This is a genomic window from Lysobacter olei (assembly GCF_054777355.1).
The window spans coordinates 57,672-112,884 of sequence record NZ_BAAHAT010000003.1 but is presented as its reverse complement, the minus strand read 5'-3'; the positions used below and the strand labels follow the sequence as shown (position 1 = coordinate 112,884).

Below are 55,213 nucleotides of genomic sequence, written 5' to 3'. Positions count from 1 at the left end.
GGGCCTCGCTGACGGTGGCGTCCGGGCCCACGGTGGGAACGTCCTCACCGGCGTGCATCACGTCGGTGATATGCAACAACAGGCGCCGGCCCAGCGCACCGGCGGGGTGCGAACGGGCGAAATCGTCGGCGGTGAAGCCGCGTGCTTCCAGCAGGGCCACGGCCAGCGCGTCGCCCATCGCCAGCGAGGCGGTGGTGCTGGACGTGGGGGCCAACGCAAGCGGGCAGGCCTCGGCGGGCACGCTGACGTCCAGATGCACGTCGGCCTCGCGGGCCATCGACGACTGCGATCGGCCGGTCATGGCGATCAGCTTGTTGCCCTGCCGCTTGAGCACGGGCAGCAACAGCAGGATCTCGTCGCTTTCGCCCGAGTAGGACAGCGCGAGCACCACGTCGGCGTCGGTGATCATGCCCAGGTCGCCATGCGCGGCCTCGCCCGGATGCACGTAGAACGCCGGGGTGCCGGTGGAGGCGAGCGTGGCGGCGATCTTGCGGGCGATGTGGCCGGACTTGCCCATGCCGGTGCAGATCACACGGCCGCGGGCCTCCAGCATCAGGCGGCAGGCCGCGGTGAACTCGCCGTCCAGCCGAGCGGCGACGGCGTCCAGGGCGGCGATCTCGACCGCGAAGGCGCGACGGCCGCTGGCGGCCAGCGCGCTGGCATCGAGGGTGGGACGGGGCGAAGGCACGGTTGCCATTTCGGAGTGGGGGCCTTTCCGCTAGGCTAATCGGTTCATTCTATGCGGTCTGGCCGGGAAACGCCCGGTGCGGGACGGGCGGCGGGGTTGCACCCATGCCGGAAGCCGCGGCAACGCCTGCAACGGAATGCCCCCTGACCGCGACGACCACCGAGGTGCCTGCCCCATGAATCCCGACATCATCCGTGCCCTGATCGAGCAAGGCCTGCCTGGCGCCCGTGCCGACGTGCGTGGCGACGACGGCGTCCATTTCGAGGCGACCGTGGTGGCCGAAGCCTTCCGCGGCAAGCTGCCGCTGGCGCGCCATCGCATGGTGTACGCCACGCTGGGCGACCGCATGGGCGGCGAGATCCACGCGCTGGCGCTGAAGACGATGACGCCGGAAGAGGCCGGCGCCTCGGCCTGAGGCGCGCGTTGCCCCAATCCCCCTGCCACCACCCGTTCCGCGAGCCGAGAATTCCATGCAGAAGATTGTTGTCGAGGGCGGACGCCCACTGAACGGCGAGGTGCAGATCTCCGGCGCCAAGAACGCCGTGCTGCCCATCCTGTGCGCCACCCTGCTGGCCGATGAACCGGTCGAGATCAGCAACGTGCCGCACCTGCACGACGTGGTGACCACCGCCAAGCTGCTGGCCGGCCTGGGCGCTGGCATCACCATCGACCAGGGCACCATCGGCACCGGCAGCGAAAGCGGCATAGTGGTGGATCCGCGTACGGTCAACAGCCACGTCGCCCCGTACGAACTGGTCAAGACCATGCGCGCTTCGGTGCTGGTGCTGGGGCCGCTGCTGGCCAAGTACGGTGAGGCCGAAGTGTCGCTGCCCGGCGGTTGCGCGATCGGCTCCCGGCCGGTCGACCTGCACATCAAGGGCCTGCAGGCGCTGGGTGCGGACATCGTGGTGGAGCACGGCTTCATCAAGGCGAAGGCGGCGCGGCTGAAGGGCGCGCGCCATGTGTTCGAGATCGTGAGCGTGGGCGCCACCGAGAACGTGCTGATGGCGGCCACCCTGGCCGAAGGCACGACGATCCTCGAGAACGCGGCCATGGAGCCGGAGATCGTGGACCTGGCCGAGTGCCTGCGCGCGATGGGGGCGAAGATTGAAGGCGAGGGCACGCCGCGCATCGTGATCCACGGCGTGGAGCGCCTCCACGGCGGCAAGCACGCGGTGGTGGCAGACCGCATCGAAACCGGCACGTTCCTGGTGGCTGCCGCGATGACCGGTGGGCGCATCACGGCGCGCAAAGCACGCCCCGACACTCTGGATGCGGTGCTGGACAAGCTTCGCGAAGCCGGTGCCGAGATCACCTGTGAAGGTGACCGCATCACCCTGGACATGCACGGCAAGCGGCCGAAGGCGGTGAACCTCACCACCGCGCCGCACCCGGCATTCCCGACCGACATGCAGGCGCAATTCATGGCAATGAACTGCGTGGCCGAAGGCGTGGGCGTGATCAAGGAAACGATCTTCGAGAACCGCTTCATGCACGTGAATGAGCTGGTGCGCTTGGGCGCGGACATCCACGTGGACGGTCACAGCGCCGTGGTGCGCGGCGTGCCGCAGCTCAGCGGCGCACCGGTGATGGCCACCGACCTGCGGGCCTCGGCGTCGCTGATCCTGGCCGGACTGGTGGCCGAGGGCGAGACGACCATCGACCGCATCTACCACCTCGACCGCGGCTACGAGAACATCGAGGAAAAGCTGTCCGGGCTGGGGGCGAAGATTCGCCGTATTGGCTGAGGCTTCAATCCGCAATACACCAAAAAAGCCCCGTGTCGGGGCTTTTTTTTTGGCTGCTGTGCCGGCACCGTTTTTCCGGCTCGATGGGGCTGGAGCAAGGCTTCGCGGCCTCGTTTCAGGCGCAGAAAAATTACCTGACCGTGTGCACGCGCAGGTCCATCTCGTCCGAACCCTTGTCCCGCTGAAGGATGCGCGCCGGCACGGGCATGCCTTCTACCACCCAGGCAATCGTCTGGCGCTCGCCGCTGGTATTGATCACCTTGGTAGCCTGCTGCGGCTTGCCACCCACGGTGATCTGCTCTTTGCCGGCCACGGTGTATTTCATCACCTTGACCTTGCCGTTCTCGACCAGTCGATAGACCAGCGGCTTCCCTGCCAGGACGTCGCGCACGAGTGCGAGGTTGACCAGCAGCGCATCCATGTCGCCGGCCTGCAACTTCACCGGGCCGGCGCGGCCGGGTTTGACGTCGCCGGACCAGGTGGCCACGCCGCGCGACCAGTCAAACGCCGCATTCTTGACTGAGCTCTTCACCAGAAGCTTAGTGGTGTCAGTGCCCGTCAACGGTCGCCATTGGCCACCCACGTCCTGGAAGACCGTGGTCTGACTGAGGTTGGCCAGTGCGTTCTGGATGCTGAGGTTGTAGCGCCACTTGCCTTCGCCGGCGGCAGCCAGCGTCATGCGCCCATTGGCCTGCATGCCCATGTAGTTGGCCTGGTAGTCAGCGGTGAACGGTTCGAGCGCCATCGCCGGCGCGGTGGCCAGCAGCGTTGCCGCCACGAAGGCCATTCGAAACCGCTTAGTCTGATTCTGGGTACGCGTCATCGTCATCACGGGATTCCTTTGTACTCCACAAGGCGCAGGTCATAACTGTCCTGCCCCTCCTCGCGCTGCAGGATGCGGATCGGCGTGGGGACGCCGTCGGCCACCCACAGCAATGTCTCATCGCCGCTGGTGCCAGACCGGCTCACCCGTAGCGTGTCAAATCGCATGTCGCCTGCGCCCATCGGCTCCACGGCGCTACTGACCTGGTAGTGGTGTTCACGCACGCGGCCATCGTCGACAAAGCGGTAATGCAGGGCCTTGGCGGGTACCGCATCGCGAATCACCGCAAGGTTGATCAACAACCCGCTCATGTCTCCCGGCTGCAGGGCCACCGGGCGCGAACGGGACTCCTTCACGTCGCCCTTCCACCGGGCCGAGCGTGACTTCCAATCGTAGAGGCCGATGGTTTTCCGTTGCGTGAACGCGATTCGGCGCACCGTAGCCTGAGTCAGCGGGCGGTAAGTTTTGCCCGAGGGGGAAGTGTCGAAAACGGTGCTCTGGTCGGCATGCACGCCGGCGATCTTGAACAGGCCACCGCCACGCATCATGAGGTCGACTCGCCAGCGGTTGCCGGGCTGACGTACCAGCTGCAGGGTGGCATCCCCGAGCTCGCTGTTGCCTTTGTAGACCTTGTATTGCGCGATAAACGGCGCCAAAGGCGTCGGGGCGGCGTTGACCACCCCCGTTGGCGGTGGAGGGGGCGTGGTGGATTGCGCGATGGCGGTGGAAAAAGAGGCAGCCAGTACAGCAAAGGCGGCAATCAGTCGAATTTGGCTCATGGAAGCGCGAGTTCGTTGTCAGCAGTCAGTTGGAGAGGGGCGCCCAACCTGGCACCGTCGTATTGCACGCCGTGCGTGGTCAGCCGGATGCGGCCCGTGCCCAATTCGCGCAGGGTGGCGATCAGCAGCGGGTGCTCGCGTTGCAGCACGCGCGCGGCCAGCCGTTCGGCATCGTCGTCCGGCAACACGGCGACACGGGCCTGGGCGATCACGGGGCCACCGTCGAGCTCGGCCGTGACGAAGTGGACGCTGGCGCCATGCTCGGCCACGCCCGCGTCCAGCGCCTGCTGGTGGGTGTGCAGGCCCTTGAAGGCGGGCAGCAGCGAGGGATGGATGTTGATCATCCGGCCCAGGCGCGGGTTGACGGCGACGGCGCTCATGAGCCGCATGTATCCCGCACAGACGATGAGGTCCGGATGAACGGCGTCGACGAGGCTGAACATGGCTTCATCAAACGCCTCGCGGCTGGCGTAACCCTTGGCGCCCAGCGCGGTGGCCGGCACCCCGGCGGCGCGCGCGTGATCGAGCGCCGCCGCCTTGGCGCGGTCGGAAAACACGCCTACCACCTCTGCGTCCAGCTCCCCGCGCGCAATCGCGTCGAGGATGGCGCGCAGGTTGCTGCCGCGGCCGGAGGCCAGCACGGCCAGTCGCAGGGCGGGCATCAATCCAGCTCCGGGGGCGTCAGGGGGCTAAGGGGACGACGGCTGCGTGCGAGCCGCAACCGGGACGCGGTTGCGGCCATCCACTCAGCCGATGCGCAGGCGCTCGCCGGTGCCCGCCGGCGTGACCTGGCCGATCTGCCAGTGGGCCAGGCCCAGGCGGTCGAGGTCGGCATTGACCGCGGCCACGTCATTCGGGGCCACGATCAGCACGAAGCCGACGCCACAATTGAAGGTGCGCCACATTTCCTCACGCGGCACGTTGCCTTCGCGCTGCAGCCAGTCGAAAACGGCCGGCAGGGGCCATGCGGACGTGTCAATGTCCAGGCCGAACTGCGGCGGCACCACGCGGATGATCTTCTCCACCAGCGCGCCGCCAGTGACGTGGGCCATGGCGTGGATGTCGTGCCTGGCCAGCAGTTCCAGCACCGGCTTGACGTAGATGCGGGTGGGCTCCATCAGCGCATCGCCCAGCTTCACGCCGCCCAGGTCCAGGTCCAGTCCACCGTTGTCGGCGGTCACGCCGGCCCGCGCCAGGATCTTGCGGATCAGCGAATAGCCGTTGGAATGCGGGCCGCTGGAGGCGATGCCGATCAGCACGTCGCCTGCGCGCACCTTGGTGCTGTCGATCAGCTTGGCCTTCTCGACCGCACCGACGGTGAAGCCGGCCAGGTCGTACTCGCCCGGCGGGTACATGTCGGGCATTTCGGCGGTCTCGCCGCCGATCAGCGCGCAGCCGGCGATTTCGCAACCCTTAGCAATGCCGCCGACCACGTCGACGGTGGTGGCCACGTCCAGCTTGCCGGTGGCGAAGTAGTCGAGGAAGAACAGCGGCTCGGCGCCCTGCACCAGCACGTCGTTGACGCACATAGCGACCAGGTCGATGCCGATGGTGTCGTGGCGGTTGAGCTGCTTGGCCAGGATCAGCTTGGTGCCCACGCCGTCGGTGCCGGAGACCAGCACCGGTTCCTTGTACTTGCCGCTGACGTCGAACAGGCCGCCGAACAGGCCGACGCCGCCCAGCACTTCGGGGCGCATGGTGCGCTTGACCAGCGGCTTGATGCGTTCGACGACTTCGTTGCCCGCGTCGATGTCGACGCCGGCGTCACGGTAGGTAAGCGGGGTGGGGCTCGTCACGGCGGACTCGGCGGTGGCGGTAGGGAGTCGGGCATTTTAGCAGTCCGGCGCGGCCGACGCCGGTGCCGGGATTGGTGCCGCGAGCGACGTCAATGGACGGATCACCCGTGCTGGGGCACCATTTCCCGAGAATTCCAGTCACCTAGGGAAGGCGATGCTTCGCGCAATCCGACTGTTTTGGGCCGTGACGCTGCTGTCGATGGCCTTCGGCGCCTCCGCGCAGCGCGTGGAAGGCGACGTGGCACGCGCCCAGGGGCCCTATGCCGCCGAGGTCAAGGTCAACGGCCAGGGCGCGCCGGAACGCAACAACGCCTTTGTCCGCGCATTGGTGCAGGTGCTGTCGCGCCTGTCCGGCGACAACGCGGTCGCCTCCCGTCCGGGCGTGCGCCAGGAGCTGGGACGGGCGAAAGACCTGGTGGACGGCTACGACTACCGCCAGGACGAGGGTGTGTCGGCACGTGGCGCGCCCACGTTTGGCACGGTGCTGGTGGTGCGTTTCGACAAGGAAGCGGTGGACGAGCTGGCGGCGCTCGTTGGCCTGCCGATGTGGCCCTTCCCGCGCCCCAAGCCGGTGCTGTGGCTGGCGATTGACGACGGAACCGGCCCCCGCCTGGCCGGCTTGCCGCAGGCCAACGCCGTGCGTCCGGCGTTGGATCGCGCCAAGGAGCGGGGCTTTGCCCTCGGCTTGCCGGCCGCGACCGCCGCCGAGCAGGCGGTGGTCGGCGCGATCTGGCGGGGTGACACCGCGGCCGTGGCACGCGCGTCGGCGCGCTACAGCCCGCCCATGCAACTGGTGGGCAAGCTCTACCGTGTAAAGGAAGGCTGGCAGGCCGACTGGATCTTCGTGGACGGGGGCAAGGTGCTCTCGCGCTGGACCGAGAAGCATGCCGATGCGCGCCGGGCGATGGCGACGGGCGCCGACGGCGCCGCCAATGCCTTGGTGCGCCGCTATGCCAAGGCCGGGACCGCCACTGCCGTGGGGCCCGCGGGGACCTATCGCGTGACGTTTACCGGCGTGTCCAGTGCCGAGGCCTACATGCGACTGGCGGGCTACCTGGACAAGCTGTCGGTGGTGGGTCGGGTCACGCCCGTCCGCGCCGTGCCGGGCAGCGTGGAATTCGACCTGGAGCTGTCGGTCGGGCTGCCGGGGTTCAAGCGGATGGTCGCGCGCGACGATGTGCTGATCGCCGAAGAGGGCGAGGCGCCCGTCTACCGGGTGCGTTGATCGATGGCGGACATGGAACCGGTCGAGGAAATCGCGCGCTTCCTGCGGCGGCTGAAATGGGCGGCCGTGGCCGTGGCGGTGTGCTGGCTGCTGTGGTTGCTGGCGCCGGTGCTGACGCCGTTCGTGCTGGCTGCGATGTTGGGCTGGCTGGGCGATCCCTTGGTGGACCGGCTGGAGGCAAGGGGCCGCTCGCGCAACGTGGCCGTGGGGCTCGTGTTTACCGCGATGACGGCCGCGGTACTGTTGGCGGTCGTGCTGTTGGTGCCGACGATCGAGCGGCAGGTGCTGACGCTGTGGGCGTCGTTGCCGGCCTATCGCGACTGGTTGATGCTCACGGCGCTGCCTTGGGTGGAGGCCCGGACCGGGCTGGAGATCACCCAGTGGCTGGATTTCAGCCACCTGTTTGAACTGATCCGGGCCAATTGGGAACGGGCCGGTGGTGTCGCCACCACGCTGTTGGGCTACCTGTCGCGCTCGGGCTTTGCCGTGCTGACCCTCGTGGCCAACGTGGCACTGCTGCCGGTGCTGACGTTCTTCTTCCTGCGTGACTGGGATGTGCTGGTTGAGCGCATCGCGGCGCTGGTGCCCCGGGACCACCAGGCGACCGCGTCGCGGCTGGCCCGCGAGAGCAGCGACATCCTGGGCGCTTTCCTGCGCGGCCAATTCCTGGTGATGTTGATCCTGGGCATCCTTTACGGCCTGGGCCTTTGGGCGGTGGGGCTCGATCTGGGGATCCTCATCGGCATCGTGGCGGGCCTGTTTACGTTCATCCCCTACCTGGGGCCGGCCAGCGGCATCGTCCTGGGCGTCATCGCGGCACTGGTGCAATACGGCGACTGGCCGCACGTGGCCGGCGTGCTGGTGGTGTTCGGCATCGGTCAGGTGATCGAGAGTTATTGGCTGACGCCCAAGCTGGTCGGTGATCGCATCGGGCTGCACCCGGTGGCGGTGATCTTTGCGGTGATGGCCGGCGGCCAGTTGTTCGGGTTCCTGGGCATGCTGCTGGCGCTGCCGCTGGCGGCGGTCATCAACGTGTTGTTGCGTTTCGCGCACGAGCGTTACGTGGCGAGCGCGCTGTATGCCGGCGCCCAACCCAGCATCGTGCTGGAAGCCAAGGGGCAGCACGCGCCTCCGACGGGGCAGGGGCCAGGGTGAGCGTTTCTGGAGGAGGCGGGCCGGCGGTGCCGCAGCTGCCCTTGGCGCTGCGTTACCCGCCGGACCAGCGCTTGGACACCTATGTGACGGACGAGCCCGGCCTTGTCGGGCTGGTGCGGGCCGCTGCGACCGTGGGCGGCGACTGGGTCTATCTGGCCGGCCCAGCGGGCGTGGGCAAGACCCACCTGCTGCTGGCGGCGAGTGCGGAGGCCGAGGGTGCAGGCCGTCGGGCGGCCTACCTGCCCTTGGCGGCGGCCGCCGGGCGCCTGCGCGATGCGCTGCTGGCCCTGGAGGGCAACGACCTGCTGGCCCTGGATGGGGTGGAGCGGATCGCAGGCCATCGGGACGATGAGGTGGCGTTGTTCGACGCGCACAACCGCGCGCGCGCCGCCGGAACGACGGTGCTGTATGCCGCGCGTGGCAACCCCGACGAACTGGGGCTGGTGTTGCCTGACCTGCGCTCACGCCTGCAGCAGTGCACGCGGCTCGTGCTGGCGCCGCTGGACGACGCGGGGCGTCGTGAAGTGCTGCGCCAGCGAGCCCAGCGTCGCGGGCTGGTGCTGGACGAGGCCGCGCTGGACTGGCTGCTCAAGCGCGTCGATCGGGACCTGGGCGGCTTGACCGGGGTGCTGGACCGGCTGGATCGCGCGTCGTTGGCGGCCAAGCGGCGGGTGACCGTGCCGTTTCTCCGGCAGGTGCTGGGCGCCGACTGAGCGGGGGCTGTCAGCGCCCCGCGTGCGCAGTGGGATCGCGCCCGATCAGGCGAGCAGCGGGCCCAATGACGCATCCAGCTGCGCGAGGCGCTCCGGCGTACCGACGTCCGTCCAGCGTCCGGTGTGGTGGCACCCGCTGACGCGACCCGCCTCCATGGCCTTGCGCAGCAGCGGCGCGAGTTTGAAGCGAGGCGGCGAGAGGTCCGCGCCGGGTGCATCGCCGATGGTGTCGCGCCAGCCGTCAAACAGGGTGGCCCGGTAAACGCCAATGCCCGAGAACGTGAGCTTGGACCCGCCTTCGCTGGTAAGCACGTCACCCTGCAGCGCGAAATCGCCGCCCGGGTGGTGGGGCGGGTTGTCCACCAGCACCAGGTGCGCGTCGCCGACGGGTGCTGCCGGCAACGTGGCGAAGTCGAAGTCCGTCCAGATGTCGCCGTTGACAGCAATAAAGGGGTCATCGCCCAGCAGCGAGCGTGCGTGCCACATGCCGCCGCCGGTCTCCAGCGGCGTCGGGCCTTCGTACGAGTAATGCAGGCGCACGCCCCACTGTCCGCCGTCGCCGAGCACCTGCGGGAACTGCTCGGCGAGCCAACTGGTGTTGACCACGATGTCATGCACGCCTATCGCCGCTAGCTTCTCGATGTGCCACGCGATCAGCGGCTTGCCGCCTGCGCCCAGCAAAGGCTTGGGGGTGGTGTCGGTCAGGGGGCGCATGCGCTCGCCCAGGCCGGCGGCAAGGATCAGCGCCTTCATCCGCCCATGCCCTCCTGGCCGCGGGCAAGTTCGGCCAGTGCGGGCTTGACGCGCTGCTCGATGACGTCGGCCAACGGTGCCAGCTCCGGGTACCTGGGTAGCACGGCGTCGAGGTAGACGAAGAAGCGCGGCACGTCGGCCAGGTACTTGGGCTTGCCGTCGCGGTGCCACAGACGGGCGAAGATGCCGATGACCTTGAGGTGGCGCTGCACGCCGATCCAGTCGGCGTCGCGGCGGAACTGCGCGAGCGGCGGCAGCGGCAGGCCGGCGGCGGTGGCGCGGGCGTGGTAGCGGTCCAGCCACGCGGCAACCTTGGCTTCGGGCCAGCTGAGGAAGGCGTCCTTGAACAGGCTGAGCGCGTCGTAGGCGATGGGGCCGCGCACGGCGTCCTGGAAGTCGAGTACCGCGGGGCCGCCGACGACCGGCATCAGGTTGCGCGGCATGAAGTCGCGGTGCACCAGCACCTGGGGCTGGGCGAGTGCGCTGTCGATGAGGCGCTGGTACACCAGTTCCAGGCGGTCCATGTCGCCGCAATCGAGCGACAGGCCGAGGTGGTGGCCGAGGTACCACTCGTCGAACAGGCGCAGTTCGCGCGCCAGCAGCGCCTCGTCGTAGGCGGGCAGGTCGACCGGGCAGGGAATGGACTGGAGCTTGAGCAACTGGTCGATGGCGTCGTCGAACAGGGTATCGGCGTTGTGCAGGCCGATCACGTGCAGGTAGGTGTCCGCACCGAGGTCCTCCAGCAGCAGGAAGCCGGCCTCCTCGTCACGCGCCAGCACCTTGGGCACGCGCACGCCACCGGATTCGAGCAGGTCGCGGATGCGCAGCCACGGGCGCACGTCTTCCTTGTCCGGCGGCGAGTCCATGACGATCACGCTGGCGGCGTCGGTGCCGGGCACGCTGCCCGGCGTGATGGCCCCGCGCCAATAGCTGCGGAAACCGGCGTCCATCGAGGCGCGGTGCAGATCGAAGGCGGCGTTGCCGGTGGCGGTGCGGGCCCAGTTGATGCGGGCGGTGTCGCGCTCGGTGGGGGCGCTGTCGGTGTTGCTCATGAAGGCTCCGGCGGCAGCGGGGGCTGCGCAGGTGCAAAGCGTAGCGCAGCCGATGCGGGCTGCGGGCTGCCGTGCTTCACGGGGAATCACTTCCCACGAGCGAAATGCCGTCGCCTCGGACGCGCCGGGGTGAAGGCACCACGCAATTGCTGTGGGCGGATGCTTTCGGACCCTCGGTTGCCCGGAGGGTCCGCGCCATGGCCGTACTTCGTGACTTCAGGCCGCCTTCGCGGTGCCGGTGGCCGGCTCCAGCGACGCCAGCCACTCGTCGTCCGAGCCTTCGTGGACGCCTTCGAACAACACGGTGGACAGATAGCGCTCACCGGTGTCGGGCAGCATCGCCAGCAGCACCGATCCCTCGGGGGCGGTTTCGGCCACGCGCAGCGCGGCGGCCACCGTGGCGCCTGCGGAAATGCCGACGAAGAGGCCTTCTTCCGCCGCGAGACGTCGCGCGGTGTCGCGCGCGATCAGGTCGTCCACGGGCACCACGTCATCGGCGATATCGCGATTGAGCACGCCGGGAACGAAATCCGGGGTCCAGCCCTGGATTTTGTGCGGCTGCCATTCCTTGCCGGACAGCAGCGCGGCGCCGGCGGGTTCGCTGGCGACGACCTTCAGCTCGGGGCGGGCGAGCTTGAGCACCTCGCCGGTGCCGGTGATGGTGCCTCCGGTGCCCCAGCCGCTGACGAAATAGTCCAGGCGCTTGCCGGCGAAGTCGCGCAGGATTTCCGGGCCGGTGGTGCTGCGGTGGTAGGCCGGGTTGGCGGGGTTTTCGAACTGGCTGGCGAGGAACCAGCCGTGCTGCGCGGCCAGTTCGGCCGCCTTGCGCACCATGCCGGTGCCGCGCTCCGCAGCCGGGGTGAGAATGACCTTGGCGCCGTAGGCCCGCATCAGCTTGCGGCGCTCGATCGAAAAGGTTTCGGTCATTACGGCGACGAACGGGTAACCGCGTGCGGCGGCGACCATCGCGAGGGCAATGCCGGTGTTGCCCGAGGTGGCTTCCACAATCGTCTGGCCGGGCTTGAGCACGCCGCGGCGCTCGGCGTCGAGCACGATGGCCAGCGCAAGCCGGTCCTTCACCGAGCCGGCGGGATTGAACGCCTCGACCTTGGCGTAAAGCGTGACGTGCCTGGGCGCGATGCGATTGAGGCGGACGATGGGCGTGTTGCCGATGGTGTCGAGGATGCTGTCGTGGAGCGCCATGGGGGTGTCCTTGGGTAAAGAGTGCCGGGTTCAGCGAGTTGGCCTTGCGGGCGAGTGATGTGCCGGGGCGTTCGACCCGATCAACATCGGCACGCAAGACGTGGAGCGGCATGGGTCATGCGGCTTGCCCCAGTCGCTCGTCCAGAGCGTCATCTCGCGCCAAGCCCCCTACGGGGGCGGCCCCAAACCAATGCAGCTTGGGCGCCAGCGCCGCCACTTCCCCAAGCACCAGCAGCGCGGGGGATTGCACGGCATGCTCGCGGGCCAGGTGCGGCAACCGGTCGAGCGTGCCCACCACGACGCGTTGTTCCGGACGGGAGCCGTTTTCGACGAGGGCGAAGGGCGTGGCAGGGTCGCGGCCGTGGGCGATCAGGCGGTCTCGCATACGTTCCAGCCCGGCCACGCCCATGTACACCGCCAGCGTTTGACGTTCGGCGGCCAGCGCCTGCCAGTCGAGGGTGTCGTCGGAATCCTTGCTGTGCGCGGTGACGAAGCGCACCGATTGCGCATGATCCCGGTGGGTCAGCGGGATGCCCGCGTACGCACCGCACGCTAGCGCGGCGGTGATGCCAGGCACGACTTCGTAGTCGATGCCGTGCGCGCGCAGCACTTCCAGTTCTTCGCCGCCGCGGCCAAACACGAAGCCGTCACCGCCCTTGAGCCGGACGACACGCTTGCCTGCGCGGGCGTGCTCCAGCATCAGCGCGTGGATCTGGTCCTGGGTGACGTGGTGGTGGCCCGCCTGCTTGCCCACTTCGATGCGCTCGGCGTCGCGGCGGGCTAGCGCCAGTACGTCGGCGCTGACCAGACGGTCGTGCAGGATCACGTCGGCTTCGTTGAGCAGGCGCAGCGCGCGCAGCGTCAGCAGCCCGGCATCGCCGGGTCCGGCGCCAACAAGCGCCACGCGGCCGGTGGCGGGGGTGTTGGACGCCTCGTCCAACTGCGCCAGCAATGCCCGCTCCGCCGCAGCCGCGTCGCCACGGCGAAGCAGGGTGGGGACGCTGCTGGCCAGCACACGCTCGAAGAACCGGCGGCGCGCATGCAGGTCGGTCAGCCGTACGCGGATGCGGCCGCGCAGGCGGGTGAGCAACGTCGCGAGCGCACCAATGGATTCGTCCAGTTGAACCTCCAACTGTTCGCGCAGGTGCCGGGCCAGCATCGGCGCGCCGCCTCCGCTGGAGATCGCAATCTGCACCGGCCCACGCTCGATGCGCGAAGGCACCTGCACGCTGGACTGCACCGCATCGTCCACCACGTTCACCCAGATGCGGCGGGCTTCGCCGGCCACGGCCACGGCGCGGTTGACGGCGGGCAGGTCGGTGGCCGCGATGGCCAGCCAGGCGCCGTTGAGCCAGTTGGGGTCGAAGGTCCCGACGATGTGCCGGATGTCGCCGCGTTGTGCGAGGCGGGCGAGCTCAGGGTCCAGGTCTGGTGCGCCCACGCTGACCTGGGCGCCAGCCTCCATCAGGGCGGTCACCTTGCGCCGCGCCACGCTGCCTCCGCCGACCACCAGGACGGGCCGGCCGGACACATCGGCGAACAGCGGGAAAAGCGGGGCGGCGGGCATGGCGGGATTGGACGGGAAGGGGGCCTCCGACGCTAAACCCCGGCCGTCCCCTGTGGAAATGACGGCAGGGTCTTGCCTTATTCCACTAAGGCATAAGCATTGTCTGGCTTGATGTTTCGCAATTGGGAGTAGAATCCTTCTATTCGGATATAGAGATTGATCATGAGCATCGCTCCCGCCTTGATGTGTCCCGTGTGCCCGCCGAAGGCCCGCCTTGCCGCACCTCGACCTCCCCGGACGCAACGCTCATGACCCTGACCCAACTCCGCTACCTGGTCGCCATTGCCGACTCGGGACTCAACATCACCCTGGCCGCCGAGCGCGTGCATGCGACCCAGCCCGGGCTGTCCAAGCAACTCAAGCAACTGGAAGACGAGCTTGGCTTCCTGCTGTTCTCACGCAAGGGCCGGAGCCTGGACGCGGTCACGCCGGGCGGCGAGCAGGTGCTCAAGCACGCCCGCCGGCTCCTGGCCGAAGCCAACAACATCCGCTCGTACGCGGCCAACCAGCGTCGCGACGGCCAGGGCCGGCTGGTGCTGGCCACCACCCATACCCAGGCGCGGTTTGTGTTGCCGCCGGCGATTGCCCAGGTGAAGCAGGCTTACCCGCAGGTCAGCGTCCACCTGCAGCCGACCGCCGATGGCGAAGTGCTCGCGCAACTGGCCAGCGGCGAGGCCGACCTGGCGCTGATCAGCACTGCCGGCGACGTGCCCGAAGGCGGCATCGCGGTGCCGCTGTTCCGCTGGCGGCGCCAGGTGCTGGTGCCAAAGGACCATCCGCTGGCCGCACAGTCCGCGCCGGGGTTGGCCCAACTGGCGGCATACCCGCTGGTCAGCTACGAATCATCGATTCGCCCCGAGTCCTCGTTGCGCCGTGCGTTCCTCGAGGCAGGCCTGGAACCGCAACTGGCGATGACCGCGCGCGACGCCGACCTGATCAAGACCTACGTGCGCGCCGGCCTCGGAGTCGGCCTGCTGGCCGAAATGGCCGTGAGCGCGCACGACGATGCGGACCTGCGCGCGCTGATCGCGCCCTCTGCCATTCCCGAATGCGTGGCGTGGGCGGTGCTGCCGCGCGAGCGCGTGCTGCGGGACTACACGCTGGAACTGCTGCATGCGCTGGCGCCGCAACTCGATCGCCATGACCTGCGTCGGGTGCTGGCCGGCAACCAGGCACCGAGTTGGCCGACGCCGCCGACCTGGACCGAGCTGAGCCAGCCGATCACGGTCTGAATCACGCTGCCCGGCTGGTCGGCGCGCCCGCGGCGTCCCAGTACTCGTGCAACCCGCATTCGCGCTTGAGCCCGAAGAAGCGTGTGTCCTCCTCGCTCATGCCTGCTTCCAGTCGACGCGTGGAATGCGTATCGCCGATGGAGACATATCCGTCGTGCCAGAGCGGGTGGTAGGGCAGGTCGTGGCGTTGCAGGTACTGCCACACGTCGCGGTCGGTCCAGTCGGCCAGCGGGTGCAGCTTCCAGCGGCCATCGCGCAATTCCAGGAAGTCGATGTGCGCGCGACTGGCGGACTGCTGCCGGCGCAGTCCGGCAATCCAGGTGCGGACGCCCAGCTCGCGCAACGCGCGCTGCATCGGCTCCACCTTGTGTGCCTGGTTGTAGCGGCGGATGCCGTCCACGCCCAACTCGGCCAGGCGCGTCACCCGTGCGGCATCCCACGCGCTGTCCGCCTGTGGCTGGTAAACCTTGAGGTTGAGCGCCAACCGGCGGGTGAGTTCATCGACGAAGCCGTAGGTCTCTGGGAACAGGTAACCGGTGTCCACCAGGATCACGGGGATGTCGTGCTTCTGCCGCGTCACCAGGTGCAGCGAAACCGCTGCCTGCGCGCCAAAGCTCGATGACAGCGCATGCTCGCCCGCCTGCGCTTCCAGCGCCCACGCGACGCGCGCCTCGGCGCTTTGCGTCCCGAGCCAGCGGTTGAGTTCATCCAGCGCGCGCGGGGACTCGGCCGCGGTGATCGGGTCCGGCGGGCTCATGCGACCACCTCGATGCCGATGGTGCGCGTGTCCTTGGCCGGCACGCTGACGACACCGGCACGCAGCAGGTAATCGCCGAAGTGTTCCCCTGGCGCACGCTGCGCGGCGAAGTCGCGCAGCAACGGGTCGATCGCGGCGAGGATGGCCGTCTCGTCGACATTCTCCCGGTACAGCGTGTTCAGGCGCTGGCCGCGGTGGTCGGCGCCGAGCATCAGGTTGTAACGGCCGGGTGCCTTGCCGACCAGCGCGATCTCGCCCAGGTACGGCCGCGAGCAGCCATTGGGGCAGCCGCTGATGCGCACGTTGATCGGCTGCTCCAGCAGGCCGTGGCGACCAAGCAGTGTGTCCAGTTGCGCGATGAAGTCGGGCAGGTAGCGCTCCGCTTCGGCCATGGCCAGGCCGCAGGTCGGCAGCGCGACGCAGGCGATGGCGTTGAGGCCGGTGGGCGTGGCGCGCTGGTGCACATCAAGCGCATGGCGCTCGACCAGCGCGTCAATCGCGTCGCGCGACCCAAGCGGGACGTTGGCAATGACCAGGTTCTGGTTCGCGGTCATGCGGAATTCGGGGGCAGGCAGGACTTCGTCGCCGGCCGGCGCTATGCGGTCGGCGCTGCCGCCGATGGCATTGAGCAAAGTGGCGATTTCACGCAGGCCGGTAAGATGGCTGAGCCCGTCACGGTCCCAGATGCGTCCCGCGACAATGCGCAGCGTCAAGTGCCAGCGTGCATCGTCGTCCTCGGACCGCACCCAGCCGAAGCGGTCACCGTTGTGCACAAACGCAACGGCGCGCGCGGGCTGCAATGCGCCACCGGCGCGGCGCTCGACCTCGGCCTTGAAGGCCTGCAACCCGCGGTCGTCGATGGTGTATTTCAACCGTGCACGCTTGCGTACCACGCGGTTGCCCCAGTCGCGCTGGGTGGTGATCACGGCCTCGGCAATGGCGGTCAGCCGCTCCGGCGGGATGAAGCCGATGACGTTTCCCAGTCGTGGATAGGTCTCAGGGTCGCCGTGGGTGGCGCCCATCCCGCCGCCAACCGTCACGTTGTAACCGAGCAGCTCACCGGCTTCGACGATGGCGATGAAGCCCAGGTCCTGGGCGAAGACATCCACGTCGTTGTACGGCGGGATCGCGAAGCCGATCTTGAACTTGCGCGGCAGGTAGGTGGCGCCGTAGACCGGCTCGTCTTCCTCACCGCTGCCGGCGACCTTTTCTTCGTCCAGCCAGATTTCGTAGTAGGCGCGGGTGTTGGGCAGCAGGTGCTCGGACAGCGCCGCGGCCTGCGCGTGCACAGTGGCATGCGCGCGCGACTGGTGCGGATTGGCGGCCACCGCCACGTTTCGGTTGACGTCGCCGCACGCGGCCAGCGTGTCGATCAATGCGGCGTTGATCGCCTGCATCGTCGGCTTCAGCTCGGTCTTGATCACGCCATGGAACTGGAACGCCTGGCGGGTGGTGATGCGCAGCCCGCGCTCGGCGAAGGTGGTAGCGATGCGGTCCAGCTTCAGCCATTGCGCCGGCGATACCACGCCACCCGGCGTGCGCGTGCGGATCATGAACGAGTACGCCGGCTCAAGCTTCTGCAGGCGACGCTCCTCGCGGACATCGCGGTCGTCCTGCTGGTAGCTGCCGTGGTACTTGATCAGGGTCTGGTCGTCCTCGTTCAGCGCGCCCGTGACGGCGTTGGCCAGCGACGCCAGCAGGGTGCCGCGCAGGCGTCCGCTGCCGCGCTTGATGTCTTCGACTGAATGCGTGCTCATCAGTAAACGTCCCGGGCGTAGCGCCCCTGCGCCTGCAGCGCGTTGAGGTAGTCCGCGGCCTCGTCAGCCGACTTGCCGCCGTGTTCGGCAATCAGGGCCAGCAGCGTCGCGTGCACGTCCTTGGCCATGCGCGTGGCATCACCGCAGACATACAGGTGTGCGCCCCCTTCCAGCCAGGCGTACACCTCCGCGCCGTGTTCGCGCAGGCGGTCCTGCACGTAGGTCTTGCGCGGTGCTTGTTCGGATGCGCCACCATGGTTGAGCGATGCGATGGCATCGCGCGAGAACGCCAGGTCCAGCCGATGCAGATGGCCGTGCTTGAGTGCGTCCTGCCACTCGCTCTGGTAGAGGAAGTCGGTGCGAGCGTGCGGATTGCCGAAGAACAGCCAGTTGCGGCCGCTGGCACCGCTGCTCGCGCGTTCTTGCACGAAGCCGCGGAACGGGGCCACGCCGGTGCCGGGACCAATCATGATCACATCGCGGCCGCCATCGGCGGGGAGGCGGAAGCGGTCGTTGTGCTCGATGAACACCGGCAGGCGTTCACCTTCCGCGGCGCGCGCGAGGAAATTGGAGGCGGCACCCCAGCGCAGGTCATGGTCGCGATGGCTCGCCCCGACACCCGCAGGCGTGTCGAAAGCACTGCCGTCTGCGGTGTTGGTCCCGTTGACGCCATCGGCGCCCACGTCGCCGGTCCCGGATTCGACGCGGTATTCGATATGCGCGACTGTCAGGTGGACCTCCTCCCCCACGACTCGTGGGCTGGAGGCAATCGAATAGAGCCGCGGCATGAGGGGGCGCAGCGACGCCACCATCGCATCGGCGGTCCATGCGGCAGGATGTTCGCGCAGCAGGTCGATCAACTGGTGGTTGGCCAGCAGGTCCGCTAAGCCGCCGGCCTGATCCCCTGCCAGGCGTTGGTTGAGGGACGCGTCCTGGGCCAGCGCCGCGTGCGCGACGAGAAATGGCCGGGATAACCGCGTCAGTTCGCGGCGGCTGGACAGCCACTCGCGCAGCGGCAGCGCCTGGCCGGCGTGCTGGACGATTTGCTCGCCGTCCAGCGACAGCGTGGCGATCACGGCCTCCACCAGACGCGGAGGATTCTGCGGCCACACCCCCAGCGCATCGCCCGGCTGGTACTGCAGGCCTGAGCCTTCCAACGACAGTTCAATGTGGCGGATGTCCTTTGCCGAAGGCGAGCCGTCGCGGTTGCGGCCGGTGATGCGCTGGTTGGCCAGCAGTTCGGCGTGAAACGGATTGTCGCGGGTGAAGTCGCCGGTGGCCGCTGCGAGCGGACGCAGCGGGGTCACGGTGGCCAGGGGCGCCTGCGGCTTGAGCGCGTCCGCCGCGGCGGTGAGGGCCTTCGCCAACCAAGGCGTGGCCACCGTTTCCACATCGAGGTCGGCGTCGCCACGCTCCAGCCAGCGTGTGGCCCCCAACTCGGCGAAGCGCTCGTCCAGCCTGCGGCCGATCGCGCAGAACTGCGGATAGCTCGAGTCGCCCAGCCCGAGGACGGCGAACTGCAGATCCGGGAGCCTGGGCGCGCGCTTGCCCGTGAGGAATTCGACGAAGCCGCGGGCGTCATCCGGTGGGTCGCCGTCGCCCTGGGTGCTGATCACCACGGCCAGGTAGCGCTCCTGCTTCAGTTCGCGGGTCGGATAGGCATCGGCGCGCAGGACCCGCACGTTGAGGTCGGCCGCCTCAAGCTGTTGCCCCAGCGACTCCGCGATCCGCTTGGCATTGCCGGTCTGGCTGCCATAGACGATGGTCAACGTCGGCGCAGGCGGGGCGTCGGGTGAAGCCACCACGACCGGCCGCAAGGGGGCCAAGGCGTGGGTGCGTGCGAGCCCTGCGGCGTAGCCCGAAAGCCACCACAGCCCAGCACCGTCGAGACTGGTGGTGAGCTGCTCGACCAGCGTGGCTTGCGCCTGTGTCAGCAGTGAGGGCGGTGCGGAGAGGGCGGGGGAGGCAGACATGGCGGCACCGCGGCGGACTTCGACGCGGCCAGACTAGGCAAGCGTTTCCACGCACGGAAAGGAAGTCGGGTTATGCACTTATGCCCGTGCTGTATTTCGCCTGCGAGGTGGCACGTGCGGATACTGTCCACATCCCATTTCATGTCCCCCGTTGCGGATGGAACTTCCCCCCGACCTGCTGCTGTTCATCGTGATCGGCTTTGCCGCCCAGCTGGTCGACGGTGCCCTGGGCATGGCGTATGGCGTAACCGCTTCCAGTCTGCTGCTGGGCTTTGGCGTGCCTCCCGCCATTTCCAGTGCCACCGTGCATGCCGCCGAATGCTTCACCACCGGTGCGTCCGCCGCATCCCACCATGCCTTTGGCAACATCGACCGCAAGCTGTTCAAGCGACTCCTGCTGCCCGGCGTGGTGGGCGCCGGCGTGGGGGCCTACCTGCTGGCCAGTCTCCCCGGCGATGCGCTCCGTCCCTGGATCGCGAGTTACCTCGTGCTGATGGGCGCGATCATCATCTACAAGGCATTCCGGGACTTTCCGCCGGCCGAGGTCGCCTCGCACGTGGCCCCCCTGGGGTTCTTTGGTGCACTGGTCGACGCCATCGGCGGTGGCGGCTGGGGCCCGATCGTCTCCACCAACCTGCTGGCGCGCGGCAATGGCCTGCGCCTGACCGTGGGCACCGTGAATGCGGTCGAATTCTTCGTGACGCTGACCGCGTCGCTGGTGTTCCTGGTCACCTTGGGCCTGGGCCACTGGGAGATAATTGCGGGGCTGGCCATTGGCGGCGTTGCCGCCGCTCCGCTGGGGGCGCTGCTGGTCCGCCATGTGCACCCCCGTCCGCTGCTGGTGCTGGTGGGGCTGCTGGTGATGGGCCTCAGCGCCCGTACCCTGCTCAAGCACTTCGGCGCGTTTTGAGTCACGATTGCCACTGTTTCCGCGAGTTGCCCCTTGAACCTTCCGATGTCCCAGCAGTCCGTGCCGCCGACCGCGCTTAGCCACCTCGATCGCCTCGAGGCCGAGAGCATCCACATCCTGCGCGAAGTCGCGGCCGAGTTCCGCAGCCCGGTGATGCTTTATTCCATCGGCAAGGACAGCTCGGTGCTGCTGCACCTGCTGCTCAAGGCGTTCGCGCCCGGCAAGCCGCCGATCTCGCTGCTGCACGTGGACACCGGCTGGAAATTCCGCGAGATGATCGCCTTTCGCGACCGTCGCGCCGCGGAAACCGGCATCGACCTGCGCGTGCACATGAACCCCGAAGGCGTGGCCCAGGGCATTGGCCCGATCAGCCACGGCGCCACCGTGCACACCGACGTGATGAAGACCCAGGGCCTGAAGCAGGCGTTGGACCAGTTCGGCTTCGACGCGGCCATTGGCGGTGCGCGACGCGACGAGGAGAAGTCGCGCGCCAAGGAACGCATCTTCTCGTTCCGCACCGCGCAGCACCGCTGGGACCCGAAAAACCAGCGGCCGGAATTGTGGAACCTCTACAACACCCGCGTGCACAAGGGCGAGTCGGTGCGCGTGTTCCCGATCTCCAACTGGACCGAGCTCGACGTCTGGCTGTACATCTACCGTGAGCAGATCCCGGTGCCATCGCTGTACTTCGCCGCCGAGCGTCCGGTCGTGGAGCGCGACGGTGCGTTGATCCTCGTCGACGATGAGCGTTTGCCGCTGCGCGAGGGCGAGGCGCCTCAAATTCGCAAGGTGCGCTTCCGCACGCTCGGCTGCTACCCGCTGACCGGCGCCATCGACTCCGAGGCCGACACGCTGGAAAAGATCATCGCCGAGATGCTGGTCGCAACCACGTCAGAACGCCAGGGCCGCGTGATTGACCACGACCCCTCCGCCTCGATGGAGAAGAAGAAGCAGGAGGGCTATTTCTGATGGCCGCATCCCCGTTCGACCACGCCGCACCGTCCTCGTCGGCCGTTCCGGATCATGATGATGCCGCGGCCGCCGTCGCGGCCTACCTGCACCAGCACGAGACCAAGGGTCTGTTGCGGTTCATCACCTGCGGCAGCGTGGACGATGGCAAGAGCACGCTGATTGGCCGCCTGCTGCACGACACCAAGCGCCTGTTCGACGACCAGCTGTCTGCACTGGCCTCCGACAGCCGCCGCCACGGCACGCAGGGTGACGCGATCGACTTCGCCCTGCTGGTCGATGGCCTGGCCGCGGAGCGCGAGCAGGGCATCACCATCGACGTGGCCTACCGCTTCTTCAGCACCGACCAACGCAAGTTCATCGTCGCCGATTGCCCCGGCCACGAGCAGTACACCCGCAACATGGCCACCGGTGCTTCCACCGCCGATGTCGCGGTAGTGCTGGTCGATGCGCGCAAGGGCCTGCTGACCCAGACGCGGCGCCATAGCTACATCGTTTCGTTGCTGGGCATCCGTCACGTGCTGCTGGCGGTGAACAAGATGGACCTGGTCGGATTCGATGAAGGCGTTTTCGAACGCATCGTCGATGGCTACCGCGAACTCGCCACGCAGTTGGGCATCGAACAAGTTTCCGCCGTGCCGCTGTCGGCACTGGAGGGCGACAACCTGCTGGAGCGCTCGCCGCGCACGCCCTGGTACCGCGGGCCGAGCGTGCTGGAGTACCTGGAGTCGGTGGACGTCACGCGTGATCGCGAGGACATCGGTTTCCGCCTGCCGGTGCAGTGGGTCAACCGGCCCCACCAGAACTTCCGGGGCTTTGCGGGCACGGTCGCGACGGGCGTCGTTCGGCCGGGCGACGCGGTGGTCGTGCTGCCGTCCGGTCGCCGCACGCGGGTGGAGCGCATCGTCACCGCCGATGGCGACCTGCCGTCGGCTTCGGCGGGGCAGGCGATTACCCTGACCTTGGCCGACGAGGTCGACATCAGCCGTGGTGACGTGATCGCCACGGCGGCGAGCCCCTGCGAAGTGGCCGACCAGTTTGCCGCGCACCTGCTGTGGATGGGCGAGCAGCGCCTGCTGCCCGGCCGCCCCTACTGGCTGAAGATCGGCACGCGAACGGTCACCGCCACCGTCACCGAGATCAAACACAAGGTCGACGTGAACACGCAGGCGCACCTGGCTGCCAAGCACTTGGAGCTCAACGAGGTCGCGTACTGCAATATTGGCTTGGACCAGCCGATCCCGTTCGAGGCCTACCGCGACAGTCGCGATTTGGGTGCCTTCATCCTGATCGACCGTCAGACCAACGCCACCGTGGCGGCCGGTACGCTCGACTTCGCGCTGCGGCGGGCCGGCAACATCCACTGGCACCGCGCCGACATTGATCAGGTGGCGCGTGCGCACAGTCTCGGGCAGACCCCGCGCTGCGTCTGGTTCACCGGCCTGTCCGGTTCGGGCAAATCCACCATTGCCAACCTGGTGGAAAAGAAGCTGCATGCGATGGGGCACCACGCCTATATCCTGGATGGCGACAACGTGCGCCATGGCCTCAACAAAGACCTCGGCTTCACCGACGAGGACCGCGTGGAGAACATCCGTCGCGTGGCCGAAGTGGCGCGGCTGATGACCGATGCCGGCCTGATCGTGCTGGTCAGCTTCATCTCGCCCTTCCGCGCGGAGCGGCGCATGGCCCGTGAACTGTTCGGCGAAGGCGAGTTCATCGAAGTCTTCGTGGACACGCCGTTGTCGGTGGCCGAAGCGCGGGACGCGAAGGGCCTGTATGCCAAGGCCCGTGCCGGCAAGATTCCCAACTTCACCGGCATCGACTCACCGTACGAAGCCCCGCAGTCGGCCGAACTGCGCCTCGACACGACCGCCGCGGATGCCGAAACCCTGGCGCAGCAGGTGGTGGACCGCGTGCTGGGCTGATGCGGTGAAGCTCACGCACGCGCGCAGGTGAAGGACTCAGCCCCCGCCAGCGGCTACGGACGAAGCAACGCGTGATGCACCCATAAACACAAAGCCCCGGCCAATGGCCGGGGCTTTGTGCTTCACGCGAACCTGGCGATCAGAGGTCAGCAGCAGCCATGCCCACCGTGGCGCGTGCCACTGTCGGCCACCACCGCCGCGCCGCTGGTCTCGCCGCGCTGGCTGGCGGCATGGTGCGCCGCCACCACGTGCGCCACGCACGCGGTCACGCGCTTGCCCATCGGGATGTGCAGGAATTCGTTCGGGCCGTGCGCGTTGGAGTGCGGACCCAGCACGCCGGTGATCATGAACTGCGCGCCTGGGAACTTCTCGCCAAGCATGCCCATGAACGGGATCGAGCCGCCTTCGCCCATGTACATCGCCGGCTTGCCGAAGAAGGCCTGGCTGGCCTCGTCGATGGCGGTTTCCAGCCACGGCGACATGGCGGGCGCGTTCCAACCGGTGGAGGCCTTTTCCAGCTCCATCGTCACGTGCGCGCCGTTGGGCGGATCGCGCAACAACTCGGCCTTCAACAGCTCGCCGGCGGTCTTGCCGTCCGTGGTCGGCGGCAGGCGCAGCGACAGCTTCACCGCGGTATGCGGGCGCAGCACGTTGCCGGCCGAGGCCAGCGGCGGCATGCCGTCCACGCCGGTGACCGACAGCGCCGGGCGCCAGGTGCGGTTGAGTACCAGCTCGCTCAACTCATCGGCCATGGGCTTGAGGCCGTCGACCAGCGGGAATTTGTCGAACACCGCGGTATCCAGCACCTCCGCCGCGCGCTTGGCCTGTGCCAGGCGCTCGGGCGGGACTTCGGCGTGCAGCTTGTCGAGCAGGATCTTGCCGGTGTTCTCGTCCTCGATCCGCGACAGGATCTGCCGCAGCAGGCGGAAGCTGGACGGCACCACGCCGGAGGCGTCGCCCGAGTGCACGCCCTCGTTGAGCACCTTCACGCTGAAGTTGCCGCCGGTCAGGCCACGCAGCGACGTGGTGCACCACAGCTGGTCGTAGTTGCCGCAACCCGAGTCCAGGCACACCACCAGTGACGGCTTGCCGATGCGGTCGGCCAGATGGTCGACGTAGGCGGGCAGGTCGTAGCTTCCGGACTCTTCACAGGCTTCGATCAGGATCACGCAACGCGCGTGCGGCAGCTTCTGGTCCTGCAGGGCCATGATCGCGGCCAGCGAACCGAAAATGGCGTAGCCGTCGTCGGCGCCGCCGCGTCCGTACAGCTTGTCGCCCTTGATCACCGGCTTCCACGGGCCCAGGTCTTCGTCCCACCCGGTCATTTCCGGCTGCTTGTCCAAGTGGCCGTACAGAAGCACGCAGTCGTCGTTGCTGCCGCCATTGGCTGCCGGGATCTCGACGAAGATCAGCGGGGTGCGGCCTTCCAGGCGCACCACCTCCAGCTGCATGCCCGGGATGGTCTGGGCATTGGCCCAGTTGGCCATCAGCGCGACCGCCTGGTCCATGTAGCCATGCTCCACCCACTGCTCGTCGAACATCGGCGACTTGTTGGGGATGCGGATGTACTCGACCAGCTGCGGGACGATTTCGTCGTCCCACTTCTTCGAGACGAAGCGGTCTACCTGCTTGGCGTCCATGACGGCCCTCGTGCGTGATGAACCCCCATTTTACCCCGGCGGGCGGGGGTAGGAATTTTCCTACACGCCACTGCGCCGGATTCCGGGGCGAGGCGCGCTCAAGGCCGATCCCGCCCGTCGGCCCCCATCCGGACACTGTGCCCACGTCGGCGCGGTCCTTGGCCGAAGGCCGGCACGGACACAGGAGGCGAACATGCTGAAGATCATCCGGGTACTGCAGGGCGCGGTGATGGCCGGGCTGCTGGCACTGGCCTGCCAGCCGGCCCATGCCGCCGAGAAAATCGATATCAACACCGCCGATGTGACGACGCTGGATCGGGTTCTGCTCAACATCGGTCCGGCCAAAGCCCAGGCCATCGTGGACTACCGCACCGCCAACGGCCCGTTCCGCAGCGTCGAGCAACTGGCCCTGGTCAAGGGCATCGGCCTGAAAACCATCGAGAAGAACCGCGAGCGTATTGTCGTCGGCGCCGCCCCCCGGCGCCGCTGACCACCAGACCCGGACAGGAATAGCCGGAGGAATCGGGGCCTGCCCCCGGACATGGACGTGTGCCGCCCGGTTGCGCAGGACGCGCGGCCGGGCGGCATTGCACCGTCCGTTAGCCCTGTCGGGGCGGCTAGACTGGCGGACTTCCGATGTGGAGTGGGTGGATGACGGCCGACAGCGGGCAGGCGGACGGATACGTGCAGGTGATCCCCGCCAACGAGTACCGGCGCGAACGCTGGCGCAACCAGTTGGGCTGGACGCGCGAGATCGCGCGTGGCCGCCTGACGCCTGAGGGCTTTGCGCTGGATGGCGATGATGCGGCGGCCGACTGGGACTGGCGCCTGTCCATTGCCGAAATCGAGCGCGACGCGGCGTTTTCCGCCTTCCCCGGCATCGATCGCGAGTTGGTGCTGCTGTCAGGCCACGGCGTGCGCCTGCGGTTTGACGACGGCGAGGTGCACGAACTGCATCCGCCGCACGAGCGCCTGCGGTTTGCCGGCGAGCGCGGGCTCACTGGCGAACTGCTTGACGGCCCCACGCACGACTTCAACCTGATGTGGCGCCGCGAGCGCATCAACGCCGAGCTCTGGCACCGGCCGCTGGTGGGGCCGATGGTGATCTTCACCGAGCCACGCGGGCTGTGGGCGGTGCACCTGCTGGCCGGTCGCGCAGCCCTAGACGGCTCGCACGACCTGCCACCGCTGTCGAGGGGCGACACCGTGTTGATCCGGGCGGGCGAGGCCCGCTTGCGTCACGTGCTGCACGGTGGCGGCGAAGCACTGATGATCCGCCTCTCGCCGCGGGAAGGCGCCTGACGGCAGGCGCACCCTTCGCACAGCCACTAACGTCGACCGGTCCCCGCGCGTGAGGGTGGGGCTCGACCAGGGGCGGATCAGAGCAGCGCAGGGCCGAGCACCACCAGCAGCACCAGTGCCGACACGCCCATCACGCTGGCCACCATTTGACGGGCGCTGCGGCCGCGGGCCCACAGCCAGATGCCCGACAGGCCCAAGAGCAGCATGCCGATCGCGAAACTGTCGGCCAGCGCGATCCAGGCCCAGCCGCCGCCCACGCCCTTGTGCAGGCGGTTGAGGCCGGCCAGCAGGGAGTGGCGCGACTGCTTCACTTCCGCCGTGGCATTGCCCGGCATGTACTCCAGCGACCAGGACTTGGCCGCGGTGCCCCCGGACAGGTTCCACTTGGCGGGCTGGCGGACGTCATTGCCGCCCAGTCGCGCCGGTTCCGGCTTGGCCTTGCGGATCACCTGGGGCTCCAGGCCGTGCGCTGTGCCGAGCCACGCGGCCAACGCCTCGGGGGTGTCGCGGGCCTGCGCGGGCACCTCCAGCACCACGCGGCCGCTTTCCGCCGTATCGCCTTGCGGCCACGCGCCATCGCCAAACCGGTGGTTCATCACCAGCCCGGTCAGTCCGTAGACGACCGCGGCCAACGCGCCCCATGCGCCGACCCACAAGTGGAGTTGGCGAATCCAGCGGTAGGTGGTGTTGCCGCGGCGTCGGGCTGCCGCCTGCGCGATCGGGGCCGTGGTGGTGTTCATCGTGTGCTCCAAAGGAAGAAGGGCCCGCACGCAGGTGCGGGCCCAAGGAACGACGGGGCGGGAATCAGAACTTGAAGCTGGCGGTCAGGTAGTAGCCGCGCGGCGCACCCGGGGTGATGTTGTTGTTGGTGTGCGCCGAGGCGTAGTACTCCTCGTCCAGCAGGTTCTCGACATTGAGCTGGAGCTTGACGTTGGCGTTGACCGTGTAGAACACAGCCGCATCAACGCGGGTATAGCCCGGCAGCACCACGGCATTGTCGGCCGCCGCGTACATGTCGTCGCGGTAAGTCGCGCCCAGACCAACGCCCCACTGGTCGTTGAAGTCATAGCGGTTCCACAGCGAGGCGCTGTTGCGCGGCACGCTGGCGATTTCCTTCTGGGTCAGCAGGTTCTCGCTGTCCTGGTAGGCGTAACCGGCGATGATCTTCCACTGCTCGGTGAGCTCGCCGGAGAGGCCGAGTTCCACGCCCTCGGTCCGCTGGCCCTTGACCAGTTCGGACACCCCCGGAACGTTGGTGGCGACGGCCACGTTCTCCCGGTCCAGGCGGTACACGGCCGCGGTCAGCGACAGCGCAGGGCGCACGTCCCACTTGGCACCGACTTCGTAGTTCTTGAACTCTTCCGGATCCAGCGCGGCGTTGCTCAGGGACAGCGAGCTCAGCTGCTCACCGGCGCGCGGCATGAACGAATTGCTGTAGCTGGCGTACAGCGACACTGCCTCGGCCGGCTTGTAGACCAGGCCCACGCGCGGCGACACCAGATCATCCTGAGTGCTGAAATTGGCACCCGTGCGGACATTGGTGAAGTCGACGTCGAAGCGGTCGTAGCGCAGGCCGAGGATGGCCTGGAACTTCGGCGAGAACTCGATCTGGTCCTGCACGTACAGCGCGGCGATGTCGGTGGTGCCGGTGTTGGTGCTATCGGTGGCGCTCTGCCGGAAGGTGATCGGGCCGGTGTAGACCGGGTTGGACACGGGCACGACGTTGGAGGCCCCGAACACACCGGTCTCGCGGCGGTTTCCGGTCACCTGGCGACCAAACTCAGTGCCCACCAGCAGCGTATGGGCGACCGTGCCGGTGTTGAAGCCGTACGTCACGTCGGTCTGGTTGAAGGCGTTCTCGCGCGTGGTGAAGTTGTTGTACGCGCCGAGCGTCACCTGGGTCCCGGCGGCATTGACGCTGCTCGGGAAGATGTTCTGGTAGAACTTGTCGTAATCGCCGTACACCGTGGCATTGCGCAACCGCACGCCATTGGCGAAGTCGTGGGTGAGCACGGCATTGAACGCATTGACGCGGGCCCACACCGGGCTGCGCTCGGCATCGCCGAAGAAGGTTTCCGGGTCGGTGTCCAGCGGGCGGCCCTGGAAAGAAGGCACGCCGCGGTCGGCCACGCGGTCATCGCGGAAGTGCTCGTAGCTCAGGTTCAGCATGGTCGCCTCACCCAGGCGGAAGGCGAGGGTGGGATTCAGGCCATAGCGGCGCAGCTCGTAGCCGTCGCGGTAGCTCTCCGAGTCTTCGCCCATGGCGGTGACGCGGAAGGCGGCGGTGTCGTTGAGGCCGTGGCCCACGTCCACCGTGGCGCGGCGACGGTCCCACGAGCCGAGTTGCACGTTGAATTCACCGTGGTCGTGCCAGTCGGCCTGCTTGGTCACGCGGTTGATCACGCCGCCCGAGCCGCCACGGCCGAAGATCATCGCGTTGGGGCCCTTCAGACCTTCCACGCGCTCGATGTTGTAGAGGTCGCGCATGTACTGGACGTCATCGCGCAGGCCATCGACGAAGAAATCGGCCGTGGAGCTGTTGCCGCGGATCACGGTGGTGTCGCGGTTGCCTTCGCCCTGGGCCATGGTGATGCCCGGCATGTAGCGCACCACGTCGCCCATGCTGTTCATCGCGGTGTCCTTGATCAGCTCCTCGGTCACCACCGAGATGGACTGCGGGGTGTCGCGCAGCAGTGCATCGGTCTTGGTCGCGGTACGGCTGGTCTTGGGGTCGTAACCGGTCACGTGCACGCCATGCACTTCCACCTTGTCGAGGTCGGTCGGTGCGGCCAGGGTGGCCGAGGCGGCGGTGGCGGTGCCGACGTGGCCTTCACCTTCGCTGGCTGCGGCAGCCGGGAACGCGATGGCGAGCGTCAGGGCGATGGCGAGGGGCGATCCTTTCGGGAAGTGGGGCTTCATTGCTTTGAACGTGTGTCGGCCAGGAGGGCCGGGTCAGTTGTTGGTGGAAATGATAATGATTCGCAACACGAATTGCACGTGATTTTGATCAAGCCCAACTCGAATTGCCTTCGGCCTGGTCTGCGAATTGGTTTCCGGCCTCGGCGCAGGTCATGCAGCCGGCGTCGCGCGCGGTCAGCTGCGACCAAGGTCGCGGGAGGCAATTTGCGAATGATCAAGGTGCGTCCGCCCGACGGCCCCTAGAGTGCGCGACTCCAAGAACCCGGTGGCAATTCCCCATGGCGTTTGTGCTTTTCGAGTCCGGAGACCACCGCTGCGTCGCCTTCAACGACCTGGTGCGTGGCGATGATGGCGTGCAGGCAAACCAGTTCCTGATCCAGGACGGGCGCCATTCGGCGGTGCTCGACCCGGGCGGCGCGCTGGTCTACAACCCGTTGATGCTGGCCTTGGCGGCCTACGTCAAACCCGAAGAAGTGGACCTGGTGCTGTGCTCACACCAGGATCCGGACATCATCGGCGCGGTGGACAAGTGGTTGCTGTACACGAAGGCCACCGTGGTGTGCTCCAAACTGTGGGGGCGCTTCGTGCCGCATGTGGTGCCGGGGTACATGAAGAACAGCGGTGCCGACCGCTACCTGTTGCTGCCGGACGAAGGCGGACTGATTCCGCTGGGCAACGCGGTGATCCGCGCGGTGCCGGCGCACTTCCTGCACTCGGTGGGCAACTTCGGCTTCTACGACCCGCAGGCCCGGATCCTGTTCTCGGGCGACGTCGGCGCGTCGCTGATTCCCTCGGGTGAGCCCTACCGCTTCGTGCCGGACTTCCGCGCGCACGTCGCCAAAATGGAAGGCTTCCACCGCCGCTACATGGGCTCCAACCGGGTCCTGCGCCTGTGGGTGGACATGGTGCGGCGGTTGGATCCGCAAATGATCGTGCCGCAGCACGGGCTGCCGTTCCGGGGCGAGGCCATCGGCCAATTCCTCGACTGGCTGGAGCGGCTGGAATGCGGCATTGATCTGCTGGGGCCGGCCGACTTCCGGGTGTGAGGTGGTGGCCTTTGCGTGACAGGCCGGTCGTGCGTGACGCGACTCGCGACGAGGCTCAGTCTCTGCGGCGTCGCAAGTCGTGACGCGTGATGAGCGCGATCACTCGCGGTCGTCGCGGGTCCAGATGCCCACGTCGTCTACCTTGACCGGGAACCTCACCACCGGCTCGTAGGCGGGGGCGCACAACGCACGGCCGTCGCGCACGTCGAATTTGGCACCGTGCAGCACGCATTCAATGGTGGCGTCGTCGCCGTTGAACTTGCCGGCGGAGAGCTCGAAGTCCTCGTGGCTGCACTTGTCCTCGAGGGCGTAGAAATCGCCGTCGTAGTTGACCACCAGGATGGGCGTGTCGCCGTCCCAGGCCACGGTGGATTCGCCGGGCAGCAGTTGGGAAGTGGCGCAAACGAAGGTCCAGTCGCCCATGGGGTGGTGTTCCTGTCTCGAATTGGTGGGATTGGTGTGTCGGGGGCAGCTGCCGGGTCTCCCGGGCATTCGCTCCGCGATACTCGCTCGGTGCCCGGGACACCCGGTAGCCGCCCTTGGGCGCTGATGCGCCAGAGGGGAAAGTTACAGGGGCTTTTCTAGGACTTCGAAGCGCAGGTCGTCACGCTTGGGCTCGCCGAAGCGCGCGTCGCCGTACGGGAAGGGCTTCTTGATGCCGGTGCGCGCGTAACCGCGGCGCTCGTAGAAGGCAATCAGCTCGTCGCGGATATCGATCACGGTCATGCGCATGGCCGGCAGCTGCCATGCGTCGCGGACCACGCGCTCGGCCTCGGCCAACAGCGCCTTGCCGATGCCGCCGCCCTGCAGGGTGGGCGACACCGAGAACATGCCGAAGTAGCCCGCGCCATCCTCGACCGCGATGTGCGCGCAGGCGAGCATTTCGCCGGCGCGTTCGGCGACGAGTACGAGGCTGTCCGGTCGGGTGATGCAGGCGCCCACGTCGTCCGCACCTGTGCGGCGGCCCCCGAGCATGTCGGCCTCGGTGGTCCAGCCCTGCCGGCTGCTGTCGCCGCGATAGGCCGACTCGACCAGTGCGACGAGCGCATCGACGTCCTCTGGCGTGGCGGCACGGAAGGTCAATTCCGCGGCTACTCTCGCGCCTGCGGCGCAGGCTGCACCTGCCTGTGCCGCGGCGCTGACGTGGCCGCTCACCGGTTGCGCTTCGGTTTCTGGCTGCAGCTCGGGGGCCGTTGTAGCGTTCGTGGGTTGCATGCGGGAGCCGTTCAATCAGGAAGCCAAGTGGGGCAGTCGGTTACGCGACTCTTTGGCGCTTGGCCGCTCAGCCAAGCAGTCGCCGGGTCTTGTGGATCGCCGCGACCAGCGCATCCACTTCCTCGTGCGTGTTGTAGAACGCGAACGAGGCGCGGCAGGTGGCGGTCACGCCGAAGAACTGCAGCAACGGATGCGCACAGTGCTGGCCGGATCGAACGGCCACGCCCTCGAGGTCAAGCAGGGTGGCCAGGTCGTGCGAATGCGCGCCCTTCAATTCAAAGCTGATGACGGCGGCCTTTTCGCGAGCCGTGCCAATGATGCGCAGGCCGTCGATCTTCGACAGTTCCTCGGTGGCGTGGGCCAGCAGCGTCTGCTCGCGCGCCTCGATGTTGGCCATGCCGATCGAGGACAGGTAATCCACCGCCGCGCCCAGGCCGATGAAGCCGGCGATGTTGGGCGTGCCAGCCTCGAACTTCTGCGGGGCGTCGTTGAACACCGTGCCGTCGAAGCGCACTTCCTTGATCATCTCGCCGCCGCCGAGGAAAGGCGGCATGGCATCCAGCGTCTCCTTGCGTGCCCACAGTGCGCCCGTGCCGGTGGGGCCGGCCATCTTGTGCCCCGTGAGGGCATAGAAGTCGCAGCCGATCGCAGTGATGTCCAGCGGTCGGTGCGGCGCGGCCTGCGAGCCGTCGACCACGGTGGTGATGCCGCGCTTGCGCGCTTCGCGGCAGATCTCGCGCACCGGGTTGACCGTGCCGAGCACGTTGGAGACGTGGGTGACCGCCAGCAACTTCACCTCGGGGGTCAACTGGGCGTAGAGCGCGTCGAGGTCGAGTTCGCCGTTGTCGAGAATCTCGGCCACCTTGATCGTGCAGCCGGTGCGCTGGGCGACCAGTTGCCACGGCACGATGTTGGCGTGGTGCTCCATGCGGCTGACCACGATCGCGTCGCCGGCCTTGAGCCGCGGCAGCGCCCATGAGTACGCAACCAGGTTGATCGCGAAGGTGGTGCCGCTGCACAGCACCAGCTCGTCGTGGCGCACGTTGAGGAACTTCGCCAGCTTGCGGCGCGAAGCCTCGTAGGCCTCGGTGGCCTCGCTGCCGAGTGCATGCACGGCGCGGCTGACGTTGGCGTTGTGGTGGCGATAGAAGTCGTCCACCGCGTCGATCACCGCGGCCGGCTTCTGCCCGGTGTTGGCCGAGTCGAGGTAGACCAGCGGCTTGCCGTGCACCTCACGCTGCAGCAACGGGAAGTCGGCGCGGATCCGGGCCCAATCGATGCTGTCACCCGTGATGGCCGGGTGCACCGGAGCGATGGCGGCGGGAGCGGTCAGCGTACCCATGCTCAGGCGGCCTCCATCCGGGCCAGGGCGGCGTCGAGGCGCGCGGCAAGCGACTCGCGCAGCGCAGCGTCGTCGAACACCGCCAACGTTTCGCGGCAGAACGCAGCGGTCAGCAGCGCACGCGCCTGCTCGGCGGGCACGCCACGCGAGCGCAGGTAGAAGAGCGCATTCTGGTCAAGCTGGCCCACGGTGGCGCCGTGCGCGGCCTGGACTTCGTCGGCGTGGATTTCCAGCACCGGCTGGGTGTCGATCTCGGCGCCTTCGCTGAGCAGCAGGTTCTTGTTGGATAGCATAGCCGCGGTGCCGTCAGCGCCCTCGCGGATCTGGATGCCGCCGTGGAATACCGCGCGCGAGCGGCCGGCGCCCAGGCCGCGCCAGGTCAGCTCGCAGCCGGTGTCGCGGGCCACGTGGTCGATGCCCAGGCGTGTGTCGAGGTGGCGTTTGCCGTTGGCCAGCAGTACGCCATTGGCGTGCAGTTGGGCGGACTCGCCATGCAGCGCAACGTTGAGCTCGTGGCGCGACAGGCCGGCGCCGAGCTCCAGGTCCAGCCGCTGGTAAACGGCATCTCGGGCGAGTACGGCGTCGGTGCGGGCGAGCAGGGTGGCTCCGGCGGCCTCGTCCTGCACGCGGGCGTGGCGCAGCGCGGCGCCCTTGGCCAGGTGCACGTGGGTGAGGCTGTTGGCCAGATGGCTGTGCGCGCCGTCGCCGAGCACGTGCTCGACCACGGTCAGCGCGGCGCCTTCGCGCAATTCGATCAGGTGGCGAAGGTGCCAGGCCTGGTCATGGCCGGATGCTGCGACGGTGCCAGTCGCATTGTCGGTTCCGGTGCCCTTGGCTGGGGCGCGGCCGCCCTCGGCACGATCCGCGCCCGCGGTGCCGATGAAGACCAGGTGGACCGGTGCGTCAATGCGGGCCTCGGCTTCGGCGCGCAGCACGACGCCCTCATCGGCCAGCGCAGCGTTGAGCCGAGCAAAGATTTCATCGCCACGGTCAAAGCGGCGGGCGAGGAAGTTGGTTTCACGCACATCACCTTCGGCCAACAGCGCCGACAGCGGCTGCAGGCTGACGCCGGTCGGCAGGCCTGAGGCATCGCTGTGCGTGCCGTCGAAACGACCGTTTACGAACACCAGCCGCGGCGCGGCAATGCCGTCCAGCAGTGCCGGGTCGAAGGCCGAGACGGCGGTGGCCGGGGCGGCAAACGCACGGCGCTCCAGCGAACGCAGCGGCGTGTACTTCCAGGCTTCCAAGCGCGCATGCGGCAGGCCGTCGCGCAGCACGGCGTCGAGCGCGGCGCGGCGGCTGTCGCCGAGGCCGGCGGCGTCGCGCGCGGGCAGCGCGTCAAACGCAGTGGCGAAAGAGTCGAGCAGTGCGCTCATGTCAGGCCGCCGCCTCCGGCGTGATGCGTTCCTTGATCCACGCGTAGCCGTGCTGCTCCAGCTCCAGCGCCAGTTCCGGCCCGCCGGTCTCCACGATGCGGCCGTCAGCCAGCACGTGCACGATGTCCGGCTTGATGTAGTCGAGCAGGCGCTGGTAGTGGGTGATGACCAGGAAGGCGCGGTTGGCGGCGCGCAGCGCGTTGACGCCATCGGCCACCGCCTTCAACGCGTCGATGTCCAGGCCCGAGTCGGTCTCGTCGAGGATCGCGAGCTTGGGCTCCAGCAGCGCCAGCTGGAAGATTTCATTGCGCTTCTTCTCGCCGCCGCTGAAGCCTTCGTTGACGCCGCGGTGCAGCAGTTCGTCCTTCAGGTGCAGCACGGCCAGCTTCTGGCGCACCAGCTTGAGGAACTGCATCGAGTCCAGCTCGTCCTCGCCGCGCGCCTTGCGCTGGGCGTTGAGCGCCGCGCGCAGGAAGTAAGTGTTGTTCACGCCCGGGATCTCGACCGGGTACTGGAAGGCGAGGAACACACCGGCGGCGGCGCGCTCCTCCGGTTCCAGCGCCAGCAGGTCGCGGCCTTCGAAGCTCACCGAACCGGCGGTGACTTCGTAACCGTCACGGCCGGCGAGGATGTTGCCCAACGTGGACTTGCCCGCGCCGTTGGGGCCCATGATGGCGTGCACCTGGCCGGGCTGCACGTCCAGCGTGAGGCCCTTGAGGATTTCCTTGCCGGCAACGGAGACGTGGAGGTTTTCGATCTTCAGCATGGCGTTGGTCAACCCGGGAGCTTGTCGTGGAGCAGCTGGCCACCGATGGCCCAGTCCTGCTTCTGGATGTCGTCGAAGACGATGTGGATGGCGGCTTCGCTGCAGCCGCAGATGCGCGCCATCTCGCGCGTGAACACTTCGGCCAGCTCGCGCTTCTGCGCGAGGTCGCGGCCTTCGATCATTTCTATGCGGACGATCGGCATGGTCAGCCCACCGAACCTTCGAGCGAGACCTCGAGGAGCTTCTTGGCCTCCACCGCGAACTCCATCGGCAGCTCGCGGAACACGCTCTTGCAGAAGCCGTCGACGATCATCGACACCGCGTCTTCCTCGCTGATCCCGCGCGAACGGCAGTAGAACATCTGGTCGTCGCTGATCTTGGAGGTGGTGGCCTCGTGCTCCACCGTGGCGGTGGGGTGCTTGACCTCGATGTAGGGGAAGGTGTGCGCGCCGCACTTCTTGCCGATCAGCAGGCTGTCGCACTGTGTGTGGTTGCGCGCGCCTTCGGCGTGCGCGCCGACCTTGACCAGACCGCGGTAGGTGTTCTGCCCACGCCCGGCGCTGATGCCCTTGCTGATGATCTTGCTCTTGGTGCGCTTGCCCAGGTGGACCATCTTGGTGCCGGTGTCGGCCTGCTGGCGGTGGTGGGTCAGCGCCACCGAGTAGAACTCGCCCACCGAGTCATCACCGACCAGCACGCACGAGGGGTACTTCCAGGTGATGGCCGAGCCGGTTTCCACCTGTGTCCAGCTGACCTTGGCACGCGCGCCACGGCACTCGGCGCGCTTGGTCACGAAGTTGTAGATGCCGCCGACGCCGTTCTCGTCGCCGGGGTACCAGTTCTGCACGGTCGAGTACTTGATCTCGGCGTCTTCCAGCGCGACCAGCTCGACCACTGCGGCGTGCAGCTGGTTCTCGTCCCGCTGTGGCGCGGTGCAGCCTTCGAGGTAGGAGACGTAGGCTTTGTCCTCGCAGATGATCAGCGTGCGCTCGAACTGGCCGGTGTGGCCGGCATTGATGCGGAAATAGGTGCTCAGCTCCATCGGGCAGCGCACGCCCTTGGGGATGAACACGAACGAGCCGTCGGAGAACACCGCCGAGTTGAGCGCGGCAAAGTAGTTGTCACCTACCGGCACCACGCTGCCCAGGTATTGCCTGACCAGCTCCGGGTGCTCCTTGATGGCCTCGGACATGGAGCAGAAGATCACGCCCTTCTCGGCCAGCTCCTTGCGGAAGGTGGTGCCCACCGAGACCGAGTCGAATACTGCGTCCACCGCGACGCCCGCGAGCTTGGCGCGCTCGTGCAGCGGCACGCCGAGCTTGTCGTAGGTGTCGATCAGCTCCTGCGGCACTTCGTCCAGCGACTTGTACTTCGGCCCCTTGGGCGCGCTGTAGTAGCTCAGCGCCTGCAGGTCGATCGGCGCGATGTTGAGCTTGGCCCAGTGCGGCATCGGCATGGTGAGGAAGTGCCGGTAGGCGGCCAGGCGCCACTCGGTCATCCATTCGGGCTCTTCCTTCTTGGCCGAGAGCGCGCGGATGATGTCCTCGCTCAGGCCCGGGGGCAGCGAATCGGATTCGATGTCGGTGACGAAACCGGCAGCGTATTTGCGGCCCAGCTGCTCGTGGATCTCACGATTCTCGAGCGGGGCGGTGTCGGTGACTTCGGTGGCCATGGGGCTGCCTACGGGTTCAGGCGGTGGCGAGACGCATGTCGATGCGCTTGCCGGGATGGGGGTCGGGGGGCGTGGGCGATTGCAGCATCTGCGCCAGCGTCACGGCGCGCAGGGCATCGGCCACGACATCGTTGATCCGCCGCCAGTTGGCGCGGATGCCGCATTGCTGCTCGATGCCGCAGTTGCCTTCGTGGACGCTGCATTCGGTCATGCCGAGCGGTCCTTCCATGGCCTCGACTACGTCGAACAGGGTGATCGTGTCGGCGGGGCGGGCCAGGCGGTAACCGCCGTTGGCGCCGCGGAAGCCTTCCACTAGCCCGGCCTGCGCCAGGGGCTTGAGCAGCTTGCTGACGGTGGGCGATTCCAGGCCCGCGCGCTCGGCCAGCTCTGATGCGCTGAGCACGGCATCGGACTGGGCGGCGAGGACGGTCAGGACGACCGTCGCGTAATCGGTGAGCTTGGTGACGCGGAGCATGGCCGGCAGGGGAGGGTAATCCGTACCGGAATTGTACGGTTTATCCGCTGCGGGGCCAAGCGCGGGAGCACGGAAGAACCCCGCCCCCGGGCGACCCGGTGGGCATGGATTCAGCAGGGGCTGCTGGATTCGGCAAAGCTGCCGGCAAGACGGGCGCCGCAGCGCCACGAGTGGCCGCGGTGAGCCCCTTTGGGCTTGGCGGGGTCAGCTTTGGGCAGGGGCCTGCGCAGCCGCCGATGCCGCCGGGGTGGCGATGCTGGCCGCCGGGACGCTCCCGGTCGGGACGGGCAACACCAGTTCGAAGTACGGCGGCCGCACCGGCTGCCCGGGCGGCACGAATGCCGGGGCCGGCTGGCCACCCGGGCCAAGCGAGCGCACGAAGCGGTAGATGGCGCGCCGGTCCTCCACGCTCATCGCGCGCAGGGCAAAGTCCGGCATGATCGGCCGGGTCTTCAGCTTGGCGCTGAAATCCAGCCACTGGGTTTCATCAAAGTCGGCCAGACGCAGGCGCAGGTTGGTCGCGTAGGTGGTGCCCCACGGGCCCTTGTAGCCCAGCGGCGAGCCGACCAGCCACTCCGAAGTGGGCACCTCACCTTGGCGCGTGCCGTAGTCCGGGGTGTGGCAGTCATTGCAGCCCGTCGTGCGGATCAGGTATTCGCCGCGCGCCAGCACTTCTGCATCGGTGGGGGCGGCGCTGGCCATGGCGGCAGGCGCCGCGGAACCGGCGGACGAGGCCTGCTGGCAGCCCGAGAGGGTAAACACGGCCGCCAAGGCGCCGAAGAACGCGTACTTGTTCATGTGTAGCAGGGTTTGTTGGTGAGTCTCGGGTAACGCGCCACCACCCGGAAACCGGACAGCGCCCGAAAGCTGGCGTTCAGCCAGCCAGGCCGCCCACCAGTGAGCCAATGAAATAGGTGAGCAGTCCCGCGCCGCCGCCGATCGCCAGCATCCGCAGCCCGCCGAGAAGGGGGCCACGCCCTGACAGCAGGCTCATCGCCGCGCCGGTGGCAAAAAGTCCCACCCCGGCCAGCGCCGCACCCACCCAGGCGGCCAACGGAAGCTGCTGGCCGAGGAAGAAGGGCACCAATGGCACCAGCGCGCCACCGGTGAAGGCGCCAAACGAGAACAGCGCCGCCCCCATCGGGGAGCCCAACTCATCCGGATTGAGCCCCAGTTCCTCGCGAGCCAACACATCCAGGGCATGTTTGGGGTCGGCGACCAGCCGTTGGGCGAAGGCGCGCGCCTCCTCCAGCGACACGCCGCGGGCCTGGTAGATCAGCGCCAGTTCTTCGGCCTCGGCCTCGGGGTACTTCTCGAGTTCGTCGCGTTCAAGCGAAATCTGGTGCTCAAATAGTTCGCGTTGCGAGCGCACCGAGACGAACTCACCTGCAGCCATCGACATCGCACCCGCGAGCAGCCCCGCGATGCCAGTGGTCAGTACCGTGCTCGTGCTGGCCGACGCCCCCACCATGCCCATGATCAGGCTGGCGTTGGAGACCAGGCCATCGTTGACCCCGAACACCGCCGCGCGCAGGTTGCCGCCACCAAACTGGCGGTGGCCACGGCCCACGTCATCCAGGCTTTGCGGCATGGCGTGGCCGGGCGGTGCGGCGCCGTAGGCCGACAGCCCGCGAACCTTCAGCGACACCAGCAGTGGCTTGATCCGACGCGGCCCCACCCGGCGCGCCAGCGCGGCCGCGAGCCGCGCGCGTGCCTCCGGCCTCAGGTCCGCCGCAGTCCCTTCGGCCCACCACTGCGCCGCCTGTGCTTCGGCTTCGCCCGCCAGTTGGGTGAACAAACCGCTGACGCGCGCCTCCGATTCCGCCTTCGCCAGTTGCCGGTACAGCCAAGCCGACTGCATCTCGTCCTGCCAGTGTGCGCGTGCGTTCATGGAGCCTCCTTGTGCTGGATGCAGTGTATGACTTGGGCAAACGCCGTGCGTAAGCGAGAATCAACCCACTTCCCGACCGGACCCGCCCATGCCGAGCAAGATCGCCGCCCGCCGTTCCGCCATCCACGGCAACGGGGTGTTTGCCACCGCTGCCATCAAAAAGGGCGAGCGCGTCGTCGAATACAAGGGCCGCCGCCGCACGCACGAGGAGGTGGACGCGGGCGATACCGGCGACGCCGACTCTGGCCACACCTTCCTGTTCACGCTCAACGACGAGTACGTGATCGACGCCAATTACGAGGGGGGCGTGGCGAAGTGGATCAACCACAGCTGTGACCCCAATTGTGAGGCGGTGCTGGAGGAAGACGACGGCGGCGACCCGCGCAAGGACCGGGTGTTCATCGAAGCCATCCGCGACATCGCCAAGGGCGAAGAGCTTTCGTACAACTACGGCATCACCCTGGCCGAGAAGCACACCAAGCGGCTGAAGGAGATCTGGGCCTGCCGCTGCGGCTCGCCCGCATGCACCGGCACCATGCTGCAGCCCAAGTCCGAGAAGAAGAAGGCGCGGCAGGAGGCGGAAAAGGCAGAGAAGCTGCGTCTTCACGCGATGCAGGACTAAGCGGAACCGCACGTCGCCTGTCCCCTTGTCCGCCTGTCACCGACGGCCCTTGTCCGTTGGCGCCTGGACAGCCGGGGGATCTCGTCCTCGCGCCACGTACCAAAGGGCGATGGTGGCGGCCGATTCGCCAAGCGACACTTGCGTTAAAGGCGCTCGCAGGCAGGGGCGCCGTCATCACCGGGTCCGCCAGGCGGCGGATGGCTCGAGGAGTCCCCCATGGAAGCTGTTGGAATGAGTTCGACGGGTTCGCGTTCGATTGAAGGCAAGGTTGCGGTCGTCACCGGCGCGGCCAGCGGCATTGGCAAGGCAATCGCGCAGGAACTGGCGCGTGGCGGCGCCATCGTGGCCATCGCCGACCTCAACCTGGCCGGCGCCGAAGCCGTGGCCGCCGAGATCACCGCTGCGGGCGGTCGCGCCATGGGCCTGGCGATGGACGTCACCGACGAAGACGCGGTCAATGCCGGCATCAATGGCGTCGCCGCGCAATTCGGTGGCATTGACATCCTCGTGTCCAATGCCGGCATCCAGATCGTCAACCCGGTCGAACAATTTGCCTACGCCGACTGGAAAAAGATGCTGGCGATCCACCTCGACGGCGCGTTCCTGACCACCAAGGCCGCGTTGCCGTACATGTACGCCGAAGGTGCCGACGGCAAGTCGCGCGGTGGCACGGTGATCTACATGGGCTCGGTGCACTCGCACCTGGCCTCGCCGCTGAAATCGGCCTACGTCACCGCCAAGCACGGCCTACTGGGCCTGTCGCGCACGCTGGCCAAGGAGGGCGGCAAACGGGGTGTGCGGACCCACGTGGTATGCCCGGGGTTCGTGCGCACGCCGCTGGTGGACAAGCAGATTCCGGAGCAGTCGCGTGAACTGGGCATCAGCGAGGAGGAAGTGGTCAGCCGGGTGATGCTGGGCGGCACGGTGGATGGCATCTTCACCACGGTGGAGGATGTGGCGCAAACCGTGCGCTTCCTCACGGAATTCCCAAGCGCGGCGCTGACCGGGCAGAGCTTCGTGATCAGCCACGGCTGGCACATGCAGTAACGGTGTCATACGGGCGGCGGCCCTTTGGGGCCGGCGCCTTGGGGTTCGACAGCGGCCCCGGGCAGGCGGTGTGAAGGGGACCGAACACGCCCGGCGATCGGGCTCTCGCCCCGAGGATGCAGCTGAACGGCAAAAGGTTGCCGTGACTTGTGCCAGACGGCGGGACGGAAAGGGCCGGGTAGGATGCGCGCCACTCCTGCCATTGACGGCCCGCCGCTCCCCATGCGTTCAGCCCTTGCCCTTGCCATCCTATCTGCCCTTGCGCTGCCCGTTCAGGCAGTGGAGATCGATGGCCGCATCGACCCGGCCGAGTGGGCCGACGCCCGCCACATCACCGAATTCCGCCTGACCCAGCCGTTGACGTGGGGCGCCGCGCCGCAGCCGACCGAAGCGTGGGTCAAGTCCACGCCTGAAGGCTTGGCCGTCGCATTCCGCAACCACCAGTCGGCCGACGTGCCGCGCACGCGCCACCGCACGCGCCGCGACGAAGACGCCCCCATGGACCGCGTCAACGTGATCGTGGACTTCGACGGCGACGGCCGCACCGGCTACGACTTCATGGTCACCCTGGCCGACGGCATCGCCGACGAGATCGTCACCAACGAATCCAGTTTCCGCGACGACTGGGACGGCAATTGGCAGCACGCCGTGACCGAGGACGAAGCGGGGTGGAGTGTCGAGATCCTGATCCCTTGGTACATCGCGCCCATGCGCAAGGCCAACGGCGACACGCGCACCATCGGCCTGTACCTGGACCGCGTGATCGGCGCCACCGGTGAGCGCGTGGCGTCGGTCAACGCCAACTGGGTGCGCCCGCGCTTCATCTCTGACTTCGAGAAGGTGGGGGTGACCGCCTACACCCAATCGCTGCTGGCGGTGACGCCGTACGTGGTCGGCGTGCACGACCAGGTGGGTGGCCACCAGCACACCGATGCCGGTGCGGACATTTTCTGGAAGCCCAATGGCCAGACCCAACTCACCGCCACCATCAACCCGGATTTCGGGCAGGTCGAAAGCGACGACCTTGTCGTCAACTTTGGCGCCGAGGAGACCTTCTTCAGCGACAAGCGTCCGTTCTTCACCGAAAACCAGGGCGTGTTCGACTTCGGGCTGCTGCTCGACAACAGCCAGCTGATCTACACGCGCCGCGTGGGCGGGCATTCGGACGACGGCCGTGGCCCGGCCGAGATCGCTGCGGCAGCCAAGCTCAATGGCAGCCTGGGCGCTACCAACTATGGCGTGATGCTGGCCGAGGAAAAGGGCGACGCCGGGCGCTCGTTCAGCGCGCTGCGCCTGCAGCGCGAACTGGGCACGCACTCGCTGGGCTTGCTCGCCACGCACGTGGACCGTCCGTGGCTGCAGCGCGAGGCCAGCGTGGTCGGCGTGGACCACCGCTGGAAGGCCGGTGACAAAGTCACGATCACGGCCAACGCGGTGGTCAGCGATGTCCGTGACGACAATGTGCGGGACGTCGCGGGGGTGCCAACCACGGTGGCCGATGACAGCCGTGATTATGGCGCCACGCTCGTGGTCAACTACGAGATGAACCCGCGCTGGCGTCACCAGTGGCTGGCGATGCATTTTGGTGGTGCGTTCGAGGTCAACGATTTCGGCTACCTGTCGCGCAATGACCTCAACTACGGCCATTGGCAGCTGAGCCGTCGGTTCACCGACCTTCCCTCCGACAGCGTTTACTCCGCGATCGACCTGCGCCTGCGCGCGATTGGCATCGACAACGACGATGGGCTGCGTCTGCAGCGCCAGTTCCGCGCCATCGCCCAGAGCCAGCGTCGCGACGGCGGCGAGGAGTTCGCCCAGCTCAATGTCGACAGCGCCTCCTACGACGACCTGCTGACCCGCGGTGGCCATGCGCTTTACCGCCCGCCCAACGCCAGCCTCAACTGGGAGCGATTCCGCCCGCGCAAGGGGGACTGGTCGTGGAAGGCCGAGGTATCCGTCAGCGGTGGGGGGTTGTCAGGCAACCGGCAGCTGGCCTTGGACACCTACATTGAACCCACTTACTACGTCAGCGACGCACTCAACGTGTTCGCCGGCCTGTCCACGGAGCTGACGCCGGATTGGTTGGTGTGGCAGTACGACAACGTGGTGGGCCGATACCGCGAGAGCGCGCTGTCGCTGTCGGCGGGCGTGAACTGGGCGATGGGTGAGCGACAGGAACTGCGCGTGAAGCTTCAGGCCATCGGCCTGGACGCGGAACTGGAGGAGGCGGTGGAGGTGCAGCCCGATGGCCGCGCGCGGACCGTCGTGCCCACGGGTGCGCCGGTGACCGACTTCAGCCTGCGCAACCTTGGCTTCCAGGTGCGGTATCGCTACGAGCTGGCACCGCTTTCGAACCTGTACGTCGTGTACGGCCGCGGCGGCTACATGCTGGACGAATTCTCCAGCGGGGCGGGCGAGCAGTGGCGCGACAGTTTCAGTCTGCGCGATAGCGAGCAGCTGTTGGTGAAGCTGGCCTACCGCTTCGAGCTCTGAGCCGGCCAAGCGCGCCCGGCCGCGGCGTGCGTGGCCGGGTCAGGCGTCTGCATGCCAGTCGGCAGGCGGCAGGATGCGGAACAGGCCGTCGCGCTGCGCGCGGCGTGCCAGTGCCAACACCGCCTTGTCGCGGCTCAGCAACCACCGAGCGCCGCACGCATGGGCGAGTTGCAGGAACTTCTGGTCGTCGGGATCGGCGCAGCGGGGAAGTCGAGGGCCGACCGCGGCCCCTGGCGACGTCGCGCTTGCGACGCCCTGTTCCTCGACGCTGGATTGCGGCGCGTTGCCCCGGCTGTCCGTTGCGGCGATGGCATCGTCAAAGTTCAGCACCAGCGCGTCGTGCGCCGTGATGGCGGCCGCGATGGCCCTCTCGTCCAGCTTCAGCGTCGGGTAGCGCAGCACGTGCAGCCATTCCTCGCGGCATGCGCCGTTGGTGACCGCCACGACCTCGCCTTGCTGCAGCGCCTCAAGCAATCCCGCCACATTGGGCTCGGCAAACACGAAGAGGTCGAGGCAGACGTTCGTATCCAGCACGACCCGCGGCGGCGTTGTGGCCACCCCGGGCGGGCCGCTGGACGGATCGGGCAAGGTCGTCAATGGCACGGCGGCCGCGTGAGCGGTGCAATCGCTTACTGCACTTCGCGCAGGTCGGCCGTCGCAATGCGCCACGCCCGCTGCTCGGCGGTGGCGCCATCGACCACGGCGCGGCGCAGCGTGAAGGCGCCGGTCAGGCGGCGCTCGCTGCCATCCCGCAGCGTGGCGCGCAGGGTGACCGGTACTTCCACGAAGCGCGAACCCGCCGCAGCATCCACACGGCCGGGCGCCTGCAGTTCCACCGAGATGCCGGTTGTGTCGGCAAAGCCGTCCGCAAAGCCTTGGGGCGACTGCCCGCTGGCGCGGCCGCCGTCGGCCCACAGCGCGTACGCGCGGCCAAAGTTGCCGCTGTTGATCGCGGCGAAATAATCGCGCAGCACCGTGACCGCATCGGCCGCGCTGGGCTCGTCCGCGGTGGCTTCCGTCCCGTCCGCCGGCACGCCTTCCACGGGCACGCCGTCCAGGGCCACGCCTTCGGGAAGCACGGGGTTGCCGTTCTCGTCGAGCGCCACCTCCGGCGGCGGCAGCTCCACGCCCTGCGCGCCGATCGGACCCGGGCCTGGACGGTCGGGCATGCCGGTCACGCTGCCACTGGCGCCGGCCGGCACCGGCAGCGCGCCATCCACTTCGCCGTTGGGGCCTTGGCCCGGGTTCTTGTCGTCCTTGCCGCAGGCGGCCAGCAACATCAGGGCAACGAGAAGGGCGGCGGGGCGGAGCAGGGGCATGTCAGTTGTCCAGGTTGACCACGACCAGTCCGTTCTGGATTTCAGTCGTGCCGATGCGGCGCGAGCCCAGACGGTCCAGCAGGGTGTTGTCGAAGCGGTAGACGGGCTCGGTGCGCGCGTAGTCGCCTAGCCAGGTGTTGAGCAACTGCCGCGTGCTGGTGTTCATCGCGCCGCCCAGCATGGGCACGTCCACGTTTTCCAGCGCCGGCTGTTCCAAATGCAGGCCGCGGGTGGACGGATCAAACCGGAGCGCGCTGGACAGCGCGAAGCGGCCGTTGGGTCGCGAGCTGTCGCTGCCCAGCGCGCCCACGCCCAGGTCGAAGTCCACGCGCAGCCGGCGGCTACCCTGCGGAATGGACAGGCGCGGGTTCATCAGCGTGATCGACACCAGCCCACCAAGGCGCTCGTAGTGCTTCGGGAAGTTGCGGTCCAGCGAGCCCTGCAACTGCAGCGGGGTGAAGGTGAGCTGGTTGCCCAGCAACGCGCCGACCGCATTGAGCGTGGAGCAGCCGGCGATGACCAGCACGGTGACGAGGGCGAGCAGGGCGACAAGGAGGGGGCGGCGCATGACGGTGTCCCGATGGGGTGAAGCCCCCACCTTAGGCAGCGGGAGTGAATGGTGAGTCAGTGCGGCGGGCAGGGCAAGCCGCGAGGCGAGGCATTGGCAGCGGCGGCACTGGGGCGCGGAAGCTCAGCCCGCGCGGCGCAGGGTGGCTGGCAGTGCCGCCTCGACAGCGGCCCAGTCGCGTTTGCGGGCCTCGGTGAACGCCCACCACGGTCGGGCATCGTCACGCTCGATGAACGCGACGGCGGCCATCAGGGTGTCCAGTACGCAGGGGTCGTGGCGTGACTCCGTCAGCCGGCACAGGCGCAGGTACAGGGCCACCGGGTCCTGCCCGTCCAACTGCATGGGGGTCTCGATGCCGAGCAGACGGAGATCGCCTGCCATGGCCGGGCCGACGTTGGGGATGTCGGTGAGCCGGTGGGCCTCGGTGGCGCGGTTGGCTTTGGGCATGGAGTCACAGGGCCTGTGGAGTGGTGCCAGCGTACTGCAGTGCGCGGCGGGACCGCCGCATGGCCGTGACTTGTGGCGCACGCGCACGGGGCCATGGCGGGCCAGACTGGGCATACGGCCACTGCGCAGGGAGCGCTACCGTCATGGGGACCGTGTTCTGGATTCGGCGGTTTCTCGTGGTGCTGACAAGCGCCTTTCTGATCATTGCAGCGGCGCATTGGCTGCGGGGGCGCGGACTGCATTACGCGGTCACTGAGGCGAGCCTGTGGGCGCTCATAACCGCGGCCGTGTCCACCGCGGCACGCGCGTACCAGTCGCGGCGCGGCCAGCACTGTGCGATATGCAAGGACACTCCCGAGTCCCATCTGCCCACGGGCGGTTCGGGGCAATAATGGCAGTCAGGCGGATAGCCGCCCATTGGCTCGCACAGGTCCCCACAAGGAAGGCACATGAACGCCGCGACGCTGAGACCACATGCACTGAAATGGTTTGTCGCGACCGCGCTGCTGGTGTACCTGGGCAACTACATGATCGCGTCGCAGTACGCGGCGCGTGGGCCTGGCCCATTTCCGGAGTGGGCCGTGGCGGTGGACGTGTTCTTGTTGGTGCCCGCGCTGTACCTGCTGGTGGTCGGGCCTCCACTGAAGAAGGCGCTGCTGGGCGTATTCGCGCTGCTCTCGTTCGGCGTGCTGGCCGGCTCGTGGATCATTCCCGAAGGTGACAAGTCAGCCTGGCGCTGGCTGGAACAGGTGCGTTGGGTCTATCTTGGCGCGCTCCTGATTGCGCAGCTGACACTGCTGACCACCGCATTGACGGACATCGCGCGCGCGGGCGGTGCACCCAACCTGGAAACCGCGGTCAATGCCGTCATCGAGAAGCGTGTGAAGGATGAAGGCATTGCGCGCCTGCTGCAGGCCGACGCGCGCATGTGGATCTACCTGTTCGTGCGCAACGCGGACCGCTTCCAGTTCCCGCAGCCCGCGTTCCTGGGCGCGCGCCACGATGCGAACGCCGCGAACCAGTTGGCGTTCGTGGTGCTGGTCGCCGCCGAGATTCCCATCGCCCACGTGCTGCTGCACCTGTACAACCCCACGCTGGCGGTGGTGGTGTCGGCACTGAGTGTCTACGGATGGGCTTTCCTGTACGCCGAGTACCGCGCCACGTTGCTGCGCGCGACTACCTTGGAAGAGGATGGCCTGCACATTCGTAGCGGTGTGCTGGGCGATGTGGTGGTGCCTTATCACGCCATCAGGTCGATCGAGCGCCCCACTCACCGGCCGCGTCGGGCAAAGCATTCGTTGCGCCTTGTTGGCACTGCGTCGGCCAACTTGACGCTGGTGCTGCGGGACGGCACGGAGCTGCAGGGGCTGTTCGGTGCCCGTCGCGTGGATCGGGTGCATCTGGCGATCGATGAGCCAGGGCGACTGGTCGACGCACTTGACGCGCGTGTCTCTGGCTGATGCCAGTCAGGCCCATGGCGGAGCATCGCGCCTGGGGATCAGGGCTGTTCAGCCAGTGAGCGCGAATTTTTCGGGCCGTTTTTCCAAAAAATTAACTCTTGGCTCGGTTACTCTGGCCCCGGTTGCCGCACTCAGGGCCGGCAACCGTTGTTGCCAGATAATTGCCCTACTCAGAACGGAGTCTGCGATGAGAACTGCTCTATTGGTTGTTGCATTGCTGTGGTGCGGTGCGAGCATTGCCGGTGAGAAGGCTCAGGTTGTCCGCGATGGCGACAAGCCTGCCCAGGAGGACGGCGTTGTCTGCGAACGCAAAAAGGTGCTCGGAAGCAACCGCACCGAGCGCGTGTGCATGGCCGCGGCGCAGCGTACGGCTGCCAAGGAAAAGGCGCAGTCGGACCTCCAGCGATTGGGTCGGTGCAGCGGCAACGACTCGCTGTGCTCCGGTACCCTGTGACCCGATAGTCACGTCGCCCATCGCGCGTGCTGCCCAGCCAAGCCTTCTCCAAGGCTTGGCTGGGTCTGGATGGCGGGAGACGGCTAGTCCTCCTCCACCCTTGGCTTGAACGCCTCCATCAGCTTCTGCTGCACCTGCGCCGGCACCGGCTCATAGTGGCTGAAATCGAGCGAGTAGCGGCCACGACCGGCCGTGACTGACTTGAGCTCCGCCGCGTAGCCCTCCAGCTCCGAAAGCGGCACCTGTGCCCGGACCACAATCTCGCCACCGCCACCTCGTGCGGCGTCGGTGCCGTTGATGCGTGCACGCTTGCCGGCCAGCCCGCCGCTGATGTCGCCCATGTGCTGCTCGGCGGCACTGACCTCAAGGTCGACGATCGGTTCGAGTACTTGGGCACGGGCTTTTGAAATGGCATCCAGAAACGCCTTCTTGCCCGCTGCGACGAAGGCGATCTCCTTGCTGTCGACGGGATGGTGCTTGCCGTCGTACACGATCACGCGCACGTCCTGTATCGGGTAGCCGGCGACGGCGCCCTGCTGCAGCACCTGGCGCACGCCTTTCTCCACTGCCGGCAGGAACTGGCCAGGAATCGTGCCGCCCTTCACCTCGTCCACGAACTCGAAGCCGCTACCGCGCGGCAGCGGCTCGATGCGCAGGAACACCTCGCCGAACTGGCCCGCACCGCCGGTCTGCTTCTTGTGCCGATGGTGGCCTTCGGCCTTGCTGCTCACGGTCTCGCGGTACGCGATACGTGGAGGCCGCGCCTTGACCTCCACGCCAAAGCGCTCCTTCAGCCGGTCCAGGTTGATGCGCAGGTGCAGGTCGGAAAGGCCGCGAACCACGGTCTCGTTGGTCTCGGCCTCGTGTTCGACGTGGAAACACGGGTCTTCCTCGGCCAGCTTGTGCAGTGCATTCGCCAGCTTCTGCTCCTGTCCCTTGCTCGCTGCTTCGATGGCCAGCCCGAACATCGGCTTGGGAAAGTCCAAGGGGGCGAGGTGGATCTGGTCCTCGTCGTGGCTGTCGTGCAGCACCGCATCGAAGTGCAGCTCGTCGACCTTGGCCACCGCGGCGATATCACCGGGCACGGCCTGCTCGATTTCAACGTGCTCCTTGCCCTTGAGCTTGAACAGGTGCCCGACCTTGAACGGCTTCTTGCCGTCATCGACGAACAGTTGTGTGTCCTTTTTCACCGTGCCCTGGTACACGCGGAACACGCCGAGCTTTCCGACGAAGGGGTCGTTGACGATCTTGAACACATCGGCGATGACATGCGCCGACGGATCGGCACGCGCTTCAATGGGCTCCGGACCGTGGCCGTTGAGCTTGTGGAACGCGGGCGGGTTGGCTTCACCGGGGTTGGGGAACAGGTGCTCGGCCACGTCCAGCAGTTCCTTCACGCCGACGCCGCTGCGGGCAGAGCAGAACAGCACCGGGATCAGGTGGCCTTCGCGCAGGCATTGCTCGAAGGCATCGTGCAGTTCCTGGCCGGACAGCCCGCCTTCGCCCAGATCCAGGTAGTGCTCCATCACCGTTTCGTTGATCTCGACCACCTGGTCGATGATCTTCTGATGCCACTCAGCGACCGGGCCCAGGTCGGATTCGCCACTGGTGCTGCCAAAGCAGTCCACCACGCGCTTGCCACCTTCGGCGGGCAGGTTGATCGGCAGGCACTCCGGGCCGATGTCCGTGCGCAACGCCTCCAGCACGCCGGCGCAGTCCGCTTCGCCGTGGTCGATCTTGTTGATCACGATGGCGCGGCACAGGTTGCGCGCCTTGGCGTACTCGAGCATGCGGCGCGTGCCGTATTCCACGCCGCGATCGGCATCGACCACCACCAGCACGGTTTCCACCGCCGCCAGCGCGGACAACGCAGGGCCGCGGAAGTCCGGATAGCCCGGGGTATCGATCAGGTTGAGGTGGATGCCTGCATGGTCAGTGCTGGCAATGGCGGCATCCATGGAATGGCCGCGCTGCTTCTCCATCGGATCGAAGTCGGAGACCGTGCTGCCGCGTTCGATCGTACCTGCCGTCTGGAGGGTGCCGCCGGCGTGCAGCAGGGCTTCGAACAGCGTGGTTTTGCCGGCGGCGGGGTGGCCTGCGAGGGCCACGTTGCGGATGGACGTTGTGCTGTAGGACATGAGCGGACTTCTCCCTGTGACAAGGGTCGGAAGGCCGTCATGGCTGTCCGCGCTTTGCGCCGGAGCGGTCTGGCGCTCGGCGGGCGGTCATGGCGGGGTGCCCGGCGGGGGGCCGGGCACCAAGGGTCACGCGAGTGGCGTTGCAGGTCAAGTCGGGGTGCCGTGCGCCCACTTAACGGTACGCGGAGTAGGCTGTGGCTCCCTCACGACACGGAGTGGCGCCATGGCTTTCAAACGTTATGCGGACGCGGTGTGGCACGGCGGACTGGAGGCGGGCAAGGGCACCATGAGCACGCCACAGAGCGGACTGTTTGCCAGCCAGAACTACTCGTTCAAGACGCGCTTTGGTGACGAAAAGGGCACCAACCCGGAGGAGCTGCTGGCGGCCGCGCACGCCGGCTGCTTCAGCATGGCGTTGTCGGCAGTGCTGGAAAAGGCCGGCTTCACCGCGGACAGCATCCAGACCCGTGCCGAAGTGACGATGGAGCCGGGCATGGAGCCGGGCCCGACGATCACTGGCGTCAACCTGGTGGTCAATGCCAAGGTGCCGGGCATCAGCCCCGAACAATTCGAGGAGATTGCCGAATCGGCCAAGGCCGGCTGCGTGATTTCGCGTGCGCTCGGGGTCTCGGTCACGATGTCCGCCATGCTGGTCAGTTGATCGCCGGGGCAGAGCATGGGGATTGGACACGCCGTGCTGGTGCACGGGGCGGGCGGTGGCGCGTGGGAGTGGAACCTGTGGCGCGGGCTGCTGGCCGCACGCGGCATGGGCGTTTCCGCGCCAGACCTGGTGCCTGCGGCGAATGGACTGGCCCTCACGGGGTTCGACGCTTACGAAACGCAGGTCGCGGCGGTGCTGCGGGTGGCGCCGCGGCCGCGTGCCTTGGTCGGGGCCAGCCTGGGCGGGCTGCTGGCCTTGCGCTGCGCCGGTGAGGCGGACGCGCTGGTCCTGGTGAACCCGTTGCCTCCCGCGCCGTGGAACGAGCCGATCCCGCGACCCGAGTTCCCGGACGTGGTGCCGTGGCGGCGAACCTCCCGACTGGAAGGCACGCGCCGTGCCTTGCCCGACAGCGACGACGCGACGGCGCTGTTCGCATTCCGGCATTGGCGGGATGAGTCAGGGCGCGTCTTGCGTGAAGCACGCCATGTGGTCGCGGAGCGTCCTCCCTGTCCGACGCTGTTCATCGCATCGGCCGATGACGAAGACGTTCCGTCGGCGGTGACCGAAGCGGTGGCACGCGCGTGGAAGGCCGAGTGTTGGCTCGTGCCGGGCGGGCATGTGTCTCCCTTGCTGGGGCGCCAGGCGAGCGCGTTGGCGAACCGCGTGGCGGACTGGCTGTCGGCGGCCTGAACGCTTCACAGGATCTTTACGTGGGTTCAGCCCGGTTTAACTGCGAGCCCCCGAGGATCACCGCACGCCATCCCGGCGTGTGGGAGCCCTGATGAACCGCCTTCTCGCCTCGTCCCTTGCACTTGCTCTTGCGGTCACCGTCGGCACCGCGTCGGCCCAGTCCTACGATGCCGGTCGTGACACCTACCCGGACATCTACGCCAACGCGACCGCGTCACAGGTCGACTACGCGCGCGTCGTCCGTGTCGATCCGGTGTTTGACGCCGGGTATGCGTCCAATCAGGGGCAGCGCTGCTACGACAGCCCGGCCTACGGTGGCGGCAATTACGACCCGTACCGCAATGGCCGCACCTACGACGGTTACCGTGACGACCGGCGTGATGGCTACTATGACCAGAACGGCAACTATCGCAGTGGCAGCCAGACCGGCAGCACCGTGGCGACGGTCGTCGGCGGCGTGGTGGGTGCAGTGCTCGGCAGTCAGGTGGGCGGCGGCTCCGCGCGATACGCGACTTCTGCCATCGGCTCGATGGTGGGTGGCATGGCCGGCAAGCAGATCTACGAACAGCAGCAACGCCAGCGCAATGCCACCACGCGTGTCTGCGATCCGGTGCCGGTCGATAGTCGCTACGGCAGCGAACGGGCGGTCAATGCCTACGACGTGACGTATGAGTACGCCGGTCGCCGCTACACCACGCGCACCAACCACCACCCGGGTGACCGGATCCGCGTACGCGTGGACGTGCGTCCGGAGTAAGCCTGCATCGTGGCGCAACGGTTCCGTTGCGCCACCTTGGGCGGGATTTCACAGGGGGAGGCACCAACCGGTTTAACCGGAAGGTGCCTTTTTCGTTTTGCGAGGGTGCACGGCTCAACCGCCGGTGTGCAGCGCGCGCGGTGGTCGGTCATTGAGTGCGGACAGCCCGGGGTCTTAGCGGTCCCAGGCGATGTGACCGGTCACGACGTCGCAGACGCGTCCACCGGACCAGACTTCCCCTTCGCCGTCCACGTGCAGGTCGATGATCGCGTCGTGCCCAACTTCGCGGCCCTGGCTGACACGGTAGCGGCCTTCGGCATTGGGCAGCGCGCCGCGCGCGGCCAGCCAGGCCGCCAGCGTGGCATTGGCCGCACCCGAAGCGGCATCTTCAAAGCGCGCGGGCGCGCCGACGAAGGCGCGCACGGCGTAGTAGTAGACCGGGTCGTCGCTGCGGGCATAGACGAACAGGCCCATCGACTCGGTGGCCTGGGCCAGGGCGCTGATGGCATCCCAGTCCGGTGTGGCCCCGCGCAGGGCGGTCTCGTTGGCGAGCTCGGCCAACCACCAGCGGCGGCCGCCATCCATCAGCACGGGCGGCAGCGCGCCGAGGGACAGGCCGCGCAGGGCGGGGGCCAGGCGCGGGTCCGTGGCCTCGGCCACTTCCACCACGCGCGCCTTGGGCGTGCGCACCGCGATGCTGCGGGTGGGTCCGTCACCTACTACCCGCAACGGCAGCACGCCGGCAATGCCTTCCTGCCACAGCAGGCCATCCTGCGGTGTGGCCAAGCCGGCCTGCATCACCGCATGTGCAGTGCCCACGCTGGGATGGCCGGCAAACGGCACCTCGCGCCGCGGGCTGAACATGCGCACGCGGTAGCTGGCCCCCGCCTGGGTGGGCGGGAAGACGAAGGTGGTCTCCGGCAGCCGGGTCCAGCGGGCGATGGCCTGCATGGTGGCGTCGTCCAGGCCTTCGGCGTCCAGCACCACGGCCAGGGGGTTGCCGGCACCGGGCCGGTCGGCGAACACGTCCAGTTGGACGTAGCGGCGGAGCGTCATGGGGGGACATCCTGGGGGGGAAAGCGCCGCCGTGGGGACGGGGCGCGAGGGGGGCATTCTAGGCCCTTGCCGCGATGCGCGTTCGTGCGGTTGCCGGTGCAATGGCCCAACACCCGCGGGCGGTTTCGGGGGACAATACGCGCCCTTTCCCCGGAGATCGAAAGTCCGTGTCGGCGCAATCGCAGCGTTGGGTTGTACTCAAGTTCGGTGGTACCTCCGTATCCCGCCGCAACCGTTGGGACACCATCGGCCGCATCGCCGCCAAACGGATGACCGGGGACGAGGCCCGCGTGCTGGTGGTGGTGTCCGCGCTGTCGGGCGTGACCAACGAGCTGCAGGCCATTGCCAACGGCGACGGCATTGGCGGCCGTATCGCCGGGCTGGTGGAGCGGCACCGCGCCTTCTGCGCCGAACTGGACCTGGACGCCGATGCGGTGTTGGGCGAGCGCCTGACCGCCCTGCAGGGACTGGCCAGCGATCCGCGTGCGGCGACCCGCGCGCTGGACTGGCAGGCCGAGGTGCTGGGGCAGGGCGAACTGCTGTCGTCCACCATCGGTGCGGCGTATCTGCATTCGCAGGGACACGACTTTGGCTGGTGTGATGCGCGCAACTGGCTCAACGCCATCGCGCTGCCCAACCAGAGCGAGTGGGCGGGCCGGCTGTCGGTGAACTGCCGCACGCAGGCCGATGCGGGCTTTGCCGAGCGCTTCGCCGACCAGCCCACGGCCATGCTGATCACCCAGGGCTTCATCGCGCGGCATGGCGATGGCGGCACCGCGATCCTCGGGCGTGGTGGTTCGGATACGTCAGCCGCGTACTTCGGCGCGTTGCTCAAGGCCAAGCGCGTGGAGATCTGGACCGACGTGCCGGGTATGTTCAGCGCCAACCCGCGCGACGTGCCCGATGCACGCCTGCTCTCGCGCCTGCACTATGCCGAGGCGCAGGAAATCGCCACCACCGGTGCCAAAGTGCTGCACCCGCGCTCCATCGGCCCGTGCCGTGAGGCCGGCGTGCCGATGGCGATCCTCGACACCGAGCGCCCGGACGAGCTGGGCACGCGCATCGACGCGCTGGCCGCCACCGTGCCGGGCGTCAAGGCGATCAGCCGCCGCAACGGCATCGTGCTGGTGTCGATGGAAAGCATCGGCATGTGGCAGCAGGTCGGCTTCCTGGCCGATGTGTTCGAGCGCTTCAAGCGCCATGGCCTGTCGATCGACCTGATCGGTTCGTCGGAGACCAACGTCACGGTGTCGCTGGACCCCAGCGAGAACCTGGTCAACAGCAACGTGCTGTCCGCGCTGTCCGAGGATCTGGCTGAGGTATGCCGGGTCAAGGTGATCGCGCCGTGCGCGGCGATCACCCTGGTCGGCCGCGGCATGCGCTCGCTGCTGCACAAGCTGTCCGACATTTGGGCCACGTTTGGCCGCGAGCGCGTGCACCTGATCTCACAATCGTCCAACGACCTCAACCTGACCTTCGTCATCGACGAGGCCGATGCCGACGGCCTGCTGCCGCAGTTGCATGCCGAGCTGATCCGCTGCGGCGCAATGCCGGTGCAGGACGCCAACGTCTTCGGTCCAAGCTGGAAGGAGATTGCGCACGGCAAGGTGCAGCGCGAGACCCCGTGGTGGGCCATTGAGCGCGAGGCACTGTTGCAGGCCGCGCAGGCTGGGACGCCACGCTACGTGTACAACCTCGACACCGTGCGCGCCCGCGCCCGTGCGCTCGCGTCCATCACCGCCATCGACCGCTGCTTCTACGCCATCAAGGCCAACCCGCACCCCGCCATCCTCAAGGCCGTGGTGGCCGAAGGCTTTGGCCTGGAGTGCGTGTCGCAGGCCGAGTTGGACCACGTGTTCAGCGTGGTGCCCAACATGGCACCGCAGCGCGTGCTGTTCACCCCTAGCTTCGCGCCGCGCCGCGAGTACGAAGCCGCGTTCGCGCGCGGGGTCAACGTCACCTTGGACAACATCGAGGCGCTCCAGCGTTGGCCCGAGGTGTTCCGTGGCCGCACGCTGTGGCTGCGCCTGGACCTGGGCCACGGCGAGGGCCACCACGAGAAGGTGCGCACCGGTGGCGTGGCCGCCAAGTTCGGCCTGCCGGTGGCGCGCTTCGATGCGTTCGTCAGCGAGGCCAACAAGCTGGGCGTGCGCATCGGTGGGTTGCATGCGCACTTGGGCAGCGGCATCGACGATCCGCGTCACTGGCGGGACGTGTACGCCAACCTCGCGGGGCTGGCCGACAGCGTGGGCACCATCGAGTTCATCGACATCGGCGGTGGCCTGCCGATTCCGTACACGCCCGATGCGCAGGCCTTCGACCTGGCTGCGTGGCGCGCGGGGTTGGACGAAATCAAGGCGGAGTACCCGCGTTTCGGGCTGGTGATCGAGCCGGGCCGTTACCTGGTGGCCGAGTCCGGCGTGCTGCTGCTGTCCGTCACCCAGGTGGTGGAGAAGGACGGCGTGCGCCGCGTGGGTGGCGACGGTGGCATGAACGCACTGGTGCGCCCGGCCATGTACGAGGCGTACCACGGCATCCACAACCTGACCCGGCTGGATGACGCAGCGACGCAGACGTTTGACGTGGTCGGCCCGATCTGCGAGACCGGGGATGTGCTGGGCCACGGCCGCCTGTTGCCGGCCGCGACCGCCGAAGGCGACGTGCTGCTGGTGGCCGACGCGGGTGCCTACGGCATGGCGATGGCGAACACTTACAATCTGCGGGCCCTGCCGGCCGAGCAGGTGTTGGGAAAAACCGAGTGATGGGTGTGGACATGGGTGAGTGGCGGTTCCAGCGTGACGGCATCAAGGCGTTCCGGTTCGTGCGTTG

52 protein-coding genes and 1 pseudogene (2 of these 53 only partly in view) are annotated in these 55,213 nt (G+C 67.8%); 22 read left to right on the top strand and 31 right to left on the bottom strand.

Features of this window, described 5'->3' with window-relative positions; all coding sequences use genetic code 11:
• On the bottom strand, positions 1-688 hold the 5' portion of the coding sequence (locus ACYVBS_RS05430) for a KpsF/GutQ family sugar-phosphate isomerase (protein WP_460822312.1). 308 nt of this gene lie to the left of the window's left edge; 688 of the gene's 996 nt are visible here — the first part of the coding sequence; the start codon lies at positions 686-688; its stop codon lies off the left edge, out of view.
• Between the two features lie 175 nt (positions 689-863).
• Here ACYVBS_RS05430 and ACYVBS_RS05425 point away from each other — a divergent pair, with 175 nt between their 5' ends.
• Together ACYVBS_RS05425 and murA are read left to right on the top strand one after the other, a co-directional pair.
• Positions 864-1,103 (top strand): BolA family protein, encoded by a 240-nt coding sequence (locus tag ACYVBS_RS05425; protein ID WP_460822311.1) that lies wholly within the window; start codon positions 864-866, stop codon positions 1,101-1,103.
• Positions 1,104-1,158: 55 nt separating this feature from the next.
• Positions 1,159-2,436, top strand: coding sequence for a UDP-N-acetylglucosamine 1-carboxyvinyltransferase (gene murA / locus ACYVBS_RS05420; protein WP_460822309.1), 1,278 nt, complete (start codon positions 1,159-1,161; stop codon positions 2,434-2,436).
• 130 nt (positions 2,437-2,566) lie between these two features.
• Here the strand turns inward: murA and ACYVBS_RS05415 are convergent, their stop codons facing one another.
• From ACYVBS_RS05415 to purM, 4 genes are all read right to left on the bottom strand, one after another.
• Positions 2,567-3,223, bottom strand: coding sequence for a DUF3108 domain-containing protein (locus ACYVBS_RS05415; RefSeq protein ID WP_460822308.1), 657 nt, complete (start codon positions 3,221-3,223; stop codon positions 2,567-2,569).
• Between the two features lie 41 nt (positions 3,224-3,264).
• Positions 3,265-4,038: a DUF3108 domain-containing protein gene (locus ACYVBS_RS05410; RefSeq protein WP_460822307.1), complete on the bottom strand. Its 774-nt coding sequence runs from the start codon at positions 4,036-4,038 to the stop codon at positions 3,265-3,267.
• Positions 4,035-4,700: a phosphoribosylglycinamide formyltransferase gene (gene purN, locus ACYVBS_RS05405; RefSeq protein WP_460822306.1), complete on the bottom strand. Its 666-nt coding sequence runs from the start codon at positions 4,698-4,700 to the stop codon at positions 4,035-4,037. The genes ACYVBS_RS05410 and purN overlap by 4 nt, the downstream gene beginning before the upstream one ends.
• A gap of 84 nt (positions 4,701-4,784) precedes the next feature.
• Positions 4,785-5,834 (bottom strand): phosphoribosylformylglycinamidine cyclo-ligase, encoded by a 1,050-nt coding sequence (purM, locus tag ACYVBS_RS05400; RefSeq protein WP_460822305.1) that lies wholly within the window; start codon positions 5,832-5,834, stop codon positions 4,785-4,787.
• A gap of 154 nt (positions 5,835-5,988) precedes the next feature.
• On the opposite strand from purM, the gene ACYVBS_RS05395 reads away from it, so the two are divergent.
• Genes ACYVBS_RS05395 through hda form a run of 3 tightly spaced genes read left to right on the top strand, consistent with a single transcriptional unit; the run spans position 5,989 to position 8,927 of the window.
• Positions 5,989-7,059, top strand: a complete 1,071-nt coding sequence (locus ACYVBS_RS05395) for a DUF2066 domain-containing protein (RefSeq protein ID WP_460822303.1) — start codon at positions 5,989-5,991, stop codon at positions 7,057-7,059.
• 12 nt (positions 7,060-7,071) lie between these two features.
• Positions 7,072-8,214 carry an AI-2E family transporter gene (locus tag ACYVBS_RS05390; RefSeq protein ID WP_460822301.1) on the top strand — a complete coding sequence of 381 codons (1,143 nt, stop codon included), beginning with the start codon at positions 7,072-7,074 and terminating at the stop codon, positions 8,212-8,214.
• A gap of 26 nt (positions 8,215-8,240) precedes the next feature.
• Positions 8,241-8,927 carry a DnaA regulatory inactivator Hda gene (hda, locus tag ACYVBS_RS05385; RefSeq protein ID WP_460822299.1) on the top strand — a complete coding sequence of 229 codons (687 nt, stop codon included), beginning with the start codon at positions 8,241-8,243 and terminating at the stop codon, positions 8,925-8,927.
• Positions 8,928-8,972: 45 nt separating this feature from the next.
• Here hda and murU read toward each other — a convergent pair whose 3' ends face one another.
• The 4 genes from murU to cysG form a co-directional block, all read right to left on the bottom strand.
• Positions 8,973-9,680 (bottom strand): N-acetylmuramate alpha-1-phosphate uridylyltransferase MurU, encoded by a 708-nt coding sequence (murU, locus tag ACYVBS_RS05380; RefSeq protein ID WP_460822298.1) that lies wholly within the window; start codon positions 9,678-9,680, stop codon positions 8,973-8,975.
• Positions 9,677-10,732, bottom strand: a complete 1,056-nt coding sequence (locus tag ACYVBS_RS05375; RefSeq protein ID WP_460822297.1) for an aminoglycoside phosphotransferase family protein — start codon at positions 10,730-10,732, stop codon at positions 9,677-9,679. Before ACYVBS_RS05375 ends, murU begins: the two co-directional genes overlap by 4 nt.
• 216 nt (positions 10,733-10,948) lie before the next feature.
• Entirely contained in the window at positions 10,949-11,935 is a 987-nt protein-coding gene (cysK, locus tag ACYVBS_RS05370) for a cysteine synthase A (RefSeq protein ID WP_460822296.1), read from the bottom strand.
• A gap of 115 nt (positions 11,936-12,050) precedes the next feature.
• Positions 12,051-13,502 carry a siroheme synthase CysG gene (cysG, locus tag ACYVBS_RS05365; protein ID WP_460822294.1) on the bottom strand — a complete coding sequence of 484 codons (1,452 nt, stop codon included), beginning with the start codon at positions 13,500-13,502 and terminating at the stop codon, positions 12,051-12,053.
• A gap of 248 nt (positions 13,503-13,750) precedes the next feature.
• Here cysG and ACYVBS_RS05360 point away from each other — a divergent pair, with 248 nt between their 5' ends.
• Positions 13,751-14,734, top strand: a complete 984-nt coding sequence (locus ACYVBS_RS05360) for a LysR family transcriptional regulator (protein WP_460822292.1) — start codon at positions 13,751-13,753, stop codon at positions 14,732-14,734.
• 1 nt (position 14,735) lies between these two features.
• Here the strand turns inward: ACYVBS_RS05360 and ACYVBS_RS05355 are convergent, their stop codons facing one another.
• Genes ACYVBS_RS05355 through ACYVBS_RS05345 form a run of 3 tightly spaced genes read right to left on the bottom strand, consistent with a single transcriptional unit; the run spans position 14,736 to position 19,221 of the window.
• Positions 14,736-15,491: a phosphoadenylyl-sulfate reductase gene (locus tag ACYVBS_RS05355; RefSeq protein WP_460822291.1), complete on the bottom strand. Its 756-nt coding sequence runs from the start codon at positions 15,489-15,491 to the stop codon at positions 14,736-14,738.
• On the bottom strand, positions 15,488-17,248 hold the full coding sequence (cysI, locus tag ACYVBS_RS05350) for an assimilatory sulfite reductase (NADPH) hemoprotein subunit (protein WP_460822289.1): 1,761 nt from the start codon (positions 17,246-17,248) through the stop codon (positions 15,488-15,490). Before cysI ends, ACYVBS_RS05355 begins: the two co-directional genes overlap by 4 nt.
• Complete coding sequence (locus ACYVBS_RS05345; RefSeq protein WP_460822288.1) at positions 17,248-19,221, bottom strand: diflavin oxidoreductase; 1,974 nt, start codon at positions 19,219-19,221, stop codon at positions 17,248-17,250. Before ACYVBS_RS05345 ends, cysI begins: the two co-directional genes overlap by 1 nt.
• A 157-nt stretch (positions 19,222-19,378) precedes the next feature.
• Between ACYVBS_RS05345 and ACYVBS_RS05340 the strand changes: the two genes are divergently transcribed.
• From ACYVBS_RS05340 to cysN, 3 genes are read left to right on the top strand one after another with little or no spacing between them, the layout of a single operon-like run.
• Positions 19,379-20,131, top strand: coding sequence for a sulfite exporter TauE/SafE family protein (locus tag ACYVBS_RS05340; protein ID WP_460822286.1), 753 nt, complete (start codon positions 19,379-19,381; stop codon positions 20,129-20,131).
• Positions 20,132-20,176: 45 nt separating this feature from the next.
• On the top strand, positions 20,177-21,100 hold the full coding sequence (gene cysD / locus ACYVBS_RS05335) for a sulfate adenylyltransferase subunit CysD (protein ID WP_460822285.1): 924 nt from the start codon (positions 20,177-20,179) through the stop codon (positions 21,098-21,100).
• Positions 21,100-23,028 (top strand): sulfate adenylyltransferase subunit CysN, encoded by a 1,929-nt coding sequence (gene cysN, locus ACYVBS_RS05330; RefSeq protein WP_460822284.1) that lies wholly within the window; start codon positions 21,100-21,102, stop codon positions 23,026-23,028. Before cysD ends, cysN begins: the two co-directional genes overlap by 1 nt.
• A gap of 146 nt (positions 23,029-23,174) precedes the next feature.
• Here cysN and ACYVBS_RS05325 read toward each other — a convergent pair whose 3' ends face one another.
• Complete coding sequence (locus ACYVBS_RS05325) at positions 23,175-24,668, bottom strand: M20 family metallopeptidase (protein ID WP_460822283.1); 1,494 nt, start codon at positions 24,666-24,668, stop codon at positions 23,175-23,177.
• A gap of 229 nt (positions 24,669-24,897) precedes the next feature.
• Here ACYVBS_RS05325 and ACYVBS_RS05320 point away from each other — a divergent pair, with 229 nt between their 5' ends.
• Entirely contained in the window at positions 24,898-25,158 is a 261-nt protein-coding gene (locus ACYVBS_RS05320) for a ComEA family DNA-binding protein (RefSeq protein ID WP_460822618.1), read from the top strand.
• A gap of 161 nt (positions 25,159-25,319) precedes the next feature.
• Entirely contained in the window at positions 25,320-25,970 is a 651-nt protein-coding gene (locus ACYVBS_RS05315) for a HutD/Ves family protein (protein WP_460822282.1), read from the top strand.
• 77 nt (positions 25,971-26,047) lie between these two features.
• Here ACYVBS_RS05315 and ACYVBS_RS05310 read toward each other — a convergent pair whose 3' ends face one another.
• Entirely contained in the window at positions 26,048-26,710 is a 663-nt protein-coding gene (locus ACYVBS_RS05310) for a PepSY-associated TM helix domain-containing protein (RefSeq protein ID WP_460822280.1), read from the bottom strand.
• Between the two features lie 64 nt (positions 26,711-26,774).
• Positions 26,775-28,889 carry a TonB-dependent receptor gene (locus tag ACYVBS_RS05305; protein WP_460822278.1) on the bottom strand — a complete coding sequence of 705 codons (2,115 nt, stop codon included), beginning with the start codon at positions 28,887-28,889 and terminating at the stop codon, positions 26,775-26,777.
• Positions 28,890-29,167: 278 nt separating this feature from the next.
• Here ACYVBS_RS05305 and ACYVBS_RS05300 point away from each other — a divergent pair, with 278 nt between their 5' ends.
• Positions 29,168-29,935 carry an oxygen-binding di-iron domain-containing protein gene (locus ACYVBS_RS05300; protein ID WP_460822276.1) on the top strand — a complete coding sequence of 256 codons (768 nt, stop codon included), beginning with the start codon at positions 29,168-29,170 and terminating at the stop codon, positions 29,933-29,935.
• A 99-nt stretch (positions 29,936-30,034) separates the two neighbouring features.
• Here ACYVBS_RS05300 and ACYVBS_RS05295 read toward each other — a convergent pair whose 3' ends face one another.
• The 10 genes from ACYVBS_RS05295 to ACYVBS_RS05250 form a co-directional block, all read right to left on the bottom strand.
• Positions 30,035-30,358 carry a Rieske (2Fe-2S) protein gene (locus ACYVBS_RS05295; protein WP_460822274.1) on the bottom strand — a complete coding sequence of 108 codons (324 nt, stop codon included), beginning with the start codon at positions 30,356-30,358 and terminating at the stop codon, positions 30,035-30,037.
• A gap of 144 nt (positions 30,359-30,502) precedes the next feature.
• A complete protein-coding gene (locus tag ACYVBS_RS05290) occupies positions 30,503-31,150 on the bottom strand; it encodes a GNAT family N-acetyltransferase (RefSeq protein WP_460822273.1) in 648 nt (215 codons plus the stop codon).
• Positions 31,151-31,217: 67 nt separating this feature from the next.
• A complete protein-coding gene (locus ACYVBS_RS05285) occupies positions 31,218-32,492 on the bottom strand; it encodes a cysteine desulfurase (RefSeq protein WP_460822272.1) in 1,275 nt (424 codons plus the stop codon).
• Between the two features lie 2 nt (positions 32,493-32,494).
• Positions 32,495-33,868 carry a Fe-S cluster assembly protein SufD gene (gene sufD / locus ACYVBS_RS05280; RefSeq protein WP_460822271.1) on the bottom strand — a complete coding sequence of 458 codons (1,374 nt, stop codon included), beginning with the start codon at positions 33,866-33,868 and terminating at the stop codon, positions 32,495-32,497.
• A gap of 1 nt (position 33,869) precedes the next feature.
• Positions 33,870-34,634 carry a Fe-S cluster assembly ATPase SufC gene (gene sufC / locus ACYVBS_RS05275; protein WP_460822270.1) on the bottom strand — a complete coding sequence of 255 codons (765 nt, stop codon included), beginning with the start codon at positions 34,632-34,634 and terminating at the stop codon, positions 33,870-33,872.
• Between the two features lie 8 nt (positions 34,635-34,642).
• Positions 34,643-34,837, bottom strand: a complete 195-nt coding sequence (locus ACYVBS_RS05270; protein ID WP_460822269.1) for a tautomerase family protein — start codon at positions 34,835-34,837, stop codon at positions 34,643-34,645.
• Positions 34,838-34,839: 2 nt separating this feature from the next.
• On the bottom strand, positions 34,840-36,306 hold the full coding sequence (sufB, locus tag ACYVBS_RS05265; protein ID WP_460822268.1) for a Fe-S cluster assembly protein SufB: 1,467 nt from the start codon (positions 36,304-36,306) through the stop codon (positions 34,840-34,842).
• 16 nt (positions 36,307-36,322) lie between these two features.
• Complete coding sequence (locus ACYVBS_RS05260; protein ID WP_460822266.1) at positions 36,323-36,781, bottom strand: SUF system Fe-S cluster assembly regulator; 459 nt, start codon at positions 36,779-36,781, stop codon at positions 36,323-36,325.
• Positions 36,782-36,985: 204 nt separating this feature from the next.
• Complete coding sequence (locus ACYVBS_RS05255; RefSeq protein WP_460822265.1) at positions 36,986-37,579, bottom strand: hypothetical protein; 594 nt, start codon at positions 37,577-37,579, stop codon at positions 36,986-36,988.
• Between the two features lie 76 nt (positions 37,580-37,655).
• Positions 37,656-38,672, bottom strand: a complete 1,017-nt coding sequence (locus ACYVBS_RS05250; RefSeq protein ID WP_460822264.1) for a VIT1/CCC1 transporter family protein — start codon at positions 38,670-38,672, stop codon at positions 37,656-37,658.
• Positions 38,673-38,760: 88 nt separating this feature from the next.
• On the opposite strand from ACYVBS_RS05250, the pseudogene ACYVBS_RS05245 reads away from it, so the two are divergent.
• The 3 genes and pseudogenes from ACYVBS_RS05245 to ACYVBS_RS05235 form a co-directional block, all read left to right on the top strand.
• Positions 38,761-39,222 (top strand): annotated as a pseudogene (locus tag ACYVBS_RS05245) (SET domain-containing protein); the annotation flags it as partial.
• Positions 39,223-39,525: 303 nt separating this feature from the next.
• Positions 39,526-40,341 (top strand): 3-hydroxybutyrate dehydrogenase, encoded by an 816-nt coding sequence (locus tag ACYVBS_RS05240; protein ID WP_460822263.1) that lies wholly within the window; start codon positions 39,526-39,528, stop codon positions 40,339-40,341.
• Between the two features lie 222 nt (positions 40,342-40,563).
• A complete protein-coding gene (locus ACYVBS_RS05235; RefSeq protein WP_460822261.1) occupies positions 40,564-42,834 on the top strand; it encodes a DUF5916 domain-containing protein in 2,271 nt (756 codons plus the stop codon).
• A gap of 39 nt (positions 42,835-42,873) precedes the next feature.
• Here the strand turns inward: ACYVBS_RS05235 and ACYVBS_RS05230 are convergent, their stop codons facing one another.
• The 4 genes from ACYVBS_RS05230 to ACYVBS_RS05215 form a co-directional block, all read right to left on the bottom strand.
• On the bottom strand, positions 42,874-43,437 hold the full coding sequence (locus ACYVBS_RS05230; RefSeq protein ID WP_460822260.1) for a PIN domain-containing protein: 564 nt from the start codon (positions 43,435-43,437) through the stop codon (positions 42,874-42,876).
• A 26-nt stretch (positions 43,438-43,463) separates the two neighbouring features.
• Positions 43,464-44,153: a hypothetical protein gene (locus ACYVBS_RS05225; RefSeq protein WP_460822258.1), complete on the bottom strand. Its 690-nt coding sequence runs from the start codon at positions 44,151-44,153 to the stop codon at positions 43,464-43,466.
• A gap of 1 nt (position 44,154) precedes the next feature.
• A complete protein-coding gene (locus ACYVBS_RS05220; RefSeq protein WP_460822257.1) occupies positions 44,155-44,721 on the bottom strand; it encodes a DUF1439 domain-containing protein in 567 nt (188 codons plus the stop codon).
• 123 nt (positions 44,722-44,844) lie between these two features.
• On the bottom strand, positions 44,845-45,168 hold the full coding sequence (locus ACYVBS_RS05215; protein ID WP_460822255.1) for a helix-hairpin-helix domain-containing protein: 324 nt from the start codon (positions 45,166-45,168) through the stop codon (positions 44,845-44,847).
• Between the two features lie 449 nt (positions 45,169-45,617).
• Between ACYVBS_RS05215 and ACYVBS_RS05210 the strand changes: the two genes are divergently transcribed.
• Complete coding sequence (locus tag ACYVBS_RS05210; RefSeq protein WP_460822253.1) at positions 45,618-46,628, top strand: hypothetical protein; 1,011 nt, start codon at positions 45,618-45,620, stop codon at positions 46,626-46,628.
• Between the two features lie 187 nt (positions 46,629-46,815).
• The gene (locus ACYVBS_RS05205; protein WP_460822252.1) at positions 46,816-47,082 is read left to right on the top strand and encodes a hypothetical protein; all 267 of its coding nucleotides are present in this window, start codon (positions 46,816-46,818) and stop codon (positions 47,080-47,082) included.
• An 83-nt stretch (positions 47,083-47,165) separates the two neighbouring features.
• Here the strand turns inward: ACYVBS_RS05205 and fusA are convergent, their stop codons facing one another.
• A complete protein-coding gene (gene fusA / locus ACYVBS_RS05200) occupies positions 47,166-49,220 on the bottom strand; it encodes an elongation factor G (RefSeq protein ID WP_460822251.1) in 2,055 nt (684 codons plus the stop codon).
• Positions 49,221-49,443: 223 nt separating this feature from the next.
• Here fusA and ACYVBS_RS05195 point away from each other — a divergent pair, with 223 nt between their 5' ends.
• The 3 genes from ACYVBS_RS05195 to ACYVBS_RS05185 all read left to right on the top strand — a co-directional run bounded on the left by ACYVBS_RS05195 (position 49,444) and on the right by ACYVBS_RS05185 (position 51,328).
• Positions 49,444-49,881 (top strand): OsmC family protein, encoded by a 438-nt coding sequence (locus ACYVBS_RS05195; protein ID WP_460822250.1) that lies wholly within the window; start codon positions 49,444-49,446, stop codon positions 49,879-49,881.
• A 15-nt stretch (positions 49,882-49,896) separates the two neighbouring features.
• The gene (locus ACYVBS_RS05190; RefSeq protein WP_460822249.1) at positions 49,897-50,571 is read left to right on the top strand and encodes an alpha/beta hydrolase; all 675 of its coding nucleotides are present in this window, start codon (positions 49,897-49,899) and stop codon (positions 50,569-50,571) included.
• A 91-nt stretch (positions 50,572-50,662) separates the two neighbouring features.
• Entirely contained in the window at positions 50,663-51,328 is a 666-nt protein-coding gene (locus tag ACYVBS_RS05185; RefSeq protein WP_460822248.1) for a glycine zipper 2TM domain-containing protein, read from the top strand.
• Positions 51,329-51,502: 174 nt separating this feature from the next.
• Here the strand turns inward: ACYVBS_RS05185 and ACYVBS_RS05180 are convergent, their stop codons facing one another.
• Positions 51,503-52,384 carry a PhzF family phenazine biosynthesis protein gene (locus ACYVBS_RS05180; RefSeq protein ID WP_460822247.1) on the bottom strand — a complete coding sequence of 294 codons (882 nt, stop codon included), beginning with the start codon at positions 52,382-52,384 and terminating at the stop codon, positions 51,503-51,505.
• Positions 52,385-52,551: 167 nt separating this feature from the next.
• On the opposite strand from ACYVBS_RS05180, the gene ACYVBS_RS05175 reads away from it, so the two are divergent.
• Both ACYVBS_RS05175 and murL read left to right on the top strand, forming a co-directional pair.
• Entirely contained in the window at positions 52,552-55,146 is a 2,595-nt protein-coding gene (locus ACYVBS_RS05175) for a bifunctional aspartate kinase/diaminopimelate decarboxylase (protein ID WP_460822245.1), read from the top strand.
• A gap of 11 nt (positions 55,147-55,157) precedes the next feature.
• A protein-coding gene (gene murL, locus ACYVBS_RS05170; RefSeq protein ID WP_460822617.1) for a UDP-N-acetyl-alpha-D-muramoyl-L-alanyl-L-glutamate epimerase crosses the window boundary here: on the top strand, positions 55,158-55,213 show its beginning. Its footprint extends 1,327 nt past the window's final position; 56 of the gene's 1,383 nt are visible here — the first part of the coding sequence; the start codon lies at positions 55,158-55,160; its stop codon lies beyond the right edge, outside the window.

What these genes read in the sequence shown, in the direction of transcription:
- ACYVBS_RS05425 (WP_460822311.1), top strand. Translation starts at nt 864, where the DNA reads ATGAATCCCGACATCATCCGTGCCCTGATCGAGCAAGGCCTGCCTGGC.
- murA (WP_460822309.1), top strand. Translation starts at nt 1,159, where the DNA reads ATGCAGAAGATTGTTGTCGAGGGCGGACGCCCACTGAACGGCGAGGTG.
- ACYVBS_RS05415 (WP_460822308.1), bottom strand. Translation starts at nt 3,223, where the DNA reads ATGGCCTTCGTGGCGGCAACGCTGCTGGCCACCGCGCCGGCGATGGCG.
- ACYVBS_RS05410 (WP_460822307.1), bottom strand. Translation starts at nt 4,038, where the DNA reads ATGAGCCAAATTCGACTGATTGCCGCCTTTGCTGTACTGGCTGCCTCT.
- purN (WP_460822306.1), bottom strand. Translation starts at nt 4,700, where the DNA reads ATGCCCGCCCTGCGACTGGCCGTGCTGGCCTCCGGCCGCGGCAGCAAC.
- ACYVBS_RS05395 (WP_460822303.1), top strand. Translation starts at nt 5,989, where the DNA reads ATGCTTCGCGCAATCCGACTGTTTTGGGCCGTGACGCTGCTGTCGATG.
- ACYVBS_RS05390 (WP_460822301.1), top strand. Translation starts at nt 7,072, where the DNA reads ATGGAACCGGTCGAGGAAATCGCGCGCTTCCTGCGGCGGCTGAAATGG.
- murU (WP_460822298.1), bottom strand. Translation starts at nt 9,680, where the DNA reads ATGAAGGCGCTGATCCTTGCCGCCGGCCTGGGCGAGCGCATGCGCCCC.
- ACYVBS_RS05375 (WP_460822297.1), bottom strand. Translation starts at nt 10,732, where the DNA reads ATGAGCAACACCGACAGCGCCCCCACCGAGCGCGACACCGCCCGCATC.
- cysK (WP_460822296.1), bottom strand. Translation starts at nt 11,935, where the DNA reads ATGGCGCTCCACGACAGCATCCTCGACACCATCGGCAACACGCCCATC.
- cysG (WP_460822294.1), bottom strand. Translation starts at nt 13,502, where the DNA reads ATGCCCGCCGCCCCGCTTTTCCCGCTGTTCGCCGATGTGTCCGGCCGG.
- ACYVBS_RS05360 (WP_460822292.1), top strand. Translation starts at nt 13,751, where the DNA reads ATGACCCTGACCCAACTCCGCTACCTGGTCGCCATTGCCGACTCGGGA.
- ACYVBS_RS05355 (WP_460822291.1), bottom strand. Translation starts at nt 15,491, where the DNA reads ATGAGCCCGCCGGACCCGATCACCGCGGCCGAGTCCCCGCGCGCGCTG.
- cysI (WP_460822289.1), bottom strand. Translation starts at nt 17,248, where the DNA reads ATGAGCACGCATTCAGTCGAAGACATCAAGCGCGGCAGCGGACGCCTG.
- ACYVBS_RS05345 (WP_460822288.1), bottom strand. Translation starts at nt 19,221, where the DNA reads ATGTCTGCCTCCCCCGCCCTCTCCGCACCGCCCTCACTGCTGACACAG.
- ACYVBS_RS05340 (WP_460822286.1), top strand. Translation starts at nt 19,379, where the DNA reads ATGGAACTTCCCCCCGACCTGCTGCTGTTCATCGTGATCGGCTTTGCC.
- cysD (WP_460822285.1), top strand. Translation starts at nt 20,177, where the DNA reads ATGTCCCAGCAGTCCGTGCCGCCGACCGCGCTTAGCCACCTCGATCGC.
- cysN (WP_460822284.1), top strand. Translation starts at nt 21,100, where the DNA reads ATGGCCGCATCCCCGTTCGACCACGCCGCACCGTCCTCGTCGGCCGTT.
- ACYVBS_RS05325 (WP_460822283.1), bottom strand. Translation starts at nt 24,668, where the DNA reads ATGGACGCCAAGCAGGTAGACCGCTTCGTCTCGAAGAAGTGGGACGAC.
- ACYVBS_RS05320 (WP_460822618.1), top strand. Translation starts at nt 24,898, where the DNA reads ATGGCCGGGCTGCTGGCACTGGCCTGCCAGCCGGCCCATGCCGCCGAG.
- ACYVBS_RS05315 (WP_460822282.1), top strand. Translation starts at nt 25,320, where the DNA reads ATGACGGCCGACAGCGGGCAGGCGGACGGATACGTGCAGGTGATCCCC.
- ACYVBS_RS05310 (WP_460822280.1), bottom strand. Translation starts at nt 26,710, where the DNA reads ATGAACACCACCACGGCCCCGATCGCGCAGGCGGCAGCCCGACGCCGC.
- ACYVBS_RS05305 (WP_460822278.1), bottom strand. Translation starts at nt 28,889, where the DNA reads ATGAAGCCCCACTTCCCGAAAGGATCGCCCCTCGCCATCGCCCTGACG.
- ACYVBS_RS05300 (WP_460822276.1), top strand. Translation starts at nt 29,168, where the DNA reads ATGGCGTTTGTGCTTTTCGAGTCCGGAGACCACCGCTGCGTCGCCTTC.
- ACYVBS_RS05295 (WP_460822274.1), bottom strand. Translation starts at nt 30,358, where the DNA reads ATGGGCGACTGGACCTTCGTTTGCGCCACTTCCCAACTGCTGCCCGGC.
- ACYVBS_RS05290 (WP_460822273.1), bottom strand. Translation starts at nt 31,150, where the DNA reads ATGCAACCCACGAACGCTACAACGGCCCCCGAGCTGCAGCCAGAAACC.
- ACYVBS_RS05285 (WP_460822272.1), bottom strand. Translation starts at nt 32,492, where the DNA reads ATGGGTACGCTGACCGCTCCCGCCGCCATCGCTCCGGTGCACCCGGCC.
- sufD (WP_460822271.1), bottom strand. Translation starts at nt 33,868, where the DNA reads ATGAGCGCACTGCTCGACTCTTTCGCCACTGCGTTTGACGCGCTGCCC.
- sufC (WP_460822270.1), bottom strand. Translation starts at nt 34,634, where the DNA reads ATGCTGAAGATCGAAAACCTCCACGTCTCCGTTGCCGGCAAGGAAATC.
- ACYVBS_RS05270 (WP_460822269.1), bottom strand. Translation starts at nt 34,837, where the DNA reads ATGCCGATCGTCCGCATAGAAATGATCGAAGGCCGCGACCTCGCGCAG.
- sufB (WP_460822268.1), bottom strand. Translation starts at nt 36,306, where the DNA reads ATGGCCACCGAAGTCACCGACACCGCCCCGCTCGAGAATCGTGAGATC.
- ACYVBS_RS05260 (WP_460822266.1), bottom strand. Translation starts at nt 36,781, where the DNA reads ATGCTCCGCGTCACCAAGCTCACCGATTACGCGACGGTCGTCCTGACC.
- ACYVBS_RS05255 (WP_460822265.1), bottom strand. Translation starts at nt 37,579, where the DNA reads ATGAACAAGTACGCGTTCTTCGGCGCCTTGGCGGCCGTGTTTACCCTC.
- ACYVBS_RS05250 (WP_460822264.1), bottom strand. Translation starts at nt 38,672, where the DNA reads ATGAACGCACGCGCACACTGGCAGGACGAGATGCAGTCGGCTTGGCTG.
- ACYVBS_RS05240 (WP_460822263.1), top strand. Translation starts at nt 39,526, where the DNA reads ATGAGTTCGACGGGTTCGCGTTCGATTGAAGGCAAGGTTGCGGTCGTC.
- ACYVBS_RS05235 (WP_460822261.1), top strand. Translation starts at nt 40,564, where the DNA reads ATGCGTTCAGCCCTTGCCCTTGCCATCCTATCTGCCCTTGCGCTGCCC.
- ACYVBS_RS05225 (WP_460822258.1), bottom strand. Translation starts at nt 44,153, where the DNA reads ATGCCCCTGCTCCGCCCCGCCGCCCTTCTCGTTGCCCTGATGTTGCTG.
- ACYVBS_RS05220 (WP_460822257.1), bottom strand. Translation starts at nt 44,721, where the DNA reads ATGCGCCGCCCCCTCCTTGTCGCCCTGCTCGCCCTCGTCACCGTGCTG.
- ACYVBS_RS05215 (WP_460822255.1), bottom strand. Translation starts at nt 45,168, where the DNA reads ATGCCCAAAGCCAACCGCGCCACCGAGGCCCACCGGCTCACCGACATC.
- ACYVBS_RS05210 (WP_460822253.1), top strand. Translation starts at nt 45,618, where the DNA reads ATGAACGCCGCGACGCTGAGACCACATGCACTGAAATGGTTTGTCGCG.
- ACYVBS_RS05205 (WP_460822252.1), top strand. Translation starts at nt 46,816, where the DNA reads ATGAGAACTGCTCTATTGGTTGTTGCATTGCTGTGGTGCGGTGCGAGC.
- fusA (WP_460822251.1), bottom strand. Translation starts at nt 49,220, where the DNA reads ATGTCCTACAGCACAACGTCCATCCGCAACGTGGCCCTCGCAGGCCAC.
- ACYVBS_RS05195 (WP_460822250.1), top strand. Translation starts at nt 49,444, where the DNA reads ATGGCTTTCAAACGTTATGCGGACGCGGTGTGGCACGGCGGACTGGAG.
- ACYVBS_RS05190 (WP_460822249.1), top strand. Translation starts at nt 49,897, where the DNA reads ATGGGGATTGGACACGCCGTGCTGGTGCACGGGGCGGGCGGTGGCGCG.
- ACYVBS_RS05185 (WP_460822248.1), top strand. Translation starts at nt 50,663, where the DNA reads ATGAACCGCCTTCTCGCCTCGTCCCTTGCACTTGCTCTTGCGGTCACC.
- ACYVBS_RS05180 (WP_460822247.1), bottom strand. Translation starts at nt 52,384, where the DNA reads ATGACGCTCCGCCGCTACGTCCAACTGGACGTGTTCGCCGACCGGCCC.